Annotated in this window: 46 protein-coding genes and 1 riboswitch (2 of these 47 cut by a window edge); of the genes, 27 read left to right on the forward strand and 19 right to left on the reverse strand. The window is 71.6% G+C overall.

Annotation, left to right across the window (positions count from 1 at the left end; genetic code table 11):
• On the reverse strand, nt 1-809 hold the 5' portion of the coding sequence (locus tag ACYVIP_RS11620; protein WP_460395089.1) for a hypothetical protein. Its footprint begins 469 nt before the window's first position; 809 of the gene's 1,278 nt are visible here — the first part of the coding sequence; it begins with the start codon at nt 807-809; the stop codon falls past the left edge of the window.
• Nucleotides 810-998: 189 nt separating this feature from the next.
• On the opposite strand from ACYVIP_RS11620, the gene ACYVIP_RS11625 reads away from it, so the two are divergent.
• From ACYVIP_RS11625 to ACYVIP_RS11650, 6 genes are read left to right on the forward strand one after another with little or no spacing between them, the layout of a single operon-like run.
• Nucleotides 999-1,295: an SAV_915 family protein gene (locus ACYVIP_RS11625; protein ID WP_460395091.1), complete on the forward strand. Its 297-nt coding sequence runs from the start codon at nt 999-1,001 to the stop codon at nt 1,293-1,295.
• The gene (locus tag ACYVIP_RS11630) at nt 1,292-1,567 is read left to right on the forward strand and encodes a hypothetical protein (protein WP_460395093.1); all 276 of its coding nucleotides are present in this window, start codon (nt 1,292-1,294) and stop codon (nt 1,565-1,567) included. The genes ACYVIP_RS11625 and ACYVIP_RS11630 overlap by 4 nt, the downstream gene beginning before the upstream one ends.
• Nucleotides 1,567-2,811 carry a hypothetical protein gene (locus ACYVIP_RS11635; RefSeq protein ID WP_460395095.1) on the forward strand — a complete coding sequence of 415 codons (1,245 nt, stop codon included), beginning with the start codon at nt 1,567-1,569 and terminating at the stop codon, nt 2,809-2,811. The genes ACYVIP_RS11630 and ACYVIP_RS11635 overlap by 1 nt, the downstream gene beginning before the upstream one ends.
• A gap of 22 nt (nt 2,812-2,833) precedes the next feature.
• A complete protein-coding gene (locus ACYVIP_RS11640; RefSeq protein WP_460395097.1) occupies nt 2,834-3,349 on the forward strand; it encodes a MarR family transcriptional regulator in 516 nt (171 codons plus the stop codon).
• 4 nt (nt 3,350-3,353) lie between these two features.
• Complete coding sequence (locus ACYVIP_RS11645; RefSeq protein WP_460395099.1) at nt 3,354-4,193, forward strand: EamA family transporter; 840 nt, start codon at nt 3,354-3,356, stop codon at nt 4,191-4,193.
• A 50-nt stretch (nt 4,194-4,243) separates the two neighbouring features.
• On the forward strand, nt 4,244-5,449 hold the full coding sequence (locus tag ACYVIP_RS11650) for an MFS transporter (RefSeq protein ID WP_460395101.1): 1,206 nt from the start codon (nt 4,244-4,246) through the stop codon (nt 5,447-5,449).
• Nucleotides 5,450-5,675: 226 nt separating this feature from the next.
• Here the strand turns inward: ACYVIP_RS11650 and ACYVIP_RS11655 are convergent, their stop codons facing one another.
• From ACYVIP_RS11655 to ACYVIP_RS11680, 6 genes are read right to left on the reverse strand one after another with little or no spacing between them, the layout of a single operon-like run.
• Entirely contained in the window at nt 5,676-6,239 is a 564-nt protein-coding gene (locus ACYVIP_RS11655) for an AAA family ATPase (RefSeq protein WP_460395103.1), read from the reverse strand.
• Between the two features lie 5 nt (nt 6,240-6,244).
• A complete protein-coding gene (locus tag ACYVIP_RS11660) occupies nt 6,245-6,907 on the reverse strand; it encodes a cation transporter (protein WP_460395105.1) in 663 nt (220 codons plus the stop codon).
• Nucleotides 6,904-7,227: a Cd(II)/Pb(II)-sensing metalloregulatory transcriptional regulator CmtR gene (cmtR, locus tag ACYVIP_RS11665; protein ID WP_460395107.1), complete on the reverse strand. Its 324-nt coding sequence runs from the start codon at nt 7,225-7,227 to the stop codon at nt 6,904-6,906. Before cmtR ends, ACYVIP_RS11660 begins: the two co-directional genes overlap by 4 nt.
• A 37-nt stretch (nt 7,228-7,264) precedes the next feature.
• Entirely contained in the window at nt 7,265-7,606 is a 342-nt protein-coding gene (locus tag ACYVIP_RS11670) for a YnfA family protein (RefSeq protein ID WP_460395109.1), read from the reverse strand.
• Nucleotides 7,603-7,959: a hypothetical protein gene (locus ACYVIP_RS11675; RefSeq protein WP_460395111.1), complete on the reverse strand. Its 357-nt coding sequence runs from the start codon at nt 7,957-7,959 to the stop codon at nt 7,603-7,605. The genes ACYVIP_RS11670 and ACYVIP_RS11675 overlap by 4 nt, the downstream gene beginning before the upstream one ends.
• 16 nt (nt 7,960-7,975) lie before the next feature.
• Nucleotides 7,976-8,623: a hypothetical protein gene (locus ACYVIP_RS11680; RefSeq protein ID WP_460395113.1), complete on the reverse strand. Its 648-nt coding sequence runs from the start codon at nt 8,621-8,623 to the stop codon at nt 7,976-7,978.
• Nucleotides 8,624-8,690: 67 nt separating this feature from the next.
• Here ACYVIP_RS11680 and ACYVIP_RS11685 point away from each other — a divergent pair, with 67 nt between their 5' ends.
• The 3 genes from ACYVIP_RS11685 to ACYVIP_RS11695 all read left to right on the forward strand — a co-directional run bounded on the left by ACYVIP_RS11685 (nt 8,691) and on the right by ACYVIP_RS11695 (nt 10,904).
• Entirely contained in the window at nt 8,691-9,317 is a 627-nt protein-coding gene (locus ACYVIP_RS11685) for a TetR/AcrR family transcriptional regulator (RefSeq protein ID WP_460395115.1), read from the forward strand.
• Between the two features lie 68 nt (nt 9,318-9,385).
• Nucleotides 9,386-9,907 carry a SigE family RNA polymerase sigma factor gene (locus ACYVIP_RS11690; RefSeq protein WP_460395117.1) on the forward strand — a complete coding sequence of 174 codons (522 nt, stop codon included), beginning with the start codon at nt 9,386-9,388 and terminating at the stop codon, nt 9,905-9,907.
• A gap of 4 nt (nt 9,908-9,911) precedes the next feature.
• On the forward strand, nt 9,912-10,904 hold the full coding sequence (locus ACYVIP_RS11695; RefSeq protein ID WP_460395119.1) for a hypothetical protein: 993 nt from the start codon (nt 9,912-9,914) through the stop codon (nt 10,902-10,904).
• Between the two features lie 15 nt (nt 10,905-10,919).
• Here ACYVIP_RS11695 and ACYVIP_RS11700 read toward each other — a convergent pair whose 3' ends face one another.
• Nucleotides 10,920-11,510 (reverse strand): TetR/AcrR family transcriptional regulator, encoded by a 591-nt coding sequence (locus ACYVIP_RS11700; RefSeq protein WP_460395121.1) that lies wholly within the window; start codon nt 11,508-11,510, stop codon nt 10,920-10,922.
• Nucleotides 11,511-11,600: 90 nt separating this feature from the next.
• On the opposite strand from ACYVIP_RS11700, the gene ACYVIP_RS11705 reads away from it, so the two are divergent.
• Both ACYVIP_RS11705 and metE read left to right on the forward strand, forming a co-directional pair.
• Nucleotides 11,601-12,014, forward strand: coding sequence for a nuclear transport factor 2 family protein (locus ACYVIP_RS11705; RefSeq protein ID WP_460395123.1), 414 nt, complete (start codon nt 11,601-11,603; stop codon nt 12,012-12,014).
• 17 nt (nt 12,015-12,031) lie between these two features.
• A riboswitch (cobalamin riboswitch) is annotated at nt 12,032-12,242 on the forward strand.
• A gap of 91 nt (nt 12,243-12,333) precedes the next feature.
• A complete protein-coding gene (gene metE / locus ACYVIP_RS11710; protein WP_460395125.1) occupies nt 12,334-14,589 on the forward strand; it encodes a 5-methyltetrahydropteroyltriglutamate--homocysteine S-methyltransferase in 2,256 nt (751 codons plus the stop codon).
• 345 nt (nt 14,590-14,934) lie between these two features.
• On the opposite strand, the gene ACYVIP_RS11715 is transcribed toward metE, so the two are convergent.
• The gene (locus tag ACYVIP_RS11715) at nt 14,935-15,918 is read right to left on the reverse strand and encodes a hypothetical protein (RefSeq protein ID WP_460395127.1); all 984 of its coding nucleotides are present in this window, start codon (nt 15,916-15,918) and stop codon (nt 14,935-14,937) included.
• A gap of 67 nt (nt 15,919-15,985) precedes the next feature.
• Here ACYVIP_RS11715 and ACYVIP_RS11720 point away from each other — a divergent pair, with 67 nt between their 5' ends.
• Both ACYVIP_RS11720 and ACYVIP_RS11725 read left to right on the forward strand, forming a co-directional pair.
• Nucleotides 15,986-16,423: an Rrf2 family transcriptional regulator gene (locus tag ACYVIP_RS11720; RefSeq protein ID WP_460395129.1), complete on the forward strand. Its 438-nt coding sequence runs from the start codon at nt 15,986-15,988 to the stop codon at nt 16,421-16,423.
• Nucleotides 16,424-16,502: 79 nt separating this feature from the next.
• Nucleotides 16,503-17,897, forward strand: coding sequence for an MFS transporter (locus tag ACYVIP_RS11725; RefSeq protein WP_460395131.1), 1,395 nt, complete (start codon nt 16,503-16,505; stop codon nt 17,895-17,897).
• Here the strand turns inward: ACYVIP_RS11725 and ACYVIP_RS11730 are convergent.
• Genes ACYVIP_RS11730 through ACYVIP_RS11740 form a run of 3 tightly spaced genes read right to left on the reverse strand, consistent with a single transcriptional unit; the run spans nt 17,848 to nt 22,858 of the window.
• Nucleotides 17,848-19,617 carry an ABC transporter ATP-binding protein gene (locus tag ACYVIP_RS11730; RefSeq protein WP_460395133.1) on the reverse strand — a complete coding sequence of 590 codons (1,770 nt, stop codon included), beginning with the start codon at nt 19,615-19,617 and terminating at the stop codon, nt 17,848-17,850. The two genes, ACYVIP_RS11725 and ACYVIP_RS11730, sit on opposite strands and share 50 nt — an antisense overlap.
• Nucleotides 19,614-22,163 (reverse strand): ABC transporter ATP-binding protein/permease, encoded by a 2,550-nt coding sequence (locus tag ACYVIP_RS11735; protein ID WP_460395135.1) that lies wholly within the window; start codon nt 22,161-22,163, stop codon nt 19,614-19,616. The genes ACYVIP_RS11730 and ACYVIP_RS11735 overlap by 4 nt, the downstream gene beginning before the upstream one ends.
• Complete coding sequence (locus ACYVIP_RS11740; protein WP_460395137.1) at nt 22,163-22,858, reverse strand: TetR/AcrR family transcriptional regulator; 696 nt, start codon at nt 22,856-22,858, stop codon at nt 22,163-22,165. The genes ACYVIP_RS11735 and ACYVIP_RS11740 overlap by 1 nt, the downstream gene beginning before the upstream one ends.
• Before the next feature lie 97 nt (nt 22,859-22,955).
• Between ACYVIP_RS11740 and ACYVIP_RS11745 the strand changes: the two genes are divergently transcribed.
• Together ACYVIP_RS11745 and ACYVIP_RS11750 are read left to right on the forward strand one after the other, a co-directional pair.
• On the forward strand, nt 22,956-24,131 hold the full coding sequence (locus ACYVIP_RS11745) for an ATP-binding protein (protein WP_460395139.1): 1,176 nt from the start codon (nt 22,956-22,958) through the stop codon (nt 24,129-24,131).
• The gene (locus ACYVIP_RS11750; protein WP_460395141.1) at nt 24,128-25,195 is read left to right on the forward strand and encodes a ParA family protein; all 1,068 of its coding nucleotides are present in this window, start codon (nt 24,128-24,130) and stop codon (nt 25,193-25,195) included. Before ACYVIP_RS11745 ends, ACYVIP_RS11750 begins: the two co-directional genes overlap by 4 nt.
• A gap of 63 nt (nt 25,196-25,258) precedes the next feature.
• Here ACYVIP_RS11750 and ACYVIP_RS11755 read toward each other — a convergent pair whose 3' ends face one another.
• Genes ACYVIP_RS11755 through ACYVIP_RS11765 form a run of 3 tightly spaced genes read right to left on the reverse strand, consistent with a single transcriptional unit; the run spans nt 25,259 to nt 28,033 of the window.
• Nucleotides 25,259-25,915: a response regulator gene (locus ACYVIP_RS11755; RefSeq protein ID WP_460395143.1), complete on the reverse strand. Its 657-nt coding sequence runs from the start codon at nt 25,913-25,915 to the stop codon at nt 25,259-25,261.
• Nucleotides 25,897-26,985, reverse strand: coding sequence for a histidine kinase (locus ACYVIP_RS11760; protein ID WP_460395145.1), 1,089 nt, complete (start codon nt 26,983-26,985; stop codon nt 25,897-25,899). The genes ACYVIP_RS11755 and ACYVIP_RS11760 overlap by 19 nt, the downstream gene beginning before the upstream one ends.
• On the reverse strand, nt 26,978-28,033 hold the full coding sequence (locus tag ACYVIP_RS11765; RefSeq protein ID WP_460395147.1) for a sensor histidine kinase: 1,056 nt from the start codon (nt 28,031-28,033) through the stop codon (nt 26,978-26,980). The genes ACYVIP_RS11760 and ACYVIP_RS11765 overlap by 8 nt, the downstream gene beginning before the upstream one ends.
• Nucleotides 28,034-28,242: 209 nt before the next feature.
• Here ACYVIP_RS11765 and ACYVIP_RS11770 point away from each other — a divergent pair, with 209 nt between their 5' ends.
• On the forward strand, nt 28,243-28,638 hold the full coding sequence (locus ACYVIP_RS11770; protein WP_460395149.1) for a peptidoglycan-binding domain-containing protein: 396 nt from the start codon (nt 28,243-28,245) through the stop codon (nt 28,636-28,638).
• A 69-nt stretch (nt 28,639-28,707) separates the two neighbouring features.
• Here the strand turns inward: ACYVIP_RS11770 and ACYVIP_RS11775 are convergent, their stop codons facing one another.
• Both ACYVIP_RS11775 and ACYVIP_RS11780 read right to left on the reverse strand, forming a co-directional pair.
• Complete coding sequence (locus ACYVIP_RS11775) at nt 28,708-29,106, reverse strand: helix-turn-helix domain-containing protein (protein WP_460395151.1); 399 nt, start codon at nt 29,104-29,106, stop codon at nt 28,708-28,710.
• Between the two features lie 232 nt (nt 29,107-29,338).
• Nucleotides 29,339-29,638 carry a hypothetical protein gene (locus ACYVIP_RS11780; RefSeq protein ID WP_460395153.1) on the reverse strand — a complete coding sequence of 100 codons (300 nt, stop codon included), beginning with the start codon at nt 29,636-29,638 and terminating at the stop codon, nt 29,339-29,341.
• Between the two features lie 55 nt (nt 29,639-29,693).
• On the opposite strand from ACYVIP_RS11780, the gene ACYVIP_RS11785 reads away from it, so the two are divergent.
• From ACYVIP_RS11785 to ACYVIP_RS11795, 3 genes are read left to right on the forward strand one after another with little or no spacing between them, the layout of a single operon-like run.
• A complete protein-coding gene (locus tag ACYVIP_RS11785) occupies nt 29,694-30,623 on the forward strand; it encodes a helix-turn-helix domain-containing protein (protein ID WP_460395155.1) in 930 nt (309 codons plus the stop codon).
• Nucleotides 30,624-30,639: 16 nt separating this feature from the next.
• Complete coding sequence (locus tag ACYVIP_RS11790) at nt 30,640-30,837, forward strand: DUF397 domain-containing protein (RefSeq protein ID WP_460395225.1); 198 nt, start codon at nt 30,640-30,642, stop codon at nt 30,835-30,837.
• Between the two features lie 44 nt (nt 30,838-30,881).
• Nucleotides 30,882-31,331: a cupin domain-containing protein gene (locus tag ACYVIP_RS11795; protein WP_460395157.1), complete on the forward strand. Its 450-nt coding sequence runs from the start codon at nt 30,882-30,884 to the stop codon at nt 31,329-31,331.
• On the opposite strand, the gene ACYVIP_RS11800 is transcribed toward ACYVIP_RS11795, so the two are convergent.
• A complete protein-coding gene (locus ACYVIP_RS11800; protein ID WP_460395159.1) occupies nt 31,328-31,915 on the reverse strand; it encodes a nucleotidyltransferase domain-containing protein in 588 nt (195 codons plus the stop codon). The two genes, ACYVIP_RS11795 and ACYVIP_RS11800, sit on opposite strands and share 4 nt — an antisense overlap.
• 86 nt (nt 31,916-32,001) lie before the next feature.
• On the opposite strand from ACYVIP_RS11800, the gene ACYVIP_RS11805 reads away from it, so the two are divergent.
• A complete protein-coding gene (locus tag ACYVIP_RS11805; protein WP_460395161.1) occupies nt 32,002-33,231 on the forward strand; it encodes a serine hydrolase domain-containing protein in 1,230 nt (409 codons plus the stop codon).
• A 46-nt stretch (nt 33,232-33,277) separates the two neighbouring features.
• Here ACYVIP_RS11805 and ACYVIP_RS11810 read toward each other — a convergent pair whose 3' ends face one another.
• Nucleotides 33,278-34,144 (reverse strand): peptidoglycan-binding protein, encoded by an 867-nt coding sequence (locus ACYVIP_RS11810; protein ID WP_460395163.1) that lies wholly within the window; start codon nt 34,142-34,144, stop codon nt 33,278-33,280.
• A gap of 122 nt (nt 34,145-34,266) precedes the next feature.
• Here ACYVIP_RS11810 and ACYVIP_RS11815 point away from each other — a divergent pair, with 122 nt between their 5' ends.
• The 7 genes from ACYVIP_RS11815 to ACYVIP_RS11845 all read left to right on the forward strand — a co-directional run.
• Nucleotides 34,267-35,559 (forward strand): cation:proton antiporter, encoded by a 1,293-nt coding sequence (locus ACYVIP_RS11815; protein ID WP_460395165.1) that lies wholly within the window; start codon nt 34,267-34,269, stop codon nt 35,557-35,559.
• 44 nt (nt 35,560-35,603) lie between these two features.
• Complete coding sequence (locus ACYVIP_RS11820; RefSeq protein WP_460395167.1) at nt 35,604-36,386, forward strand: hypothetical protein; 783 nt, start codon at nt 35,604-35,606, stop codon at nt 36,384-36,386.
• Nucleotides 36,383-36,757: a GntR family transcriptional regulator gene (locus ACYVIP_RS11825; protein WP_460395169.1), complete on the forward strand. Its 375-nt coding sequence runs from the start codon at nt 36,383-36,385 to the stop codon at nt 36,755-36,757. The genes ACYVIP_RS11820 and ACYVIP_RS11825 overlap by 4 nt, the downstream gene beginning before the upstream one ends.
• A 185-nt stretch (nt 36,758-36,942) precedes the next feature.
• Nucleotides 36,943-37,371 carry an aspartate 1-decarboxylase gene (panD, locus tag ACYVIP_RS11830; RefSeq protein ID WP_460395171.1) on the forward strand — a complete coding sequence of 143 codons (429 nt, stop codon included), beginning with the start codon at nt 36,943-36,945 and terminating at the stop codon, nt 37,369-37,371.
• A 15-nt stretch (nt 37,372-37,386) separates the two neighbouring features.
• On the forward strand, nt 37,387-37,599 hold the full coding sequence (locus tag ACYVIP_RS11835) for an MbtH family protein (RefSeq protein WP_460395173.1): 213 nt from the start codon (nt 37,387-37,389) through the stop codon (nt 37,597-37,599).
• A 34-nt stretch (nt 37,600-37,633) separates the two neighbouring features.
• Nucleotides 37,634-47,737, forward strand: a complete 10,104-nt coding sequence (locus tag ACYVIP_RS11840; protein WP_460395175.1) for an amino acid adenylation domain-containing protein — start codon at nt 37,634-37,636, stop codon at nt 47,735-47,737.
• On the forward strand, nt 47,734-57,671 hold the 5' portion of the coding sequence (locus ACYVIP_RS11845; protein WP_460395177.1) for an amino acid adenylation domain-containing protein. It continues 3,475 nt past the right edge of the window; the window shows 9,938 of its 13,413 coding nt (coding positions 1-9,938); it begins with the start codon at nt 47,734-47,736; the stop codon falls past the right edge of the window. The genes ACYVIP_RS11840 and ACYVIP_RS11845 overlap by 4 nt, the downstream gene beginning before the upstream one ends.

Raw genomic sequence — 57,671 nt, forward strand, 5'->3', positions numbered from 1 at the left:
GCCTGTCCGCCGACCAGCAGCCAGGACTTGTCCTGCGGCACCCACGCCCAGACCGCGGCCCGGTCCGGCGCGAGCCGGAGCAACTGGTCCTGCCCGACCACCAGCTCCGCCGGGCGTTCACCGGTATAGGACCAGTTGCCCGGCGAGTGGTACTGCGCGATGTGCCCGACACCGGGCGAGATGGCCCACAGCCCGGCGCCGCCGCCGTGCACCGACGCGGCGTGGGCGCCGATCGTCGTCCACCGCCGCGTCGCCGGGTCCCAGGACCGCACCGCGTCACCGGTCGGCGTCAGCGCCACCAACTGGGTCGCGATGTGCGGGACGGGGGCGGGGGTCGTTGGCCGCGGACCGTTCCCCGGGGTCGCCACCAGCAATGTCGCCGCCACGGCCACCGCGGCCGCGGCCGCGTGCGACAGCCACAGCCTCGACCGGCGGGTGGGCGCCGGTTCGGCCTCCGGTGGGAGTTCGGGCACCGCGACGGGGTCGGCCGCCGGCTGCGCCGCGGCCGCCTGCTCGTGCAGCGTGCGCGCCCGCGTCAGCCGTAGCTCGCGGCCGGCCTGGTCGCGGGTGCGGTCGCGCACCACCTGCTCCAGCAGATGCAGCGGGATCAGCTGTGCGCCGGAGCGGTACATGCTCCACGCCGTGCGCCCGCCCATGTAGCGCACCGCGAGTTGGCGCACCGTGTGGTCCTTGGTGAGGTCCCGGAGGAACACCGCGAGCTCGTTGGCCTGCCTCGACGTGCCCCTGAGATCGCCCTGGGGGCGGCCAGGGCTTCTCGCCGACTGGTTCACCAGCGCTCTGTCGTTCACGGACAAACTCCTTGGCCCGGCCCTGCTTCGCGGATTCGACGCCGGCCGCCGAGGACGGGTTCCGGTTGTCCGCGGACAACTGGTTGTCCGTCCGCGCAGCCGTACTGAGCTGGGATTTCGCCTGATCTCCGTGGACCGGCGGTGTTCGCAGGACCCACCATCGGCGGCATACCAACACATGGAGGCGACATGAGGGAACTCTCCACCGGGGTGATCGACGGCCGGCTGCTCGGCTGGGACGGCGACGACTCCACGACCAGCCAGGTCTTCGTGCCGGGCACGGCCACCGACACCGAGATCGCGTTCGAGTTGCGGCGCACGGAGGACGACCGGCTCGCGCTGCCGGTCTACCGAACGATCGAGGACCTGGTGCGCTGCTGTGGCGCGGCGCAGGCCTGGATAGGCGTGTACGCCGACCGCGTCGAGGACTGCGCGGCGCTGTGTTCGGCCGACCTCGTCGTGTGGGACGCGGAGGTGACGGGATGACCGACTTCGACGTCGAGCCGTCGGTGCTGGCCACCGTGTCGACCAAGCTGTCCCTGGCGGCGTCCATAGTGGACGGTGTGCCCGCGTCCCCGCCGCCGCCACAGGCAGGCGACTGCACCGCCGTGGTCGCCATGGGCCTCGCGTCGCTGTGCAACACGACCGATTCCGTGGCCGTCGGTCTCCAGGGGGCCCGCGCCGAGGTGGACAACACGCTGCGCGAGTACCAGCAGCGAGACCAGACCGAGGCCAACGCGTACGCGGGGAGGTCCTGATGCCGCTCGACACGTGGGTGAAGGGTGACCCCGGCAGTCTGCGCGCGACGGCGGGCTGGGTGCGGGAGCTGTCCCGGGCCACCTTCGACGCGGGCAGTGCCGCCCGCGAGGCGGCGGGGATCTCGGAGTCCGGCTGGACCGGCTCGGCGGCCGATGCCTTCCAGACACGAGTGGTCAGCGCGGTCGGCGATGTCGACCGCATCGCCGCGCGGCACGTCGAGTCCGCCGCCGCGCTGGACCGGCACGCCGCCGACCTGGACACCGTGAAGAGCCGCATGGCACAGGCGCGCGAGGTGGCCGCGGCCGCCGGGCTGACCCTCACCGCGACGCACATCCTCGACCCCGGCGGCCCGCCGCCGGCGGCCGCACCGTTGCCAGGCGACCGCTGCCCGACCGCCGCCGAGCAGAGCGCGGTCACCGCCGCACAGGCCGCCGCCGCCGACTACGCCGCCAAGATCAAGGCGTACGGGGAATGCACGCGGACCGTCACCGAGGCCGGTGAGCTGGAGTTGGCGTCCCAGACCACGCTGCGCGACTTCTTCGGCGCCATCCCCGGCGAGATCTTCGGCTCGATCAGCCTGCTGGGCATCGCGGCGACCGCTGTCGGGACGGCGGTCGGCAGCCGCTTCACGTCGGTGACCGACGCCGCCGCCCAGCTCAGCACGGCCGCGTCGCATGCCGCCGCGCACGACACCGCCGTGGCGGCGGGCAGGTTCGCCGCCGGCGGCCTGCCGGCCCAACTCGCGCACGGGATGACCATCACCGTCGGCAACCCCATGGCCCCGGGCACCGGTCCGGTCGCCGCGGTGGTCAAGAGCGTGCCGAGGGTCGGTCTGGTGATCACCGCCGCCGGCCTCGGCCTCGACATCGCGAAAGACCCGTCGGTGAAGAACATCGTCGTCAGCACGGCGGCCAACGGCGCCGGACTGTTCGCCGCCACCGCGGCGACCAGCGCGGCGACCAGCGCGGCGACCAGCGCGGTGGCCGCGGCGGCGCCCGTACTGGTCGGTGCGCCGGTCGTGGTGGCCGTGGCCCCGCTCGCGGCCGGTCTGGTCGCCGGCGCGGTGACCTACGTGGTGGTGGACCAGTACGGCGGTGACGTCTACGACGCCGTCAAGGGAGCCGGTGCGACCGTGGTGGACAAGGCCCCGGGCGCCTACGAGGCGGTTACCGACAAGGCCAAGGAGGTGTTCAACTCAACCAAGGACAACTTCAAGAAGACGTTCACGTTCGGTCTGGGTTGACCCGCCGTGTTATGCATAACTCATGCATGACGAACGCCGAACCGCGAACCTCCTCGGGGCGACCGCGCTGGCCGTGACCGACCTCGCGCTCGCCGGCGCGACCCAGGCGAGCGGCACCAGTGCCAGCGGGGCAGCCGGGCTGGTCGTGCTCGTGACCACGCCGGGGTTGAGCGTGACCGAGCTGGGCAGGCGGATCGGCCTGAGCCAACCCGCCGCGGCCCGCATGGTCGACTCGTTGACCGCGAAGGGGCTGGTGCGACGGCGACCGGGGGCCGGCCGGGAAGTGCGGGTGAGTCCGACCCCGGCGGGGCGGCGGGTCGCGTCCCGGCTGCTCGCGGCCCGCGAGCAGCCGTTGCGCGACCTCGTGTCCGTGCTCGACCCGGACGAGCAGGACGTCCTGGCCGGCCTCCTCGCCAAGTTGTTGGCGCGCCTGCACACCGAGGTCGGCAGCGCGGAGCTGCTGTGCCGGTTGTGCGATCGGGCGGGTTGCACCACGAACGCGACCTGCCCGGTCGGGCAGGCCGAGCGCGACGGCTGAGCCGGTGGGTGCGCTGTTCGCGCTCGCCTCGGCGGTGAGCTACGGCCTGTCCGACTTCCTCGGTGGGGTGTTGTCCCGGCGCGGCTCGTTTGTGCGCGTCGCGCTGTTCGGGCAGCTCGGCGGCCTGGTGTCGATGGCGTGCGTGGCGCCGTTCGTGTCCGTGCGCGTGCCGGCTTTCGCGGACGTGGTGTGGGGCGGGCTGTCCGGCGTCGGGACCGGGCTCGCGATGATGTTCCTGTTCCGGGGCATGAGCCGCGGTGCGGTGAGCATCGTCGTCCCGACCAGCGCGATCGGTGGTGTCACCCTGCCCGTGCTGGTCGGCGTGGCGGTGCTCGGTGAGCGGCCGGCGCCGCTGGCCTGGGTCGGGATCGCGCTCGCGTTGCCCGCCCTGTGGTGGGTGTCGCGTGGGAGAGCGGGTGACGGGCGGGGGGTCGGGGACGGGCTGATCGCCAGCGTCGGCATCGCGGCGCAGTACCTCGCCCTCGCCCAGGCCGGACCGGAATCGGGCATCTGGCCCGTCGTCGCCGGGCGAGTCGTGTCGATCATCGCCGTCGCGGTGGCGAGCACGGCCATGCGCCGGGACACCGTGGTGCCCGATGGCGCGCATCGCGTCGGCGGTGATGTCGCCGCCGGTGTCGCCGGTGCGTTGGCCGGGTTCGCGCTCGTCTGTTACCTGTATGCCACCAGGACCGAGCTGGTCGCGATCGCCGTCGTCCTGTCGTCGCTGTACCCCGGCATTCCCGTGCTGCTCGGCATCACCGTGCTCGGCGAGCGACTCACGCGCAGCCAGGCCGCCGGCCTGATCGCCGCCGCGGCCGCCACCGTGCTGATCGCGACGGCATGATGGTTTGCCGCGTGCGGACCGGTCCCGGGTAGCCCTGTGAGAATCATGCGATGGCCGGAGGGGTGGGGGAAGCACTGCGGGTGCGGGAGTTCCGGTACCTGTGGCTCGCCGAGCTGGCGTCCATCGCGGGGGACCAGTTGGCGCGGGTCGCGCTCGCGGTGCTCGTGTACGGGCGTACCGGGTCCGCGGTCTGGGCGGCGGTGACCTACGCGCTGACGTTCCTGCCGGCGTTGCTGGGTGGGCTGGTGCTGTCGTGGCTGGCAGACCGCTTCCGGCGGCGGGAGGTCATGGTCGTCGCCGATCTTCTGCGGGCGGTGCTGGTGGCGGTCATGGCGGTGCCCGCGTTGCCCTTGTGGGTGGTGTGCGGGTTGTTGGTCGTCGTGGTGTTTCTCGGGTCGCCGTTCGCCGCGGCGCAGGGGGCGTTGTTGCCCGAGGTGTTGCCGGGGGAGCTCTACGAACGTGGCCTGGCGGTCCGCCAGATCACGAGCCAGAGCGCACAGTTGGTGGGGTTCGCCGGTGGCGGAGTGCTCGTCGCGGTGCTGAGCCCGCCGGTGGCGTTGCTGGCGAACGCGTTGACGTTCGTGCTGTCGGCCATGCTGATCCGGTTCGGGGTGGCCGATCGGCCACGGCCCGGCGCGGCGCGTACCGACAAGGGTTCTGGCACCGCCGCCGTGCTCGCCTCGATCGCCACCGACCCTCGGCGACGGGCACTGGTGCTGCTCGCCTGGCTGGTCGGCTGGTATGTCGTGCCAGAAGGGCTGGCCGCGCCGTACGCGGACCAACTCGGCCTCGGCGCGGCGGCGGTCGGGGTGCTGATGGCGGCCGATCCGCTGGGCAGCGTGCTCGGGGCCTGGCTGTTCACCCGGTTCGTGCCGAGTCGGGTCAGGAGTCGGTTGACCGGGGTGCTCGCGGTGGCCGCCGGCATCCCGTTGGTGCTGACGCTGTTCCGGCCTGGCCTGCCGGTCACGGTCGTGCTGTGGGGGCTGTCCGGCGCGTTCAGCACGGCCTACCTGCTCCAGACCCAGGCGGACTTCATCCGGGCGACGCCGGACACCGACCGGGGCAGGGCGGTCGGCGTGGCCGCGTCCGGAATCGTTGCCGGGCAAGGGGTTGCGGTGCTCGTGGGCGGCATGCTCGCCGACTTGTGGGACCCGGCGACCGCCGTCGCGATCGCCGGGTCGGTCGGTGCCGTGCTCGCCGCGGCGGTCGCCGTGGCCGGGCACCGGGCATCGGTCACCAGCTCTTGTTCCGCATAAGCGATCTCCTTTCTGTGCCAGACAGAAATCCCTTACGCTCGAGGATTACCAGTTCTTGCCCCGCATGGTTCCCTCCTTCCGGTAGACGAGCCCGTTGGGTATAAACCCGTGCTGCCGGGACCGGTCCCCGGCACGTGGATCCCGGTCAACCGCAGCGAAGGGTCCCTTCGCTGCGTCCCGTGCAGCGAAGGGACCCTTCACTGCAGTCAGAACAGCGATGAGCTGACTACCTGGCTGTGCGGGTCATCTGTGCGGTGAGTTGGGCGATGAGGTCGGTGAGGGGCAGGTTCTGGAAGTCGGTGGTGTCGACGGTCAGTACCGGGCCCGGGATGTCGAGTGGTTCGTAGCGGCCGGCGAGTAGTTCCGCGCGGAACTCGGCGATGTTGTGTTCGTCGCGGTGGCCGGGGTGGCGTTCGCTGGCGGCTCGGTCGGTGAAGCGGCGCAGGAGGGTCGGGCCGTCGGTGACGCACTGGAGTTGGACGGCGTTGGCGCCGGTGTCGGCGAGCACCCGGTGGAAGTCCTGGCTCGCCTGCCCGCGCCGGAAGGTCGACTCGGCGATGCAGGAGGCGCCCGCGCCAAGGGTGTCGGCGAGCTGGGCGTAGAGGACCGCGATGGCGGCCGCGCCGAGTTGTTGGGACCACGCGCGATCCGACCAGCCCAGCGTGTCGAACAACGTCTCCTTGACGCGGTCCTTGCCGAACACCGGAAGTCTCATGTGGACGGCGAGTTCACGGGCCAGGGTGGACTTTCCGGTCGCCGGCGGCCCGGTGACGATGATGACGGTCGCCATCCCGGTCAGCAGCAGTGCTCGCCGCGCCAGGCCCGGCGGCCCTCGCGGACCGCGACGGCGGCGATGACCAGCGCCACCAGCGGGTCGGCCCACGACCAGCCGAGTTGGCTGTTGAGCACCAGTCCGACCAACAGGACCCCGGAAAGGTAGGTGCACAACAGGGTCTGCTTCGAGTCCGCGACCGCGCTGGCCGACCCGAGCTCCCGGCCGGCGCGCCGCTGGGCGTAGGACAGGAACGGCATCACCGACAACGACACCGCCGCCAGCACGATCCCGACCGTGGAATGCTCGGCGGCGTCCGCACCGACCAGCGCGCGCACCGACTCGACCGTGACATAGCCCGCGAGCGCGAAGAACGAGACGGCGATGACCCGCAACGCCGTCCGCTCCCTGGCCGCCGGATCCTTGCCGGCGAACTGCCAGGCCACCGCCGTCGCCGACGCGACCTCGATCACCGAGTCCAACCCGAACCCGACCAACGCGGTCGACGACGCGATCGTGCCCGCCGTGATCGCGACGATCGCCTCGATCACGTTGTAGATGATCGTCGCGGCCACCAACAGCCGGACCCGTCGGGTGAGCACGGTCCGGCGGGGATCGACCGCGCCGGTGGGGGAACAGCAACTGTCCACTGGCGACAGTTCGAGTCGGCCGGCGTCCGGGTTCATCGAGCGTCCTCGACGCAGGGTTCGTCGGGGTCGACCGCGAGCACGACCTGCACCAGCTCGCGCAACGCGCGGGCCAGGTGCGCGTCGGCCAGGGCGTAGCGGACCTGGCGGCCCTCGTAGGTGGCCACCACCAGGCCACAACCGCGCAGGCAGGCCAGGTGGTTGGACACGTTGGAGCGGGTCAGCTCGAGCTGGGTGGCCAGCTGGCCGGGATAGCTCACCCCGTCGAGCAGGGCGACCAGAATCCGGCAGCGGGTCGGGTCGGCCAGCGCCCGCCCGAGCCGAGCCAGCGCCGACTCCCGCGTCTCACACATCAGCATGAGCGAAACAGTACAGCGACCACTGATATAAAAACAGTCACGACGTCCCGTGGCGCGGTGCGTACATGATCACGACGACCCCGGCGAGGCACAGTGCGGCGCCGAGGTAGTCCCATCGGTCGGGGTGGAACTTGTCGACGATGACGCCCCAGGCGAGCGAGCCGGCGACGAAGACTCCGCCGTACGCGGCGAGAATCCGGCCGAAGTTCTGGTCGGGCTGGAAGGTGGCGACGAACCCGTAGGCACCCAGCGCGAGCACACCGGCGGCGATCCACCACAGGCCGCGATACTCCCGCCAGCCCTGCCAGATCAGCCACGCCCCGCCGATCTCGGCGATCGCGGCCAGCACGAACAGCAGCACGGACCGGACGGTCGTCATGCCGGGGACGGTATCCGGGCGCTCGCGCGGGCCGCCCACGCGTCCAGCACGTCGAGCTGCCCGCCGGGCACCGACACCTCCAGGTGTAGCGCGCCCTCGGTCGCGGTCAGGGTGAAGGTGAAGAACGAACAACACCCGGTCTCGCGCACCATCAGGTCGGCCGCCATGGCCGCCGTCTCGCCGGTCGGCGGCAACGGCAACAGTGCCCGGTTCGGCGCTGGCCGCTCGACTTTCCCGGTCGCGGTGGCGAACAGTGCGTCGAACTCGGCGATCCGCGTCGGTTGCGCCACCGTGGGCAGGGTGCACGCCGACGGTGCCCATGAACTGTTCGGATCCTGTGCCGGAGTGCTCATGCCCCCACGGTAACCGTCAGCTGGTCAGCAGCAGGACGCTGTAGACGACGATCCAGGTGGCCCAGCCGAACCAGCCGATCAGGCCGGCCACCGCGACCCGGTTGGTGCGGTTGATGGTGAAGGGGGCGGACAGCGACGAGATGAACATCAGTACGGCGCTGACGTAGCCGAGCCAGGTGTGCCAGGTGGGGTTGAAGCCGACGCCGGCGCCGGCGGTGGTGAAGCCGAGCAGCGCGATGGCGAGGAAGACCTGGTTGAAGCCGAACAGGAGGTGGTGTGCCGCCGCCAGGCCGGCGATCGGGTCCCGGCGTTGCGCGGCCGCGACCATGCCGAACCGGAACGCCTCCACCACCGTGAACGTGGCGTTCTGCATGAGTACCCCGGCGAAGCCGACCAACAGCCAGCCGTCGGTCGCCAGGTCGCCGCGCCACAGTTCCGCGAGCAGTCCGGCGGCGAACACCGTGGTACACAGCCAGGTGACGGGCACGATCACCGATGGTCCGCGCAGCCGGTCGCCGATCGCGGCCAGCGAGTCGGCGACCTCCTCCACGGACTGGCCCGAGTTCGGCATCGGCAGCCCGATCCGGATATAGATGACGTTCACGAAGATCGCCACCAGGACGAACCCGATGCCGCCCATGCCCGCCAGGCTGACGATGGTCATCGCGTGACTCCGATCCATTTTACGTTGCTTATATTCAATATAACCACCAGAAGATCGAGGCGCAAACATGGAGAGAGAGCCCGAGCGGCGCACGTACAACTCGCTGCGCCGCCTGTCGCAGGCGCACCAGACCCGCGCCGAGATCGCCGACGCCGCGCGCCGGCTGTTCGTCGCCAAGGGCTGGGCGACGACCACCGTGCGCGACGTGGCGCGCGCGGCCGGGGTCTCCGTGCCGACCGTCTACGCGGCCTACCAGAACAAGACCGGGCTGGTCTGGGCGCTGGCCGAGGCCGCGGACCTGTCCGCCGACCTGCCGCGGATGGTCGACGAGCTGGAAGCCACCGCCGACCCCCGGCAGAACCTGGCCGCGATGGCCGGCTACGACCGGCGGGTCTTCGAGCGCGCGGGCGACCTGATCGCCCTGGTGCGCGACGCCGGGCGCACCGAACCCGAACTCGCGGACTTCTACCTCCAGGCCCGGCGCAAGGCCGATGACACCCGGGTGCAGGTGTTCTCCTCCTGGCCGAGCGGCACCCTCCGCGCGGACCTGGACATCCCGACGGCCGTCGACAGCTACGCGGCGCTGTGCAACATCGACGTCTACACCACACTCACCGTCGAGCGGTCCTGGTCGCCCGACCGGGTCGAGCAGTGGTGGAGCGCGGCACTTGCCCGGGAACTGCTGAGCGGGTAGTGAGTGCGGTCACACAACCTGGGGTGCGGTCGTTGGCGTCAACGGGGCGACGGCGAGGGGGTGATCGGGTGCGTGCGACCGAGGAGCAGCGGTTCACCGAGTACGTGACCGCTCGGCTGCCCGCGCTGCGGCGCACCGCCTACCTGCTCTGCGGGGACGAGCACCGGGCCGACGACATCGTCCAGGTGACGATCACCAAGCTGTACACGCACTGGAAGCGGGCCAGCGCCGCGGACAACATGGACGCCTACGTGCGGGCGATGCTGGTGCGGGTGTTCCTCAGCGAGCAGCGGCTCGGCTGGGCCCGCAGGATTCGGCTGACCGGGGCACCGCGGGACACCCCGTCGGTGGCCGCGGACACCGGGCCAGACGTGGAGACCCGGCTGGTGTTGCTGACCGCACTCGGCCGGGTCCCGCCGAAGGCAAGGGCGGTGCTGGTGTTGCGGTTCCTGCTCGACCTGTCGGTCGCCGAGGTGGCCGGTGTGCTCGGGTGCTCGGAAGGGAACGTGAAGAGCCAGACCTCGGCCGGCCTGGCCGCGTTGCGCAGGCTGCTCAACGGACAACTGTCAGCCGTCATGGGAAGGGAGTAGCGGGATGGACCAGACCGAACAGGACGGTGCCCGGCTGCTCAGCCCGTTGCGGGACACCGAACCCGGCACGCCGTCGACGGTCAGCGTGCACCGGGCGATCCACACCGGCGCCCGGCGGCAGCGGACAGGACAGGCGCTCGGCGCGCTGGCCGTCGTCGCGGTCACCGTGTTCGGGGTGCTCACCGGCTCGACCATCCTCAATGGACAACAGAGCGCGCCGCCGGCCACCCCGGTCGGCGAGTTCGAGCCGCTGCGCCAGGAGTTCGGCGTCGGCTCGGCCGGCGGCTTCACCCCGGTCAGCTACGAGACCGGGCGGTACCGGCAGCGGGTGCTGCTCGTGCCGACCGACGGCTCGGCCGGCGACGCCGAGGTGACCATGTACGCCCCCGGCCGGTTGCCCGACCCGCCGGCGGGCGATCCCGCGCCCGAGGTGAACGGGAAGCGGGCACTGTGGACCGGCACCGCGCTCGCCTGGGAGTGGACGGCGAACGCGTGGGCGTTCGCCATGGTCGACTCGCGGGACGTCGCGCACCGGGTCGCCCAGAGCGTCGAGCCGGGCGCCGGCGCGGCGGTGAGGTTGCCGTTCACCGTGCCAGCGCCCGATTCCGGCGATCCGCGCCAGCTGGTCGGCGTGATCAGTCCATTCGGGACATCGAGCGATCCGGCCGAGGGTGGGCTGTTGGTGTTCGGCACGCGTGATCCGGTGAGCGCGGACGACGACGCGGACCGGGTGCTGGTCGGTGTTCGCCGGGACCTCACCCGGGACCTGGTCACCGGTGACCCCGGTGCCGCACCGGTGGCCACCACGCAGCTCGATGGTCGTCCGGCGGCGGTGTCCGACACGGCGGTCACCATCCTGGACACCGGTGGCGGCTATGCGATCGTCGCCGAGTCCACTGTGGTCTCGACCGGGGAGCTGACCGAGCTGGCCTCCTCGGTGCGGCTGGTCGAGAACCCGGCTGACCAGCGGTCGTGGCGCGGCGTGCCGCTGCGCTGATTCCCGCGCACCGCTTCAGGTGGCGCCCAGCGCGCGCAGCACGGTGTCGGTGACCCGGTCGAGATAGTCCGGCTCGACCGGGGCCTGGCGCACCACCAGCCGCCAGTAGATGAGCCCGGCCACCATGTCCTGCGCGGTCTCCAGGTCGGCGTCGGCCGGCAGCTCACCTCGGGCCGCCGCCTGTTCCAGCCGTGTCCTGGCCAGCGCGCGCCGGGGTTCGCCGATGGCGGTCGCGATCGCCTTGGCGAGTTCCGGTGTGCGGGTGGCCTCGGCCACCAGATCGGGGACGATCCGGGAGAACGGCGGCTCGGACAGCCACGCGGCGATGGCGGCCACCGAGGCGCGGAGGTCACCGCGCAGGGTGCCGGTGCTCGCCACGTCCGCCATGGGCACGCTGATCTCGGCGAGCACCGCGAGCACCATCTCCTGTTTGGTGCGCCACCGGCGGTACAGCGCGCTCTTGCCCGCGCCCGCGCGCCTGGCGACCCCTTCCATGGACAACCGCGCGTAGCCCCGCTCGACCAACTCGGCCAGTACGGCGTCGTTGATGGCGGCGGTGATGCCCGGTTGCAGCACGGCCGCCCCGGACGGTGCGCGACGGTTCATGGTGCCGAGTCTAGCGGATGGACAGGACGGTCCCGTCCGTCGTAAAGTGGTCGGGACGATACCGTCCCGTCCATCCTGAGGGAGTCCTGAATGACACCGCGTGAGCTGCTCGACCATGCCCTGGAACTGTTGCTGGCCAAGGATATGTCCGGCTTCGCCGACCTGTGGGCCGCCGAGGGCACCATGGAGTTCCCGTTCGCCCCGCCCGGCTGGCCGACCCGGGTGGACGGTCGGGAGGCGGTCCACGCCTACCTGCGCGACTACACCGACGTCTACGACCTCCAGCGCGTCACGGAGAAGATCGTGCACGAGACCACCGATCCGGCGGTGATCATCCCCGAGATCGAGGTGGCGGGGATGCTGGTGCGCACCGGCGAGCCCTACCGCAACCGCTACATCTGTGTGCTCACCGTGCGGGACGGGCAGATCGTCGGCTACCGGGACTACTGGTCGCCGACCGGCGTGAACGCGGACACCGACTTCATCGGGACACTGTCGGGGTGATCGGGCGATCGGCCTGTAGGCTGGTGGATGCCGACGGTTCGCGCGCGTTCTCTCGAGGATGTGGGCGAGGCAAGAGGGAACCCGGTGTGAGTCCGGGACTGCCCCGCAGCGGTAAGTGGGAACGAAAGCCGTCAACGAAGCACTTGGCGAGAGCCTGGGAAGCGACGGCCGGTAGGCGCGAGACGTGCGCCCACGAGTCCGAAGACCTGCCGCCGGCCCGTGCACCGACCGGTGCGCGGGGTCCGGAGCCTCTCGGGAGGGCCACGGCCGCGACTCGTTCGCGTGCGGTCCCTTCCGAGCTGGTCTTCGTGCCATCGGCATGCTCGCGAGGAGAGAGCTTGTGACCATCGGCACCACTGTGCTCGGCTACCCCAGGATCGGCCCGCGCCGGGAGCTCAAACGCGCCGTCGAACGCTACTGGGCAGGCAGGATCGACGCACCGGAACTCCAGGCGGTGGCCAGGGAGCTGCGCGCCGCGACCTGGACGGAACTGCGCGACGCCGGACTGGACTCCGTCCCGTCCAACACGTTCTCCTGCTACGACCAGGTGCTGGACACCGTCGAGCTGTTCGGCGCGATTCCCAAGCGCTTCCACGATCTCGATCTGTCCACAGTGAACACCTACTTCGCCGCGGCGAGGGGCCGCGACGGCGCCCCCGCGCTGGAGATGACGAAGTGGTTCGACACCAACTACCACTACCTGGTCCCCGAACTCGGCCCGGACACCGCGTTTCGGCTGACCGGCGACAAACCGCTTGCCGAGTACCGCGAAGCGCGCGCGCTGGGCATCGAGACCAGGCCGGTGCTGCTCGGCCCGGTGACGTTCCTCCTGCTGTCCAAATCGGACCATGAGGGCTTCGTCCCGCTCGACCTGCTCAACGATCTCCTGATGGCCTACGGCGACCTGCTCACCCGGTTGCGGGCCGAAGGCGCCCAGTGGGTGCAGCTGGACGAGCCGGCGTTCGCCGCCGACCGGACCCCGGCCGACCTCGCGGCCCTGCGGCGCGCCTACGACCTGCTCGGCGCGCTGCCCGACCGCCCGCGACTGTTGGTCACCGGCTACTACGGCGATCTGGGCCCAGCACTGGAGGTCCTCGCGAACACACCGGTCGAGGCGATCGCCGTCGACCTGGTCGCCGCGCCGGACACCAGTCACGCCACCGTGCCCGCGTTGCGGGACAAGACCCTCGTCGCCGGGGTCGTGGACGGCCGCAACGTGTGGCGCACCGATCCGGCGGCGGCACTGGCCAAGGCCGAGGCCCTGCGCGGCTCGGCCCGCGAGGTCGCGGTCTCGACGTCCTCGACGTTGCTGCACGTCCCCTACGACCTCGACGCCGAGACCGAGCTCGACCCCGATGTACGCGCCCGGCTCGCCTTCGCCCGGCAGAAGGTCTGCGAGGTCGTCGCCATCGGCACCGCGCTCGCCAAGGGCGCCGGCCCGGCGACCGACCACACGCGACAGTCGCCGCCGCGGGACGAGGACGTGCTGGCCAGGGTCGCCGCGCTCACCGACGCGGACCGGACCCGTCCGGCCTATGTGGAGCGTGCGGCCGCGCAGCAGCGCAGGCTGAACCTCCCGCCGTTGGCGACCACCACGATCGGGTCGTTCCCGCAGACCGCGGAGATCCGCCTGGCCAGGGCCGGGTTGCGCACCGATACCCTGGACGAACGTGGCTACCTGCGACAGATGCGCGACGAGATCGCCAAGGTGATCGCGCTGCAGGAGGACATCGGCCTGGACGTGCTGGTGCACGGTGAGCCCGAGCGCAACGACATGGTGCAGTACTTCGCCGAACACCTGGCCGGGGTCGCCTCGACGGAGTCGGGCTGGGTGCAGTCCTACGGCTCCCGGTGCGTGCGCCCGCCGATCATCCACGGTGACGTGTCCCGGCCGAAGCCGATGACCGTGGACTGGATCTCCTACGCGCAAAGCCTTTCGGTGAAACCGGTCAAGGGCATGCTGACCGGCCCGGTGACGATCCTCGCGTGGTCGTTCGTGCGCGACGACCAACCACTGGCCGACACCGCGGTCCAGGTCGCACTGGCGCTGCGCGACGAGGTCGCCGACCTCGAGGCGGCCGGCATCGGCATCATCCAGGTCGACGAGCCGGCGCTGCGGGAACTGTTGCCACTGCGGGCGGTCGACCAACCCGCCTACCTCGACTGGTCGGTCGGCGCGTTCCGGCTGGCCACCGCGGGCGCCGTGCCGTCGACCCAGATCCACACCCACCTGTGCTACTCGGAGTTCGGCGAGGTCATCGAGGCGATCGACGACCTGGACGCGGACGTCACCACCATCGAGGCGGCTCGCTCCAAGATGGAGATCCTCGGCGACCTCGGCACGTCCGGGTTCGGCCGCGGTGTCGGGCCCGGGGTGTACGACATCCACTCCCCACGCGTGCCCGACGAGGACGAGATCACCGACCTGTTGACCAGGGCGGCCGAGGTCGTACCGGGCGAGCGGCTGTGGGCAAACCCCGACTGCGGCCTGAAAACCCGCGGCTACGCCGAAGTGGAACCGGCGCTGCGCAACCTGGTCGCGGCCGCCCGCCGCGTCCGGGACACCCTGCGGTGATCGGTTCTCGAATCCTCGCGGCGGTCCTCGCCGGTGTCACGGTCGTCGGCCTGGTCGCGCCGGGAGGCGCGGCGGCCGCGCCGGGCGTGGCCAGAAGGCGGACGCCGCCGCGGGTTGGCTGGCCAGACAACTGGTCGACGGCGACCACTTCGAGGTCGACTTCGGCGGTGAGTTCTTCGCCGACGCCGGCCTGAAGTCCTACGCCGGCGCCACCGCGAAGGCGTCGCCCCAGGTCCGCGGCCTGGACCCGGCGAGCCTGGGCGGCCCAGCCTGGTCCAGCTGTCCGCAACGGGATCGGCCCCAGGCCCCAGTTCTGGTCTGCCCGTAACGCGACGAAGGCGTCCTTCATCGCACTGGACGGAGGTCGTCGAGGCTGAGACGTAGCCAGGTGTCGTGGGCGAGGAGGTGGAAGTCGGGGCCTCGTCCGATGACCTCGAGTTCGCGGGGGAGGGGCTCGCCGTCGGGGAGGACGAGGCGGTACTCGCCGGTCACGTGCAGCCGGTCCTCGTCGAGGACGCCGGTGGCGAGCCGGTGGGGATCGTCGTAGCCGCCGAACAGCGCGACGTGGTCGCCGTCCACGGCGATGGCGCTGGCGCCATGGACGTCGTTGTGCCAGCCGGACAGCGTGTCCTCCCGCACCCGCACGACGGGGAAGTCGGTGTAGCAGGACGTCCACGCCGTGTCGCCGTCGACGTTGAGGGCGTAGCAGTCGGCGATCGTGTCCCAGGGGTTGTCGCGGTCCATCGGGTAGCGCCAGTCCGGGGCCAACTCGGGGGAGAACCGGATCAGGCCACACTCGCCGATCGGGGTGTCGCCGTCGTCGAAGCCCCAGCCGTAGTTGCCGAGGATCCCCTCGTCGTAGTACCCCACCCAGACCTCGCCCCGGCCCGTGGCCAGCACGTGCGCGATGCCGTCGCCGAGGGTGTGTTCGGCCAGTACCGCGCCGGTGTCGTCGTAGACGATCGCGTTGCGGTCCGGGCCATCCGGGCGCCATCGGCATCGGGCGCCCACCACGAGCAGCCGGCCGTCGGGCAGCGGCTGGACGAACGGGTGGGCGACCGGCAGCCGGATTGGCGCGGCCTCGACCGGCGTCGGCGCGTGCGCGCTCACCCGGACACCGACCGGCTGTGCCGCCCGCGCGTCCGGGAACCGGGCGCCGTCCTCGCTGATGGTCGCCGACGTCAGCGTCGCCAGGTCCACGGCGGTCGCCCACAACGCGACGACCTCGCCCGCCGGGCCGACCGACGCGCTCACCCGCACCTCGCCCTGCCGGGGCGCGACGAGGTGGGCGTGGTGGCGGGCCCGGACCACGGGCGGCTCATCGTTCATCGGCACATTATTGACGACCGGTCAAACTGCAACTAGGTTAGTTCCAGTTCAAGCGGAAGGGACAGTGGTGGGTCTCAGCAGCAGAAGCGCCGTCGCGATGCACGCGCTCACCATGTTGGCGCGCTGGGACCATTCGCTGACCTCGGCGGAGATCGCGGAGAGCCTGGCGAGCAACCCGGTGCTGGTGCGGCGCATCCTGGGCAGTCTGCGCGACGCCGACCTGGTGTGGTCCACCGAGGGCCGAGGCGGCGGCTGGACGCTCGCCCGTTCCCCCCGGGAGATCACCCTCTACGACGCCTACCTCGCCGTCGAGGACGGACCGGTACTGGCCAGGCACGCCCATCCACCGAGCGAGGCGTGCGAGGTCGGGCGGCACATGCAGCACGTGCTCGAGATGGAGTTCCTCGCCGCCGAACACGCCATGGAGGAACGGCTCAGCGCGACAACCATTGCCGACCTGGTCGGGCAGGTGCTGGTCGCCGAGCGCAGGCGGGTCACGCACTGACCTCGTGGCGAACGGGACGCCCTTCCGCATGCCCTAACTGTAACTATAACAGTGGCAGTAAAGCCGAGGAGACCATCGCATGACATCCACGACCGAACGCACCGGCTCCGGGCTGACGCTGTTGGCGGTGCTGCTGCCGGCGGTGCTGGTCACGGTCATCGCCAGCGACATGGTCAACCTCATGCTGCCCTCGATCGGCGCGGAGTTCGGCGCGTCGGAGGCGGAGCTGGCGTGGGTGGTCACCGGCTTCCTGCTGGTGTTCGCCATCGGGATCCCCCTGTACGGCCGCATTTCCGACCGGGTGAGCCTGCGTCGGCTGTTCGGGTTCGCCCTGGTGACCTATGCCGCCGGGAGCCTGGTCTGCGCGCTCGCTCCGGACCTGCTCGTGCTGGTCCTCGGCCGCATCGTGATGGGCACGGGCGCGGCCGCGCTGCCGGTGCTCTCGATCATCGCGGTCACCCGGTTGCTGCCGGAGGACAAGCGCGGGATGGGCATCGGCGTCGTCTCCTCGGCCACCGGGGTCGGCACCGCCGCCGGGCCGGCCATCGGCGGCGGGCTCGGTCAGGCGTTCGGCTGGCCGGCGCTGTTCTGGCTCATGTTCGTGGTCGCACTGGTCCTGCTGCCCGCCGCACTGCGCGTGCTGCCGGGCCGGCCGCCGGCGGGGACCGCGCGGTTCGACCTTCCCGGCGGCATCCTGCTCGGCCTGGCCGCCGGCCTGGTGCTGTTCGGCATCACCCAGGCGCAGGCCGGCGGCGTCGGCGCGCTGTCGTCCTGGGGCAGCCTGGTGGTGGCGGTCGTGGCGTTCACGCTGTTCTGGTGGCGCACCGTGCGGGTCGCGCATCCGTTCGTGCCGCCGGCGTTGTTCACCAACCGGGTCTACCGGGCGGCGGTCATCGTCCTGGCCCTGGCCATGATCGTCAACCTCGGCGCGTTGGTGAACGTGGCGCTGCAGGTGGTGGACGTCAACGGGCTCACCCCGGGTGCGGGCGCGCTGGTGATGATCCCGGCCGGGGTCGCCGTGGCCGTGCTCTCGCCGGTGATCGGGCGGCTCGCCGACCGGGTCGGCACCCGGGCGCTGGTGATCACCGGTCTCACGCTCATGGGGCTGTTCGCGCTGTTCCTGTCGAGCTTCACCGCCGGCACCTCGGCGATCCCCGCCGGGATCGGCATGCTCGGGCTCAGCGTCGGGTTCATCGTGGTGATCACCCCGATCATCAGCGCGGCGGCCGGCGCGTTGCCCGGTGATCAGGTCGGCGTCGGTCTCGGCATCCTGCAGGGGACCCAGTTCCTCGGCGCGGGCGCCGGTCCGGCGTTGTTCGGGGTACTGGTGACCGCGCGGCAGCACAGCGGCGCCGGCGCGGTCAACCCGCTCTACGCCGGGCCAGGAGGCGCCTTCTCCGACGCCTTCCTGGTCATGGCGGTGGTCATCGTTCCCGCGTTGCTGGTCGCGTTCCGGATGCGCCCGACGCGGTGACGTGCCAGTCGGCGGCTTCCTGTTGCTGGCGCCAGAATTCGGCGAACCGGCCGCCGGCGGCGCGTAGCGCGTCGACCGTGCCGTCCTCGACGACGCGGCCCTCGTCGAGGAACAGCACGCGGTCGGCGTGGCTGATGCTGGTGAGCCGGTGCGCCACGATCACCCGGGTGCGGGTCCGGGCGTCCTCGGCGATGGCCCGCACCACCGCGGTCTCGTTCTCCGTGTCCAGCGCGCTGGTCGCCTCGTCGATGAGCAGTACCGGCGCGGGTTTGAGCAGTGCGCGGGCGATGCTGACCCGTTGCCGTTCGCCGCCGGACAGCGCGGCCCCGGCCTCGCCGGTGACCGTGTGCTCGCCGTCGGGCAGCCGCTCGGTGATCTCGTCGACCCTGGCCAGGCGCGACGCGGTGGCGTAGTCGTCCGCGTCGGCGTCCTGGTGGCCGGCGAGCACGTTGTCCCGCACCGTGCCGTCGAACAGGTACGGGTGCTGGAACACGACGCTGGTGAGCGCCCGGCGGGTGTCGGCGTCGAGGGTCGCGGCGTCCACCCCGTCGACCAGCACCCGCCCGCTCGCCGGCCGGTGCAGCCCGGCGATGAGCGCCAGCACGGTGCTCTTGCCGGCGCCGGACGGGCCGACGATGGCCGTGGTGGTGCCGGGCTCGATGGCGAGGCTGAGCCGGTCGAACACCGGCCGGTCCGTGCCGTGGGCGAAGGTGACCGCGTCGAACTCGATCCGCGGCGCGGTGTCGGCCGGCACGGTCGCGGTGCCCGTGTCGGCGACCGGCGCGTCGAGCACGGCGCGGATGCGCTCGATCGTCGTGCGGATGGTGCCGAGCGCGGGGGCCAGTTCGCCGAGCGTGCTGACCGGCTCCAGATACCGGGCGATCACCACGATGAGCGCGACGGCCTCCGGCGCGGTCAGCGCCCCGTCGACCGCCAGCAGGGCGGTGGTGCCCGCCAGGCCGATCAGGGCGACCTGGCTGACGACGCTGAACAGCAGCTGTCCCGGGATCTGCATGAGCACCAGCCGCAGCGTGGCGCTGTGCTGTGCGGCCAGCGCCGCGCCCGCGCCGCTGCGGGTGGCGGCCACCCGGCGGGCGGCGCGCAGTGCCTGCTGGGTGCGGGCGAACTCGACGATCCGTTCGGTCAGCGTGCTGTTGGCCTCGGCGGCGACCCCGTCGGCGGCGCGTGTCGCGCGCCCGGCCGCCGCCAGCGCGCCGAACAGCAGCGGCACCCCGGCCAGCGCGGCCAGCCCGAGCGGCAACGAGACCGGCAGCAGCGCGAATGCGATCGCCGCCGGCAACAGCACCGCGCCCAGCAGCGGGGTGAGCAGGTTGACCACGAGCCCGACCAGGTCCGGCCCGGTCGCCGCGACGGCCTGGCGGGCGGTCGCCGTGGTGGTCGCGGTGAACCAGGCCAGCCGGATGCGGGTGAGCCGGTCGGCGAGGTCGTGCTGCACGGTGTCCAGCACGGCGAACCCGAGGTCGAAGCCGAGCCTGGCGGTGCGCGCGTCGACGGCCCAGCCGGCCACGGTGACGGCGGTGAGCGCGCCCAGCCAGGGCAGGGCGTCGTCGGGCGTGCGGCCGAACAGTGCGCCGACCAGCGGCACGAGCAGCACAGCGCCGATCGCGCGCAGTACCACCGAGACGATCGCGAGCGCGGTGTACACGCGGACCGTGCCCCGGCGGTGCGGCGGGATCAACCGCAGGTAGGTGCGGATCATCGGAGTGCCCCTTCGACCGTGGTGGCGGCGCGGGACTCCCAGAGCCGGTGGTAGCGGCCGCGTGCGGTGAGCAGTGCGTCGTGGGTGCCGGTCTCGGCGACGCGGCCGTGGTCGAGCACGACGATCCGGTCGGCGTCGGTGATCGTGTGCAGCCGGTGGGCGACGACCAGCACGGTGCGGTTGCCGGCCAGGCGGCTGAGGGCCTGCTGTACCTGGTACTCGGATTCCGGGTCGGCGAACGCGGTGGCCTCGTCGAGGATCAGCACCGGCGCGTCGGCGAGGATCGCGCGGGCGATCGTGAGCCGTTGTCGTTCGCCGCCGGAGAGCCCGCCGCCGCCGTCGAGCACGGTGTCGTATCCGGCCGGTAGCGCCAGGATCCGGTCGTGCAGGTGGGCGGCGGTGGCGGCGGCCACCACGTCGGCGGTGCCGGCGTCGGGCACGGCGAGCGCGATGTTGTCGTGGACGGTGCCGTGCACGAGTTGGGCGTCCTGGAACACGAACCCGACCCGCGCGTACAGCTCGTCGGCGGTGAGCGAGCGGATGTCCTGGCCGCCGACGCGGATCGCGCCGCCGTCGACGTCGTGGAACCGCGCGAGCAACCCGGCCAGCGTCGACTTGCCCGAACCGGACGGGCCGACCAACGCGGTCACCGTGCCGGGTTCGAGTGTCAGGCTGATGCCCGTGATCACCGGCACGTCCGGCCGGTAGCCGAAGGTCACGTCGTCGAACTCGACCAGTCCTTGCGCGGCACCGGTCCCCGGGTGCTCCTGGGTCGCCAACTCCCGCTCGTCGAGCACGACGCTGAGCCGCCGGGCGGCCAGGAGTCCGTCGCGGATTCCGCCGAGCCCGTAACCGATGCCGAGCAGGCGTGCGCCGAACGTGGTGCCCAGCAACAGGAACGGCAACAGGTCCAGCGGTGCCATGCTGCCCGAGGTGACCAGCGGCGTGCCGGTGGCGGCGATGAGCCACAGGAAGGTCATCGGCCGGGTGGCGAGGTCCATCACGGTTTTCTTGCCGGTGAACGGCCGCTGCCACTCGCCGAGGAAGGTGACGTACTCGTCGAGCCTGCGGCGGAAGGTGGCGGCGGTCGCGCCGCCGAACACCCGGATCACCGGCTGGCCCTCCAGGTAGGCGGCGGCCTCGCCGGACATCCGGTCCGCGAACCGGTTGGCCTGACCGATCTTCTGGCCGGACTGCATGATCATGACGGTCATGCTGACCAGGTAGACGAGCACCGGGAGGAACAGAACCAGCGCGAGCCGCCAGTCCACCGCGAACAGGTACCCGAGCACCGCGACCGGCGCGACGACCGCCGCGACCGCGTCCGGCACCGCGTGGGTGACCAGGTAGTGCAGCGACAGGGTGTCGTCCTGGACGAGCTTCTTGACCGACCCGGAGCCGCGTTCGGTGAACCAGCCGAGGGGGAGCCGGGCGAGCTTGTCCAGCAGCCGGACGCGAAGGTCGCGTTCGAACCGGGCGTCGACCAGGTGTAGCCAGAGCAGCAACGCCGAGCCGAGCACCGCGCCCGCGCCGAGCAGGCCCAGCGCCCATGCACCGACAGTCCACAGTTGACTTGTTGCCGCGCCCACGACCAGCAGCCGCGCCAGGTCCACCAGGAGCACGAACGGGGCGAGCTGGAGGAGCGTCACCAGTGCCTGGCAGATCCCGGCGAGCAGCAGCGTGCGCTTCAGCGGCGCGAGCAGCCGGCCGGCGGCCTGCGCGCGCCACGAGCCGGCGGCGGCGCGGGCCGACGGCGCTGGTTGTGGTGCGGGGGCTGGCTTTTCGCGCTTCTCGGTCCTGTCGTCGCGCAGCTTTCCCATGGCGCGGCCGTGGATCCAGTACGCGCGGGCGTGCACTTCGGACTTCGGGAAGCCGAACTCGTCCTTGAGCCGGGCGCGCACGTGTTTGAGGGTGGTGGATTCGGGGGCGGCCCAGGCCTGCCAGTCCGACCAGTCGCGGGCCTCGATGGCGGCGGCGAGTGCCCGCCCGTCACCGCGCGGCACCCAGTGGGTGCGCAGCCTGGGGTGCGCGGTGATCGGCAGTTCCCGGTCGGCGTCGTCGTGCAGCTCCAGATACAACTCGACTGGCATGTCCTTCGGTACGACCGCGAGAATCCCGTTGATCGCCGGCGTCGACGCGGCATCGCCGACCAGCAGGTACCCGAGGGGAAGTTCGTCCGGCACCGCGAACCGGTCCGATCCCAGCGAGGTGACACTGATCGTCGCGCCCGGCCGCACGTCCACCGCCCACTGGGAAGCGGGCCCGGCGGGCTCGTGCAGCACGACGTCGATCGCGAAGTGTCCGGTGGCCTCGTCGGCGTCGCTGATCGTGTAGGCGCGCTGGAACTCGGTGTCGGACCCGGCGGGGTCGGGGAACCAGAACCGCAGCCACCCGGTCGGCTCCACCACCACCTCGTCGAACAATGTCGCCGAGTGCAGCCGCACCCGAACCAGCTGCGGTGCGCGCCGGGTCGTCGCGACCACGGTCGCCTCGTGGTCCCGCGCGCCGAAGCCGCGCAGGACCGCACCCTGAAAACCGCGAGCCATTACCAGTTTCCTTCCAGTCCACCGAGTTCGGCGAGGAACTCGGCCACCGGCCGTCCCGGCGGGGCGACCGCGAGCAGGCCCCGGATCGCGGCGGTGAGGATCAGCCGAGCGAAGTCGTCCGGGGTCACCGGGGGCAGTGTCGTGTGCGCGCCCCCGAAACGGGCGGCGAGGTGGGTGACCACGGCGGTGCGTTCGTCGGCGTAGCCGGTGCTCGACGCCGCGTCGGCCTCCCGTTCCTCGGCGACCGCGGTCCCGATCGCGAGCGAGGCGACGGCGCCACTGAGGACGATCGCCGCGTCGGTGGCGTAGCCGCGGCGTTCGAGCATGGTGATCTCGTCGGCGAGCAGGCGGGTGCCGGCGTCGCCGCGGGGGAACAGTACCTGGAGGTAGGAGGCCAGACCGGGGTGGGCGAGCACGAAGGCCCGCAGCTGACCGGCGAAGGAGAGCAGGTGGTGGGGGAGGTCGTGGGTGGGGTCGTCGTGAAGGGTCAGCTCGGCGAGGAAGCTCTCGCCGACGAGGCGCTCCAGCGCCCAGCGGCCCTGGATGTGGCGGTAGAGCGCGGTCGCGGACACCCCCAGCTCAACGGCGACTGCGTTGACGGACAGGCGCGCCATGCCCAGCCGCCTGCCGGCGGCCAGGATGTCGTCGACCTGGATGAGCGGCCGTCTGCCGCCTGTCCGCGCCGAGGAACCCACGATCCACTCCGTTCACCTAAGTTGCACCCCATAACTTAGGCTAGCCTTGCCTGGTGGGCAAGCGGCAAGCTTGATCGCGGTCTGTCAGTATGTGCATATGGGTGACGACCTTGCTGTAACGCTCGGTGCTGAGGAGACTCCATGCCTTGAGTTCAAGCGGACCGCGGATGCGAAAACAGTGCGCCAGGCTATTTGTGCTTTTGCGAATGATCTGCCCAATCTGGGTGGTGGCGATCTCCTGATTGGGGTCACTGACCGGGGTGTCGCGCTGGATGATGTCGACACGTCGGACGGGACGCTGCTCGCGCTCACCGACAATCGCGATAACGGCAAGATTATTGACAGGCCTTCTCTTGTGGTGTGCAAGGCGACGTTCAAGGGAAAGTCCATTGTGCATATCCGGGTGGAGGCGTCGAGTTCTCCACCGGTCAGGCTCGATGGCACTGTATGGGTTCGGCCGGGGCCGACCACGCGTCGCGCTACTCGAGACGATGAGCGTGTGCTCTCCGAGCGACGTAGGTTTCGCGATGGTCCGTTCGACACCCGTCCGTACGTGGGCGCCACCGTCGATGACATAGATATTCGACGTTTTCGGAACGATGTGCTCCCTGCGTTTGTGTCTCCTGAAGTTCTGGAAGAGAACGAACGGCCGGTTGAGCTACAGTTGGCGTCGATCAAGGTGGCCAGTCCGGAGCGGGTGCCGACAAATATGGGTCTACTCCTGATCGGCCTCAATCCAACGGGGTTCATCCCGGGTGCATATATCCAATTGGTCCGCTATACCGGAACCGGGGTCGATAGTGCGGTAATTGATGCCCAGGAGTTGCGTGGCAATGTGCTTGACTCGGTTGACCGGTTGCAGTCGATGTTGCTGGGGCATCTGCATACCACAATTGAGGCAACCGGCGCATTTACCGAGCGCAATCGGCCGGACTATCCGATAGAGGCGCTTCGTGAGGCGTGCATGAACGCAATTATTCACCGCAATTATGAGAGTTCTCATGCGCCGGTGCGCATCGCCTGGTTCGAGGATCGTATAGAAATAACCAATCCCGGTGGCCCGTACGGCGCGGTACGTTCCGACAATTTTGAAAGCAGAAACGACTATCGCAATCCATCGTTGGCTGGCGCAATGAAAGAACTGGGTTTTGTGAACCGGTTCGGCCGGGGCATTGGTAGGATGCAAGGGGTGTTGAGCGCCAACGGAAATCCGCCAGCGGAGTTTGACGTGGACGATTCCTCCTGGCTGGTACTGATGCGGAGGGCTCAGTGATCGCACTTGCGCTGTTCAACAACAAGGGGGGCGTGGGTAAGACCACGCTGACATACCATCTGGCCCACATGTACCAGCGCCTGGGTGTTCGAGTTCTTGCCGTTGACCTGGATCCGCAGTCGAATCTCACCGCGGCGTTCCTTCCCGAGGACGACCTGGCCACCTTGTGGAGTGAGCCGGAGTCTCCTGCCTGGCGAGAGAGTCGGCGGCAGTTGGATATCTTCCCTTCGGCGGTTTCCACCGAAACCGGTACGATAGCGCAGTCTGTCCAGCCAATTATGGATGGTCTCGGCGACATAAAACACTTCTCGCCGGTGCGAATCGCCGATGGGCTGGCGCTGGTTGCTGGCGACTTGGGACTGAGCGCCTTTGAGGAGAAATTGTCGGACGCCTGGCCGCGAAGTTTCCTTGGCAAGGATCAAGCGGCTATACGCACCACCACGGCATTTTACCGGATTATCGATGAGGCGGCTCGTGCGGCCGACGCGGAACTGATCCTTATTGATGTCGGCCCGAATCTTGGTGCTATAAATCGAGCCGCGCTGCTGGCGGCGGACGCTGTCCTGATGCCGCTGGCCGCTGATCTGTTTTCGTTGCGTGGGCTGCGAAATCTGGGGCCGACGCTGAGGGAGTGGCGAGCGATCTGGCAGGACACGGTCCTGCCGACGGTTCCCTCGAGGATCCCTGCGCCTCGGGGGACGATGTCTCCGTTGGGATATGTCATTATGCAGCCGACTATGCGACTCGACCGTCCGGTCAAAGCTTACCGACGATGGCTGACCAGGATACCAAGCGTTTTTGAGACGGCGGTCCTGGGGCAAGCAGATGGCGTGTCTTCTGGGGACGAATACGAGATTGCCACGCTGAAGAACTATCAGAGTCTGATGCCGCTCGCACACGATGCGCGTAAGCCAATGTTTGACCTTCGCTCCGCTGATGGGGCGATCGGTAGCACGCAGTCCTATGTCCAACGTTGTTACGCGGACTTCAAGAATCTTGCCGAGAAGGTCGCTGTTCGACTCAACCGACTTGACGGCCAAGACGTATTGCGGTTGTCGAGTTAGCTGGAGTGTCGACGGTGCTGGAGGGCGCCGCCCAAGTGCGGCTGCCGTACTCGCCCTGTAGTACTAGAGCTCGTCGAGATGCACCAAGCCGTCCTGGATGGCCCTGGCGACCAGGGCCGCCTTGGTCGGGGCCTCCCGGCCGGCGTTGGCGTACTTGATCCGGACCCGGTTGATGTAGGTGTTCACCGAGCTCACCGAGAGGTTGAGCTTGCGGGCCACCATCTCCTTGGACTCCGAGGCGAACCAGTTCACCAGCACGTCGACCTCCCGCGGTGTGAGGCGCGGCCGGTCGTGCCGGGCGTCGTCTCCGATGGCTCTCGCCAGGGACGGTGGCGTGTACGGCAGGTTCGCGGCGGCGGCGCGGATCGCCGCGATCAGGTGTACCGGGCCCTCCGCCTTCGTCAGGTACACGAACGCGCCGATGTCGATACAGGTCAGCGCGGTGTCCCGGTCCTCACGCATCGTGTACACGACCACCTGCCGGCCCACGTCGACGAGTCGGCGCAGGTCGCCGTAGACCGGGACCGCGCCCGTGAGCTGGAGGTCGAGCACCACCACATCGGCCGAGCCACCCGGCGCGGTCCACGCGACCCCGACACTCGCGCCGGAGTCGACGATCCGGATGGACTGCTCCGCGGCGGCGCACCACGCCTCGATGCCGGCGATGGTCGCCGGGTGGTCGTCGATGACCACCACCGTGATCAGGCCCCCGTCTGCCACATCGCCTCCACCCAGTGTCGGCCGTCCTGTGCGAGCCGGGTGACCGTCACCTCGCCGGCGGCCGGCAGGTCGGGCGGCGGGTCGCCGTCGGTCATCACGCTCACCGTCACCGCCGCCGGTGCGCCGATCACCGTGACCCTGGCCTGGGACTCGGCGGCCACCAACGCGCCCAGCACGGGTTCGGTCAGGGCACGACGCACCGGCAGGGGCGGTTCCGGGCGGGACCCGCACGTTCCCAGGTAGACGGTCACGCCCCGGCGCTCCGCGGTGTCGACACACGCCCGGAGCTCATGCATGAGCTGATCCGGCGCGTCGTCCCCTTCGGCGAACAGGCGGCGCAGCTGTCCCGCCGCCACCGCGCAGCGGATGCGCACCCGATCGTCCGCGGGGTCGAGCACGCCGGCCGCCAACCCGGTGAGCAGCGGCACGGTGTCCAGTCCGGCGTAGCGCTCCTGCCGGTCGCGATGCAGCCGCCCCGCCACCGCCTCGGCCGTACGCAGCCGTTCCTCGTCCCGCATGGCCTTCGCCACGGCACCCGCCATCCGGCGCAGCAGCGTGGCGGCGAACGCGATGGCGACCTGGTAGGCGAGGAACCCGGCGGTGAGGAGCAACGCGGCGACGACCGACGCGCGGCTGGACTCACCGACCACCGCCAGCAGGCCGAGGCGGGCGAGGAGATGACCGGCGAGGAAGCACACGACCGCGACGAACCCGTAGTCCAGCAACAGCAGCATCCCGGCCCAGCACACCACGCCGAACGACCACTCCGGCGCCTCGGTCAGGTACCTGGGTGGGATGCCGACCAGGGCCAGCACCGCCGCGATGAACACCACCCCGAGCAGGATCCACCGCCACCGGCCGAATGACCGTTCCCGCCAGACCACGAGCCCGATGCCGGTGAGGAGGGCGGCGAGCAGCACGAAGGCCACGAGCTCCGTCGCCGGAGAGCGGTACACCGAGACGTGCGCCAGCAGCGAGGGCAGGCTCAGGACGAACAGGTGGGCCAGGGCGATCGCCACGATGGCCAGGCGGAGCCCGCGCTGAAGCTTCGCCTCCGGCTGGTCATCCATCCGGCCACGCCAACCGGACCAGGGTGCCGACACCCGAGCGCGACGTCACCTCGGCGCGGCCACCGGCCGCCGCCATCCGTTCCATAATGGACAGTGAGATGCCCCGGTGGTGCGGCGACACCAGTTCCGGGTCGAATCCCGTGCCGTTGTCCGCGACCTCGACCACCACCCGGCCCGACCGGTGCTCTACCAGCACGGACGCGGTGTCCACCCCGGCGTGCCTGGCGACGTTGCTCAGGGCCTCGCGCACCGAGCGACAGATGGCCACGGCAGCCGTCGCCGGGATCGGCAGGGCGCCGGGAGCCGACAGGTCGGCCGCCACCGCGCCACGGTCGAGCACGTCGCCGATCAGTGGCACGAGGTCGGTTCGGCCGCTCGTTGTCGGGGTGGTCCTGGTGGCCTCGTCGAGAGCGTCCGCGAGCTGCGTGGCCAGCCACGGTTCCCGGCCGTCCACCACCCCCGTGCCGATCGCCAGCATGGTGGCCGCCGCGGTGTCGTGCATGGCGGCCAGGTGCTCACGCTCGTCGGCCCGGCGCGCGGCGGCGACCGCGGCGGCGCGCCGGGCTTCCTCGGCGTCGGCCATGATCCGGTCCCCCTCCCGAGCACCCTTGCGCACCAGTTGGTACAGGCCACGTGCCAGGACGGCCTCGCCAACCAGCCACAACACCACGAACACGGACGTCGGTGCCGTGGCCGCGCCGGCCAGGTAGCCGAGGGCGACCGCCGCCGCCGCGACGCCGCCGGCCCGGATGCCGCTGTGCAACTGCCAGGTGGCGACGGCGACCGACACCACCGCGACGACCCAGCTCGTGCTGCCGTGCAGGGCCTCGGGCGGCACGGTCCACCGCTGGGTCAGGCAGAGAGCGCCGACTACGACGGCGTCCGCGGCGAGTAGCCGGTTGCCGGCGTCGCGGGACATCAGCACGAGATAGCCGACACTCCACGCGTTCAGCGCGACGGCGGCGCCCAGGGTGGGCAGGAAGAGGTCCGCCGGCGCGATGGCGAGCGCGAGAACGCCGGCGCAGGCAGCGATTGAGATTCGCAGCACGGCGGCGCACCGACGGCCCAGCCGCCGCAGTTCCCGCTCGGCAGGCCCCACCCCCCGATGATCCCACCCACGTCCCGGGACGGCGAAGCCCACGCAGGTCGCGGCGACGGGATATCCCACCCGTCCCACCTTATTGCCGCGAGCGCCGACGGACGGAAAAAGTCGTTCAATGTCACCGACGAAATGATGCGGAAGAAAGGGGTACCAAGATGAAACGAAGGTTGGGCCTTCGGAGCACAGGCGGCTGGCTGCTTGCCGGGTTGCTCGCGATCGGTGCGGTGCTGGTCGGTCCCGGTTCGGCCACCGCCGCGAGCCCGCCGGCGGCACAGAGCGCCGCGACCGCGGCAGCGGATCCCGTTGTGCAGAGCCATTGCCGTGAGCTCAACAACCATCCGCTCACCGTGCGCGGCCAGACGAACCTCTACGTCTCCCACGCCCAGTGCCTGCTGAAGTATCACTACGGCCAGGACATCGCCGTGGACTGGATCTTCGGCCCCGCCACCGAACAAGCCGTGCGGAATGTTCAGACGGTCTGCAGGCTGCAGGTGGACGGGCAGATCGGGGACGAGACCTGGCCGGTGCTCCACAGACACGGCACGTGCTGAGTCCGAGCCGGACATGAAGGAACCGGGGGTGTCGCCGATGGCCGGCGGCACCCCCGTCCAGCTGTTCGCTCAGCGCGACAGGTGACCTGCGACGGCGGTGCGTGACCGCCCGTGGCGCCACAGGGCGCCGCCCGCCACACCGGCGAGCACGGCAACGGGAATGAGCCACCGACGCCGGACGTCGGCTTCATCCGGCTGCGGGGTGGGCGGCGGCTGGTCGTTCCCGTTGACCGCGAGCGCCCAGTACGCCAACAGCTCCTCGGCTTCCTCCCGGGTCGCGCCACACACCTTGCAGAACCGCACGAGCACCGCGCAGTTGGGCGGCACCACCTCACCACTGCAGTAGCGATGCAGCGTGGAACTGCTGACCCCGACCCGCCTGGCGAGCACCTCGTAACTCCGGTTGGTACGAACCTTCAATGCCCGCAGTCGCTCCGCGAGCTGCCCTGCCTGCTCGGACTGAAACACGTCGCCCCCTCCGGCTCAGCAACCGGTCGTCCCTCCGGCCAAACCTACGACGAGCCCGCCGGCGACGCGGTCGTCCGTTCGACCGACGACGGACTGAGAACCCGCACGTAGAATCCGCACGTAAGCACTCGGCAAGGCCCGACGAATTGTGCGACATAGGCGCGCTCTTGTGTCACACCAAGTGTCTGGCCGCTTGGTGAAGCCATGCTTTGCGGCAGCCGTGGGGCGTTTGTCAGTGAAGCGACTTGTCTCGATCGTCGGGTCGGGCGAGCTGGCTGTCGGGATTCGCTCGCAACTCCGTGATGTCCTGTCGATGTGATCGCGCCATGAGCTTCGCGCCGTCCATGACTACCCGATGTTGGGCCGCGATCTGGTCCCAGTACGTCGCGTGTCGTTCGTGCCATGCGATCCAGGTCGCCGCGGGAGCTGACGATCTCGGCGCTACCTGGTGCAGAAGCTGGATCTCGTCCAGCAGATCCCACTCGTGGTCCGGGAACTGGTGCTCTGCCGGCAATCCGTTCGACTCGGTCATGGCGGTACAGTATTGTACTGCAATACGGATTGCGATACTTCGATCGGGTGGCAGTGTGCGGTTGCTTTCTGTGACCGTCGATACTGTTTGCGTCAGTATGGCCGACTCGCTTGGCCGGGGTGAACGTGGAGGTTGGTTCGTGGCGGCAGATCGCAACCCGTCGGCGTTGCGTTGGCTCATCGGCGTTGAACTGGGGAACTACCGCAAGCGAGTCGGCCTCAAACAGGCCGATGCCGCCAGGCGGGCCGGGATCAGCGTGGGGAAGCTCTCTCACCTCGAGACGGGCGAACGGCAGCAGCGTCCGGCCGACATCGCGAAGGTGCTGCTGGCCTACGACGTTCCACGGCACGACGTCAACCGGCTGACCTCGTTGGCCGAGGTGCCCGACGAGTCGAACTGGTGGGGTGCGTGGCGCGATGTCGTGCCGGACTGGATGACCACGATCGTCGGGCTGGAGCGGCTGGCGTCCGCCGAGTTCGTGTTCGAGCCAATCCTGATCCCCGGTCTCCTGCAGACCGAGGCCTACGCACGAGAACTCAGCCAGGCCGGCAGCCGAGTGCGACCGGATCACGCCGAGCGTGTCGTCGAGGTGCGGATGGGGCGTGCGCGACGGTTGACTTCAGAGAACCCGTTGCGACTGCATGCGGCGGTCAACGAGCAGGCGCTCCGGCTCCGCGTCGGCACGCCCGAGATCAGGCTTGCCCAGTACCAACATCTACAGACGCTCGCCGAGCAGCCGAACGTCACGTTCCAGGTCGTGGTGCCAGATCGTGGTCCGCACGAGGCCGTGACTGGGCAGTTCGTCGTTCTTGACTTCGAGCAGGCGCGGCCCATCGCCTACGCGGAGGTTCAGGACGGCGCGATGTACGTCCAGCACCCCGGCGAGGTGGATACTTATCGTGAGTCCGCGCGGAGTTTGGCGGAGGTCGCTCTGTCACCGGATGACTCCATCGGCTTCATCGCTGACCTGATCGAGACACTCTGAGGAGCGCATCGTGAACATGTTGAACGTCGATGACGCCTTGTGGCGCAAGAGCAGCTACAGCGGGCAGAACGGAACGTGCGTCGAGGTCGCGGCCATTGGCTCGGTGGTCGGGATTCGTGATTCCAAGAGCGTGGTGACCGGGCAACTCGCGCTTGCCGCGAGCGGGTGGCACACGTTCGTCGATGCGGCCAAGTGCGACCGGTTCATGCCGTGAGCGGCAGGCGGCCAACCGCTGACGAGTTGCGGCGGTACTGGCAGATGACGAAGCTGCCGACGGAGGACGTGCTGTTCACCCAGACCTACGTGTCCTCGGGTAGTGGCCAGGACGGCAAACCGATCGGTACGGCGATGATCGCCATGCTCACCGATGATCCGAGTTCGTTCTCGGACATGCATCGGCTGCCGACCGACGAGATCTGGCACTTCTACCTCGGCGATCCGATCGAACTGCTGCTGCTCCACCCGGACGGCCGCGACGAGCTGATCATCCTCGGTCCGGACATCCTCGGTGGGCAGCGGGTGCAGACCACTGTCGCCAGCGGGCTCTGGATGGGTGCGCGCCTGCGGCCGGGCGGCGAGTACGGCGTCTACGGCAACACCATGGCACCCGGGTTCGTGCCGAGTGACTTCGAGGCGGGCGATCTGGCCGAGCTCACCCGGCGCTGGCCGCATCGGGCCGAGCTGATCGCCGCGATGATCCGGAACTAGCGAAGTGCCGGGAGCCAGGGGTGTTGGCCGTAGGTGTCCGTGATCGCCCGGTGTAGCCACGCGCGTTGGGTGACGGTCAGATGTGGGAGCGCGGTGGTGAAGTCCATCTCGTCCTTCGGGCGGGGTTCTTTGGCCTTGTAGAACAGTTGGATCTCCGGCGTGAGGTAGGGCGTGCCGTCCGCGCTGGTTCGGCCGAGCGCCGTGATGGGGCGGCGGACCCGGGCGTCTCGGTGGGAAACCCAGTCCGTGCCGTGTGACTCGTCGAGCATGAGCTGGATTCGCCATGGCTGGCGGCTGTTGGGCCGGCACCACACGTCGTGTACTTGTGGGGTCAGGGTTTCCTCCGGTCGCCATGGGCGCAGCACGCCGGGCGGGTCGGCCGCCCACCATTCCCAGCCGGCCAGCGCCTGCTGTGCGGCGAGTTGGTCGCGGCGTAACAGCAGGACGTCGATGTCGCCGTGTTCGCGGATCGGGTGGCCGACGGCGAGTTCGATGGCGTGCCCACCGGCGACCCACCATGGCACGGACAGGCCGGAGAACAGGGCGACGACCTCGCCAAGGGATGCTGGTTCCCAGCTGGTCATGGTGTCTCCGGTGATGGAAATCGTGTCAGGGGCGGTGTCAGCGCGGTGGCTGGCCGGCGTCAGCGGGGCGGGTGATCGTGATCGCCATGATCTCGAAGACGAACAATGACGATGTCGCGCCCGGCTGGGGAAGGGTCGCCGACGTGTTCCGCGCGAACTTCCAGGACCCCGGCGAGGTGGGCGCCGCGTGCAGTGTCTATGTGGACGGCCGGCCCGTGGTCAACCTGTGGGCCGGCCTCGCCGACCGCGCGGCGAACCGGCCATGGCGCGAGGACACCATCGCCCTGGTCGCGTCCACCACGAAGGGCGCCACCGCGATCTGCGCGCACCTGCTGGCGCAGCGCGGCGAACTGGACCTGGACGCCCCGGTGGCCGACTACTGGCCGGAGTTCGCCGCCAACGGCAAGGACCGGATCCTGGTGCGCTGGCTGCTCTCCCACCAGGCCGGGCTGCCGATCGTCGACGGTCCGTTGACCTTCGAACAGGCCTGCGCCTGGGACCCGGTCATCCGGGCACTCGAGGCGCAGCCGCCGCTGTGGCAGCCGGGCACCGAGCACGTCTATCACGGCGTCACCTTCGGCTTCCTGGTCGGGGAGCTGGTACGGCGGGTCTCCGGCAGGACCCTCGGCACGTTCTTCGCCGACGAGGTGGCCGCCCCGCTCGGGCTGAACGCCTGGATCGGACTGCCTGAGCGACACGAGGACCGGGTCGCCACCACCGAGTACGCCGCGCCGTTCAGCCTGGAGGAACTGCTCGCCGGGATGATCAGGCTGACCGGGCTCGACGCGGACACGGTCACCGCCTGGATCAACGCCGTGTGGGGCGAGGACTCGGTTCAGGCCCGCGCCGGTGAGCTCGGCGGCGCCTTCGACAACACCTCCGGCTACGAGAAGACCCGTGCCTACCGTGCGGCCGAGTTCCCGTTCGGCAACATGCTCGCCGACGCCCACTCGCTGGCCAGGATGTATGCCGCCACGGTGAGCCATGTCGACGGCCTGCGCCTGCTCGAGCCGGCGACCGTCGAGCGAATGACCGTGCTCCAGACCGACCGGACGCCGATGCACGGGCTGCCGCCGGGGCTGAACATCCCGGCCGAGCGCTCCTTCCCCATGTCGCTCGGGTTCCACCGCGCCTGCCCGCCGATGCCGATGGCCGGGCCGGGCTCGTTCGGCCACCCCGGCTCCGGCGGGTCGATCAGCTTCGCCGACCCGGACGCCGGGGTCGGCTTCGGCTACGTCACGAACCTCTGGAACTTCCGGCCGGACGACTCCCGGGCGGCCGACCTGGCCGGCGCGGTCCGGTCCTGCCTCGGCTGACGCGCGGTGCCACCCCGCCGGAATGCGGGGTGGCACCGGGGTCCGGTCAGCCGCGTTGGTACTTCTCCCACCAGGTAAGGGATACGCGGTAGGCCTCTGGCGTGTTGTCCGCGGCGTTGTTCGCCAGGCCGTTGCGGCCGTAGTAGTAGTCGTTGACCTGATCGCGGGCGGTCCGGGACATGTCCGGATCGGAGATTCCGTTGGCGTGGATGTGATACGCGAACCCGTCCGACGGCGTGCGCAGCCACGCCGCGAAACCGACGGTGCGCAACGCCCGCACGGTCTGCCACCGCTGGGTCGTGCTCATGCTGTTGACCCCGATGTCGACCACCCCGCCGCCGTCGTGGGTGCCGGCCGAGTCCGGGTTGCTCGACGTGTACGAACCCTGGGTCAGCGTCAGGTTCCAGGACAGCGTCGCGTCCGCGGCCCGCAACATGTCCGCGGTGCGGGTGTTGACCCGCCGGCCGCCGTAGGAGTCGGTGCGGGAACCGGCGGACACCGGGCGGGACACGTCGAACCTGCCGGAGCCGAGCTGGGTCAGCGACGTCCGGCCGGGGACTCCGTTGGCGTCCAGGCCGCTGTAGCCAAGACTGCGCTGCCAGGCGGCGTACGCGGTCAACGTCGAGGTGCCGAAGTGCCCGTCGGTCTGCGCGGCGGCCAGCAAACCCTTGGCGCGCAACGCCTCCTCGACCAGGAGGACGTGCGACTCGGCCCCGGGCGTGGTTCCGGTGCCGGACTTGGGCGGGTCGACCTGGCAAGCGAGCAGGACCTGTTCCATGTCGACGGTGACCAACGCGGACGCGGTCGCGTTGCCGACCACCGCCGGTACCGCGAGCGCCGCGCCGACCGCGACTCCCCGAGCGAGTAACCGGCGCCTCGAGTAGGCCGCCGGCATGTCCGGTGACTGAACCATCCGCAGACTCTCCGTTCATCCGACTCCCGCTAGATGAACCATTAACGCATAGTCACAGATGTTTGTCAGTAACAAACAGAAGTCCGGGTTTTCCCATGTAGGACCGGGGGTAGTTCACCGGGATGCCGGACGGGACCGCCCTTGTGTACCTGGCCGCCGGTGTGGCGACGCTGGCCGCTGCGGTGCTGCCCAGGGTGCTCGGCCGGGTGCCGGTGTCCCTGCCGATGGTGTTCCTCGCCGTCGGCGCGTTGGCGTTCGGCCTGATCGGACCGCTTCCGTCGGCGGACCCGCTGGGGCACAACGACTTCGTGATCCATCTGACCGAGCTGTGCGTCGTCGTGTCGCTGATGGGCGCGGGGCTCGCGTTGGACCGGCGGGTGAGCCTGCGGGGCTGGGCCTCCACCTGGCGGCTGCTCGGCATCAGCATGCCGGCGGCGATCCTCGCGGTCGCGTTGCTCGGCTGGGGGTTGCTCGGGTTCGGCGTGGCGGGCGCGTTGCTGCTGGGAGCCGTGCTCGCGCCGACCGACCCGGTGCTGGCCGCGGAGGTGCGCGCAGCGGAGCCGGCCGAGGACGAACGGGCCGACGAGGACGAGGTGCGGTTCACCCTCACCTCGGAGGCCGGGCTCAACGACGGCCTCGCCTTCCCGTTCGTCATGGCCGCGGTCGCGATCACCACGGCCGGGGTGGCGCCGGGCGGCTGGCTGGCCGAGTGGCTGCTCGTCGACGTGGTGTGGGGACTTGGCGCCGGGTGCGCGGCCGGGCTGGCGATCGGCTGGGTACTGCGCAGGCTGTTCTTCTCCGCGCGCTCGGACGCGCTGCGGCTGGCCCGGCACGCGGAGGGGTTCGTCGCGCTGGCCGCGACCCTGGTCACCTACGGCGGCACGGAGCTGATCGGCGGCTACGGCTTCGTCGCGGTGTTCGTGTGCGCGTGCACGATCCGGGCGGCGGAGCGCTCCCACGGCTACCACCGGGTCCTGCACAGCTACATCGAACAGCTGGAACGCCTGCTGACCGTGCTGGTGGTCTTCCTGCTCGGCGGGGCCGCGGTGACCGGGCTGTTCACCGGGGTCACCTGGCGGGAGGTCGCGCTGGCGCTCGCGGTGCTGTTCGTGGTCCGGCCGCTGACCGCGCTGCTCGGGCTGGTCGGCGGGCACTCCGGGCCGTGGGACCGGATCGCGATCGCGGTGTTCGGGGTGCGGGGCGTCGGTTCGCTGTTCTACGTCGCCTACGCGTTCGCGCACGGCGCGCTCGCCCCGCCGGAGACCCTGTGGCGGGTGGTGGGTCTGGTCATCGTCGGCTCGATCGTGCTGCACGGGGTGTCGGCCAGCATGGTCATGGGCTGGCTGGACCGCAGGCGCGCCGCCGCCGCGGTGCACCGCCACGGCGACCCGGAGCGGACCGACACCGCTATCTGACGCGCCAGTGTTGCTGATACTTTGTATCAAAGGGGTGATACAAAATGGCGCACTGGCTCGAGACCTCCGTTCTGCCCGCCGCGATCGCGGCCGGCCTGCTGCTCCTGGTCCTCTGGCCGACCAAGCAGGGCGGCACACGGCTGCTCCGGCGGTGGGGCGTCGCGCGACCGGAACCGGCGCAGGTCACCGCGGCGGTCCGCTACCTGCGGCAGCGGCGCGTCCTGTACGTGGTCCTGTTCCTCCTCTTCCCCTCGGCGGCCGGCGCGGTCGTCGACACGGACACGCCCTCGTACCTGGTGATCCTCGTCCCGCTGCTCATCGCCATGCTCGTCGCCGAGGCGATCGCCACCCTGCGGCCGGTGTCCGGTGTGCGCACCGCCTCGCTGGACCGGCGCACCTGGCGGGACCTGGTTCCCCGCTGGGCCGTACGCACCCTCGGGGCCGGCGCGGTCCTCGCCGTCGTGCTCGCCGTGGCCGGCGGCGCCTGGCTGGTGCTCGGCTATGTCGTCGGCTGCCTGCTGCTGGTCGGCGGGCTGGTCGCGCTCGCGGTGCGGCGGCCCGCGGTGGACGACGAGATCGTGGACGCCGCGCTGCGCACCAGGACCGCGCGGGTCGCGGTCGGGATCGGGTTCGGCTGGCTCGCGACCGCGCTGCCCCTGGCCTCCCGGCGGTTCCAGGACCGCTGGTTCGCCGACCAGGACCAGTTCTGGTTCGAGCCAGGCGACGAGGTGCGCACCATCGTGCATGTCGCGGTCATCGTCGCCGGGTTCGTGTGTTGGCGCTGGGTGGCGGTGCCGAGCAAGCAGTGGCCGGCCATCAGCCGGTGAGTGGCGCGCCCCGGATCACGGTCGACCCGGAGAGTGGGGTCGCGCCCTGGCGGCAGGTGCGCGACCAGGTGCTGCGCCTCGTGCTGACCGGCGCGTTGCCGGTCGGCACGCGGTTGCCCACGATCCGGCAGCTGGCGGGCGATCTCGGGCTCGCGGCGGGCACGGTCGCGCGGGTCTACCGGGAGCTGGAGGCCGACGGCGTGCTGGCGACCGCGCGCCGGCAGGGCACGGTGGTCGCCGGTGTCCCGGCCACTGCAAGCGACGGGCTGGCCATGGCCGCCGCCGAGTATGTCCGGCTGGCCGTGGAACTGGGCGCGGATCCCGACGCGGCCGTCGCGGCCGTGGTCGCGGCGTGGCCGTCGGATCAGTAGTTGGCATGCCGGAATCGGCCCCGAGGCTCAGTTGAGCGCCTTCGGGGTCGCTTTCCGGCGGGTTCCGTGAGCTCCTTGCCACGGCGTGCGCTCTATGGTTAGCCTACCCTAAGAACCTGAGTCGCGGGTAGTTCGGCGCGGAGCGCGCCGGGTTTTCTTTGGTCCCAATAAATCGGGGAGAGTTCGTGCTGCGCACAGTCCTCAATGGAAAGATCCATCGCGCCACCGTCACCCAGGCCGATCTGCACTACGTCGGCTCGCTGACCATCGATGCCGACCTCATGGCCGCGGCGGACATCCACGAGGGCGAACGCGTCCAGGTCGTGGACATCACCAACGGCAGCCGCCTGGAGACCTACGCCATCACCGGCACGGCCGGCAGCGGGGTCATCGGGGTCAACGGCGCCGCGGCGCATCTCGTACACCCCGGCGACCTCGTGATCATCCTGACCTACGTCGGCGTGCCGGACGAGGCGCTCGGCGAGCACCTGGCGCGCGTGGTGCACGTCGACGCCGGTAACCGGGTGATCGAGCTGGGTCAGGACCCGGCCGCGCCGGTGCCCGGCGCGCACGACCAGCGGTCCGGGCGCGACGTCGCCGCGGTGCGCGGCTGAGAAGGGGAGATTGCCATGACCAACCCGTTCGACGACGAGGACGGCGTGTTCCTGGTGCTCGTCAACGACGAGAACCAGCACTCGCTGTGGCCGAGTTTCGTCGAGGTGCCCGCCGGCTGGCGCCGCGTGCACGGCCCGGCGAGCAGGCAGGACTGTCTGTCCTATGTAGAGGAACACTGGACGGATCTGCGGCCGGCGAGCCTCATCCGGGCCATGACCGACAGTTGAGAGGGCGGCAGTGAACGCTGGTGAGATCCTTCCGTTGACCACGGCACAGCACGGCATCTGGCTCGGCCAGCGACTCGATCCCGACAGCCCCGCCTACAACGTCGGCGGTTACGTCGACCTGCGCGGCCCACTCGACTCGGCACTGCTGGCGCGGGCCTGCGCGGTGGTGTGTGGGGAAGCCGACACGCTGCGGGTGCGGATCGATCCGGACGGGGAACGGCAGCTCGTCGGCGCGCGGTGGGCCGGCGCGTTGACCGTGGTCGACCTCGGTGGCGAGGTGGATCCGGGCGCGGCGGCATCGCGGCAGATGGTGGCCGACCTCGCGCGGCCGGCCGATCCGGTGCGCGAGCCGGTGTTCCACACGGTGCTGTACCGGCTCGCCGACGATCATCATCACTGGTACCTGCGCTGTCACCACATCGCCATCGACGGGTACAGCTTTCCGTTGGTGTGCCGGCGGATCGCGGAGGTATATACCGCGCTCGCGCACGACCGGTCGCCGAGCGCGTCGCCGTTCGCGCCGTTGCGGCTGCTGGTGTCCCGCGAGCTGGAGTACCGCGGTTCGGCGCACCAGGAACGGGACGCGGAGTTCTGGCGGTCGGCGTTGGCCGGCGCCTCGCCGGCGGGCACGATGAGCGGCCGCCGGGCCGGGCGGTCGCGGGCCTTCGTGCGGCGCTCGGCCAGGGTGGCTGAGGACGCGGCGACCGCGCTCACCGCGGCCGCTCGTGCGCGGCGCACGACCTGGGCGGAGATCGCGATCGCGGCGTTCGCCGCCTACCAGTGCCGGATGACGGGCGACGCGGTCGCCAGGATCGGCATCCCCACCACCGATCGGGTGGGATCGGTGCTGTTGCGGGTCCCCGGGATGGCGGCGAACGTGCTGCCGCTGATCGTCGCCGCCGCGCCCGACCGGGCGGGTGCCGAGATCGTGTCCTCGGTCGCGGCCGATCTCGGTGCGTTACGGGCGCATCAGCGGTATCGCATCGAGGATCTGTTGCGTGTGGACGGCCGGGAGGTGCATGACCTCTACGGGCCGAGCGTGAACATCAAGTTCTTCGACTACGGCCTGGACTTCGCCGGCGTGGCGGGGGTGTTCCACAACCTGGCCGCCGGGCCGGTGGACGACGTGACCGTGTCGGTGTATCACGGTGCCGGGCGGTTCGCGGTCGACTTCGACGCCAACACCGAGACCTACAGCCCAGCACGCGCGGCCGGGCACGGCGACCGGTTCGCCGAGTTCCTCACCGAGTTCGTGCGCGGGCTGGACCGGCCGGTCGGTGACCTGACGCTGGCCGACCAGCGCCGGTCCGGAGTGGACGGTGGACAGCTGGTCGGTCGGGCCGGGACCGAGGAGCCGTTGCTGGCGGAGATCTTCCTGCGGACCGTGGCGTCCACGCCCGGCCTGGTCGCGCTGCGGGCCGGGGACCGGGAGTGGACGTTCGCCGGCCTCGCGGCCGAGACCGCGCGGTTGGCCGCGATCCTGCGGGGAGCGGGCGTCGGGCCGGAGGACGTGGTCGGGATCGCGTTGCCGCGCTCGGCCGAGACGGTGATCACCATGCTCGCGGTCGCGCGGGCGGGGGCGGCCTGGGTGCCGCTGGACCACGAGCAGCCGACGGAACGGTTGCGGCACATCGTCACCGAGGTCCGACCGCGGCTGATCGTGACCTGTTGTGGCGGGGCCACGATCGCGCTGGCCGACATCGCGCCGGACACGCCGGTGGTCGACCTGGACGAGCTCGACCACCTGGAACCCACCGCGGACCCGGACCGCGCGCCGCACCCGGACGCGCTGGCCTATGTCATCCACACCTCCGGCTCCACCGGGCGCCCCAAGGGGGTGGACGTGAGCCAGGGCGCGGTCGCGGCGCTGCTGGCCGCGCACCGCGACGGGGTGCGGGCACGGTTCCCGCAGCGGTTACGGGTCGCGCACACGGCGGCGTTCGCGTTCGATGCGGCGCTGGACCCGGTGTTGTGGCTGGTCGCCGGGCACGAACTGGTCGTGGTCGAGGACACCGTCTACCGCGACGTGGACGCGCTGCTCGACCTGGTGCGCCGGGAGCGGATCGACTACCTGGACCTCACGCCGGTGCACCTCGCGGAACTGGTCGACGCCGGCCTGCTGACCGGGTCGTGGCGGCCACGGCTGGTGGTGTTCGGCGGTGAGGCCGTGCCGGCGCCGCTGTGGCTTGCGCTGGCCGAGGAACCAGAACTGTTGGCGGTCAACAGCTACGGCCCGACGGAGTTCACTGTGGACGCCACCCAGGCGGTGGTCGCGGGGGCCGAACCGGTGATCGGGGCGCCGGTCGGCGCGACCAGGGTGGTGGTGCTCGACCGGCGGCTGCGGCCGGTGCCGACCGGTGCTGTCGGCGAGCTGTATCTTGGCGGGCCGCAGTTGGCCAGGGGATACGCGGAGGCGGCGGCCACCTCGGTGCGGTTCGTCGCCGATCCGCTTGGCCCGCCCGGTTCCCGGGTCTACCGCACGGGGGACCTGGTGCGGGTGCGGGAGGACGGCCTGCTCGACTATCTCGGCCGGGTGGACGACCAGGTGAAGCTGCGCGGGTACCGGATCGAGCCGGCCGAGGTCGAGCTGGCGTTGACCACCCATCCCGGGGTCGCCCGGTGCGCGGTCGTGGTGCTGGACGGGATCCTGGTCGCGTACGTGGTGTCCACTGTGGATCCAGGGGAGTTGTTGGCGCACCTGCGGGTGCGGCTCCCGCACTACCTGGTGCCCGCCGCGGTCGTGCCGGTGGCCGCGCTGCCGTTGACCGGCAACGGGAAACTGGACGTGGCCGCGCTGCCGGCGCCCACCTCATCCACAGTGGACCGGGAGCCGGGGACCGAGACCGAGGCGTTGTTGTGTGCCCTGTTCGCCGAGGTACTCGGTCGTGAGCGGGTCGGGGTGCACGACGATTTCCTCGCGCTCGGCGGGCATTCGCTCAGCGCCGGGCGGCTGCTCAGCGCGCTGCGTGCCCGCGCGGAGGTGGTGTTGGAGCTGCGGTCGGTACTGGTGCACCGCACGCCGGCCGCGCTGGCCGAGCTGGTGGACAGTGCGGCCAGGGATCTCGACCGCGTGCCGCTGGTCCTGGGTACCGACGACGGGCCCGTGCCATGGTCGCCAGCACAGGCGCGGTTCTTCTTCGCCGAGCAACTCGCCGGGCCGAGCCCGGTGTACCACGTGCCGCTGGTCATCCGGTTCCCCGGCGCGATCGACGAGACGGTTCTGGCGAGCGCGATCCGCGACGTCGTCGGTCGGCACGAGACGGTGCGCACGGTACTGGCCGACGGTCAGCAGCACGTGCTCGCCGACGCGGACGCGTTCACCGTCGTGCGCCCCGACGACCAGGAGGCCGAGATCCGCACGCTCATCCGGGCGCCGTTCGACCTCGCCACCGAGCCGCCGCTGCGGAGCACGCTGCTGCGCGGAACCACCGGCGACGTGCTCGTGCTGGTACTGCACCATGTCGCCGCCGACCACGCGGCCACCGGCCCGCTGCTCACCGACCTCGCCACCGCCTACGCCGCCCGCGCCGCCGGCCGGGCACCTGGCTGGGCGCCGCTGCCGGTGCGCTACCGGGACCACACCCGTTGGCACGCCGCCGTTCTCGACCGCACCGCCGCCGGGCACGCGGAGTTCTGGCGGCACCGCCTTGCCGGGGCGCCGGCGGAGATCACACTGCCGGTCGACCGGCCACGCCAGGACACGCCGCTGACCGACGGCGCGGTCGCCGGCCGGGTGTTGCCGGCGGCGACCCACCGCGCGGTCGCCGACTGCGCGCGCGCCGCCGGGGTCACCACGTTCACCGTGCTGCGCACCGCGGTGGCGGTGTTGCTGAACCGGCACGGCGCCGGCACGGACATCCCGCTCGGCACCGCGGTCGACGGCCGCGCCGACACCGCGCTGCGGGACCTGGTCGGATGCTTCGTCAACACGGTCGTACTGCGCACCGACCTGTCCGGCACGCCAACGGTTCGGGAGCTGCTGTCCCGCGTGCTTGCCGAGGACACCGAGGCGCTCGCGCACGCCGACCTGCCGTTCGACCGGGTCACCGAGGCGGTCAACCCGCCGCGTGTGCCCGGCCGGCACCCGCTGTTCCAGGTACTGGTGGTGCACGAACACGCCACTGTGGACCACCTGCGGCTCGGTGCGCACACCGGCCGGGTCGAGCTGGTCAACACGGGCACCGCGAAGGTCGACCTGACCGTCAAGTTCACCGAACGCCAGGACACCGGCGGGATCGCGGTGTTCGTGGAGTACGCCACCGCCCTGTTCGACGACAGCACGGCACACGCCCTGCTGGCCAGGCTCACCACCGTGCTCGACGAGCTGGTCACCGGCCTCGACCGGCCAGCGCACACGCTCGGCGCGCTGCCGGCCGCGGAGGCGGCGCGGGTCCGCCGCCAGAGCACGGGGCCGCGCGTCGCGGTACCGGCCGGCACGCTCGGCACGTTGCTGGACCGGGCGGTGGCCGAGCACGCGGCGCTGCCCGCGGTGCGGTTCGGCGCCCACCGGCTCACCTACGCCGAGTTCGACGACCGGGTCACCCGGGTCGCGGCCGGACTGCGCGACCGGGGCGCCGGCGCGGGAACCGTGGTGGCCGTGGACATTCCACGGTCGGTCGAGCTGGTCGTCGCGCTGCACGCGGTGGTGCGGGCCGGGGCCGCGTACCTGCCGCTGGACCCGGAGCACCCGGCCGAGCGGCGCGAGCTGATGGTGGCCGACGCGAACCCGGTCGTGACGCTCGTCGCCGAGGACGTCGCGGCGTTGGCGGCGACGCCGGCGCGGCGGGACTGGCGGGCGGCCACGCCGGCCGAACCGGCCTACGTGATCTACACCTCCGGCTCGACCGGCCGGCCGAAGGGCGTGATCGTCAGTCACGGCGCGGTGGTGAACCGGTTGGCGTGGATGGCCGACGCGCATCCGCTCGGGCCGGGCGACGCGGTGCTGCAGAAGACCCCCGCCGGGTTCGACGTGTCGGTGTGGGAGTTCTTCCTGCCACTGGCGCACGGCGCCGAGCTGGTGGTCGCGCGGCCGGACGGGCATCGCGATCCCACCTACCTCGCCGAGGAGATCACCGCCACCGGCGTGACCACCGTCCACTTCGTACCGTCGATGCTCGGTGCGTTCCTCACCGACCCGGCGGCGGCCACCTGTACCGGGCTGCGGCGGGTGTTCTGCAGCGGGGAGGCGTTGCCGGCCGAGACCGTGGCCAGGTTCCGCGCCGCGCTGCCGGCGGTGGAGCTGCACAACCTGTACGGGCCGACGGAGGCGGCGATCGACGTGACCGCGTGGCGCACCACGCCCGCCGACGCGACCGCCCCGGTCCCGATCGGCACCCCGGTGTGGAACACCGACACCCGGGTGCTCGACGTCGCGCTGCGGCCGGTGCCGCCCGGGGTGGTGGGGGAGCTGTACCTCGCCGGCCGTCAGCTGGCGCTGGGGTACCTCCACCGGCGGGCGTTGACCGCGCAGCGGTTCGTCGCCGACCCGTACGGGCCGCCGGGCACCCGGCTGTACCGCACCGGGGACCTGGTGCGGTGGCGGGCCGACGGCGCGCTGGACTACCTGGGGCGCACCGATTTCCAGGTGAAGGTGCGCGGGGTGCGGATCGAGCTCGGCGAGGTGGAGGACTCGCTGGCCAGGCATCCGGAGGTGCTGGCGGCCGCCGCGGCCGTGCACCGCGACGCCGGGGGAAACCCGCGGCTGATCGGGTATGTGGTGCCGGCGACCGTCGATCCCGCTGGGGTGCGGGAGTTCGTGGCGTCGGTGGTGCCGGCGTCGTCGGTGCCGGCTGTCGTGGTGGCGCTCGCCGCGTTGCCGCTCACGTCGAGTGGGAAGCTGGACCGCGCGGCGCTGCCCGCGCCGAATGCCGTGCCGAGGGTCGCCGCGCCGACGGGGCCGGTCGGCGCGGTGCGGGCGGCGTTCGCGGAGACGCTCGGGGTCGAGGATGTCGGCGCGGACGACGGGTTCTTCGCGCTGGGCGGGGACAGCATCCTCGCGATCGAGCTGGTGAACCGGTTGCGCGCCCGTGGTCTCACGGTCGGCGTGCGGGACGTGTTCGCGCACCAGACCCCGGCCGCGCTCGGTGGGCACACGGCCATCGAGCAGCCGCCGGTGGCGCCGGTGGTCGCGACCGGGCCGGTGCCGTTGACGCCGATGCTGCACTGGGCACACGACCGGGGCGACCTGACGGCGACCCAGCGCGCCGAGCTGCCGCTGCCGGCCGGGGTCACCGAGGACGCCGTGCGCGCGGCTGTTCGCGCGCTGATGGCGCGGCACGAACTGCTGCGCGCCGTCCTGGCCGTGAGCCGGGACGGGCTGTGGTCATTGACCGTGCCCGAGACCGGGGAGCCGGTGTTCGATAAGTCCACTGTGGATATATCGGTGGATCCAACGGTGGGCAGGACCGTGGTGTGGCGGCTGCTTCCCGGCAGGCTGTCGGTGACCGCACACCACCTGGCGGTCGACGCCGTGTCCTGGGGTGTGCTGCGGGCCGATCTGGACGCGCTGCTCGCCGGCCGCGCGCTGCCACCGGTGCGGCCGTTCCGGGACTGGGCGCTGCGGCAGGTGACGTCGGCCGGCACGGCGGCGGTGCTCGACCGGCTCGGCCACTGGCGTGACGTGCTGGCTGATCGGGAGCCGTTGCTGCCCGCCGCCGACACCCCGCCGGGGACTCTCGAGTGGACGGTGTCGACCGGGGACGACCTGTGGCGGCACGCCGAGCAGCGGTTCCGGATGCACGGCGGTGAACTGCTGACCGCGGCGGTCGTCCTGGCCATGCGCGACCGCGGCCGGGTGACGATCGCCGTCGAGGGCCACGGCCGGGACGACGAGAACGCGGGCCAGGTCGGCTGGTTCACCACGCTGTACCCGGTGTGCTTCGACCTGTCCGATGTGGATGGACCAGTTGCGGTGCTCAAGCACGTCAAGGAAAACCTGCGTGCCGTGCCGGACGGTGGCGTGAGCTACGGGCAACTGCGCTACCTCAACCCGAGGACCGCGCCCGTACTGGCCGCGCTCGGGGAGCCGGAGCTGGTGGTGAACTTCCTCGGCCACCGCGACGAGGTGGCGCTCACCGGCGACGCGCGACCGGCCGCCGCGCTCGAGCTCACCGCCTACACCACCGGTGCCGACCTGCACCTGCGGCTGGACCACACCGGCGACCACGCGACCACCGTGTTCCAGGAGGCGCTGGACCAGGCGTTGGCCGACCTCGCGACCGCGCTCGCCGACGAGAAGGTCGACGGGCGCACCCCGTCCGACCTGTCCCGGCCGGGACTCACCCAGTCCGATGTGGATGGTCTGGGCGAGGACTGCCCGGGGTGGCTCGACGTGCTGCCGGTGACCCCGCTGCAGGAAGGCCTGCTGGCGCTCGCGCACACCCACCCCGACGCGGTCGACGTGTACACCGTGCGGGTCGTGCTGCGGTTCGCCGAACCGCTCGACCTCGACCGGCTCACCGCCGCGGGGACCCGGCTCGTTGCCCGGCATACCGCGCTGCGCACCGGTTTCCGCTACCTCGCGACCGGTGAGGCGGTCGGCGTGCTGCACCCGGCCGTGCCGGTCACCGTGCAGCGGACGGTCGGCGACCGGCGCACCCCGTTCGACCTCGCCGCCCCGCCGCTGTTCCGGTTCGCGCTCACCGACGGCGGCACGGTGCTCACCATCACCGGCCACCACCTCGCCTGGGACGGCTGGTCCGCGCCGCTGCTGGTCCGCGAACTGCTCATGCTGTACGCCGGCGGCGCGGTCACCGACACCGGCCTTGGTGCCCACCTGGCCTACCTGCGCGGCCTGCGGGCACCGGATCTCACGGTGTGGCGGGAAGTCCTCGCCGGGCTCCCGGCCCCGAGCATGCTCGTGCCGGCCCAACCGGGCCCGGCCACCGAACTGCCCGCCGAGGTACTGGCCGAAGTGGACGAACAGCGGACGGCGGCGGTCCGCGCGCTCGCCATGGCGCACGGGTTCACCGTCAACACCGTCCTGCAGGGCGCCTGGGGGATGACCGTCGCCGACACCACCGGCACCGGCGACGTCGTGTTCGGCGTGACGGTGTCCGGCCGACCGCCGGAGATCGCCGGCATCGACACCGCCATCGGGATGTTCGTGAACACCGTGCCCGCCCGCGCCCGGTTCGCCGGCGGGGACACCGTGCTGACCGCGCTGCGCCGCCTGCAGGACACCCAGGCAGCGACGCTCGACCACCAGCACACCGGGCTGGCCGCGATCCAGCGCGCCATCGGGCTCGGCCCACTGTTCGACACGCTCGTGGTGTTCGAGAACTACCCGCTCGACGAGGAGGAACTGCTCGGCGGCTTCGGCGACGTGCGCCCGATCGCGATCGAGGCCGACGACGCCACCCACTACCCGGTGACGCTGACCCTGTTCCCCGGCCCGAAGTTGGGGGTGTCGCTGAAGTTCCGCCGTGATGCGCTGTCCGAACAGGACGCTCGCCGGCTGCTGGCGGCGTTCCTCGACCGGCTGGACCGCTGCGTGACCGATCCCGGCGCGGCTGTTGGGGAGTACCGCGGCCACTCCGCCGAACTGGAACGTCCGGTGGCGACACCGGTGGCCACCGAGCCGACCGGGGCACTGCTCGCCACCCTGTTCGCCGACATCCTGGACGTGCCGGCGGTCGGTGCGGGCGACAGTTTCTTCCAGCTCGGCGGGGACAGCATCCTCGCCATCCAACTCGTCGCCAAGGCCCGCGCGGCCGGGCTGCGGTTCACCGCCGCCGACGTGTTCACCCACCGCACGCCAACGGCCCTGGCCCAGATCGCCGTGCGGCACACCGGCTCCGACGCCACCGCGCCGGACGCCGACGGCCTGCTCCCGGTCATGCACAGCCTGCGCGACCTCGGCGGTCCGATCGAGGGCTACGCCCAGCAGATGCTGCTGCGCCTGCCGGCCGACGCCGACGAGACCCGGCTGCGCACCACGATCGCGACCGTCCTCACGCGACACCCGATGCTGCGCGCCCGACTGGTCGTCGACCGGGACTCGTGGCGGTTCGCCCCAGGTGAACCGCGCGAGGTCACACTGTTCGACTTCGACGGCGACCATCGGGTCGCGGCCGGCCGGCTCGCCCCCGAACAGGGTGTGCTGACCGACTGGGCCTGGCGGGCAGGGGAGTTGCTCGTCACGATCCACCACCTCGCGGTCGACGGTGTGTCCTGGCGCATCCTGCTCGGCGACCTGGCTACCGCGTGGACGGGCGGCGAGCCGTTCCCCGTCGGCACGACCTTCGGCCAGTGGGCGGGACTGCTCGCCACCGAGGCCAACACCCCCCGTCGGACCGCCGAACTCGACCACTGGCGCACCGCCCTGGCCGCGCCACCCGCGCTGCCCGGCGTCGTGCTCGACCCGGTGTGGGACGTCGCGTTCACCCAACGCGCGGTCACCGGTCAACTGTCCATTCCGGACACCGCGGCGCTGCTGGGGGACACGGTGGAGGTGTTCCACGCCGGACCCGAGGAACTGCTGCTCGCCGCGCTCGTACTGGCCGTGGGCAACGACGACCTCGCGGTGCTCATGGAGGGCCACGGCCGCGCGGACGAGCTGTTCCCGGACGCGGACACCAGTCGCACCGTCGGCTGGTTCACCACGATGTACCCGGTCCGGATGTCCGGAGTGGACGGTGAACTGCCGGCCGTGGTCCGGCGGGTCAAGGAGGCTTTGCGGGCCGTGCCCGACCGCGGCATCGGGTTCGGGCTGCTGCGTCACCTCAACGACACCACCGCCGCCGAGCTGGCCACCCTGCCCGCACCGCAGCTGCGGTTCAACTACCTCGGCCGGCTGGCCGCCGGCACCCCTCGGGCGTTCGAACCGGTGGACACCGGCGAACCACTCGGCGGGCACGTGCCACCCGGCCTGCCCATCCCGCACGCGCTGGACGTGACGGTCGTCGCGGTCGACGGCCCCGGCGGTCCGGAACTGCGGTGGCGGATCGCGTGGCCGGGCGAACGCGTGGCCGAGGACGAGGTCCTGGCGGTCGCCGCCCGGTTCCAGGAGGCGCTGGCCGAGCTGCCCCGGCTGGCCGCCGACGGCGCGGCCGGCGGGCACACCCCGGCCGACTTCACCTTGGTGCACCTGGCACAGGACGAGATCGACGAGTTCGAAGAACTGTGGAGGACCTCGTGACCGGCCTGGCCGACGTACTACCCCTCACCCCACTCCAGCAGGGGCTCATGCTGTGGGCGGGCTACGGCGGCGCCGCCGCGGGTGTCTACACCGTACAGACCACGATCGACCTGGACGGGGTCGTGGAGGCCAAGGCGATGCGTGCCGCGGCCGAGGCCCTGCTGCGCCGCCACCCCAACCTGCGCGCCGGGTTCCGGTTCCGGCGCAGCGGCGAGCCCGTCGCGCTCGTGCCGGCCGCGGTGACGCTCGACTGGCAGGAGATCGACACCCCGGAGCCGGCCGAGGTCCTGCGCGCCGAGCGGGACCGGCCGTTCGACCTGGGACAGCCGCCGCTGCTGCGGTTCCTGCTCGTCCGGCTCGCCGACGACCGGCACACCCTGGTGCTCACCCACCAGCACATCCTGCTCGACGGCTGGTCGATGCCGCTGCTGGTGCGGGAGCTGTTCGCGCTGTACGCGCAGGCGGGTTCCGAGGCTGGCCTGCCGACGCCCGCCCGGTTCCGCGACCACCTCACCTGGCTGTCCACACGGGACATCGATGCCTCCCGCGCGGTGTGGCGCCGCCACCTCGACGGGGTCGAGCCGACCCTGGTGGCCGCGGGACACGACCTGCGCGGCCCGGCCACCGCCGCCGAGCACACCGTGTGGCTCGACGAGACCACGACCGCCGCGATGCTGGCCGCCGCGCGGCGGCTGGAGGTCACCGCCAACACCGTGGTGCAGTGCGTGTGGGCGCTCGTCCTTGGTGAGCTGACCGGCCGCACCGACGTGACGTTCGGGCTCACCGGGTCCGGGCGGGGAACCGACGTGCCGGGCGCGACCGAGATCCTCGGCCTGCTGATCAACACCAGCCCGGTCCGGGTCACGCTGCGCCCGGACGAGTCGTTGGCCGGACTGCTGACCAGGGTGCAGCGTGACCAGACCGCGTTGCTGGCACACCAACATCTCGGCCTCACCGACATCCAGGACGGCCGGGGCGAGCTGTTCGACACGTTCACCGTGTTCGAGAACTACCCCGCCGGCACCGAGGAACTGGACCAGCTCGGGCGCGCGGCCGGACTGCGGGTACTGGCCGTCGACGGCACCGACGCCAGCCACTACCCGCTCGGCGTGGTCGTGACCCCGGGGGAGCGGCTGCGCCTGGACCTGCGCCACCGCACGGAGATCGTGCCGGACGTCACCGGCATCGCCGCCCGGCTGGTCGCGTTGTGCACCGCGGTCGCCACCGACCCGGACCGTCCGATCGCGACACTGCCGAGGCTGACCCCGGCCGAGCACGACCGCTGGGTGACCACCCCGAACCGGACCGAGGCCGACGCCGGCGAGGCGACGTTCGCCGAACTCGTCGAGCGGGCCGCCGCCGCGCACCCCGACACCGACGCCGTGCTCGGCGACGGCGAGCCGATCACCTACCGGGAGCTGAACACCCGCGCCAACCGCCTCGCCCGCTACCTCACCGACCGCGGAGTCGGGCCGGAACAGCGGGTCGCGGTCGCGCTGCCCCGCGGCGGCGACCAGCTCGTGGCCATGCTCGCCGTGCTCAAGGCGGGCGCGGTGTACGTGCCGGTGGACACCGACTACCCGCCGGAGCGGATCGCGCTGCTGGTCGCGGATTCCTGGCCGGCGCTCGTGCTGACCGAACCCGAGCACCTGCCGGTGCTGCCGGCCACCGCCCCGACCGACCTGCTCACCACCGCGGAGCGCACCGCCGCCGCACTGTCCGAACAGGACCCGGCGCCCTCGGCGCAGCCCGCGAACGCGGCGTACGTGATCTACACCTCCGGCTCGACCGGCAGGCCCAAGGGCGTGGTCGTCACCCACCTCGGCCTGCCGAGCCTCGCGCACACCGTGGCCGAGCACTTCCGGCCGGGCCCCGGCGACCGGGTGCTGCAGTTCGCCTCGCAGAGCTTCGACACCTCGGTGTGGGAGCAGGTCATGGCGCTCACCACCGGCGCCACCCTGGTGGTCGTGCCCCCCGAGCACCGGCTCGGCGACGTGCTGGCCGCGCTGCTGGCCGAACACCGCGTCACCCACCTGACCCTGCCGCCCTCGGCGCTGGCCGAACTGCCCACCACCGCCGTGCCCAGTGGCGCGGTGGTGATCGTCGCGGGTGAGGCCTGCCCGCCGGAGCTGGCCAGGCGGTGGGTCGAGGCCGGGCACACGCTGTTCAACTCCTACGGCCCGACCGAGACCACAGTGGACGTCACCCTGTGGCGCGCGAGTCCGGCCGGGCTCGCCGGGACGGCGCTCCCGATCGGCATCCCGGTGCACAACACCACCGTGCACGTGCTCGACCAGTGGCTGCGGCCGGTGCCGCCCGGCACGGTCGGCGAGCTGTACGTGGGCGGCCTCGGGCTCGCCCGCGGCTATGCCGGCGCACCCGGCCTGACCGCCACCCGGTTCGTCGCCACGGCGGCCGGGAAACGGCTCTACCGCACCGGAGACCTGGTCCGGTGGCGCGCGGAGGGCACCCTGGAGTTCGCCGGCCGCGCCGACCACCAGGTCAAGATCCGTGGGTTCCGGGTGGAGCCGGGCGAGGTCGAGTCCGCGCTGCTCGCCCAGCCCGGCGTGACCGGTGCGCTGGTGGTCGCCGACGAGGACCAGGCGACCGGCACCCGGCTGGTCGCGCACGTCATGTCCACCAGGCATGACGGCGACCTGCGGACCGCGCTCGCCGAGACACTGCCCGCCCATCTGGTGCCCGCCGCGATCGTGGTGCTGGACGCGTTCCCGTTGACCCCCAACGGAAAGATCGACCGGGCAGCCCTGCCCGCACCGACCACCCGCACCACGGTGCACGCCGACCGGGGAGACCCGCGCCTCGAGCTGATGTGTGGCCTGTTCGCCGCCGTGCTCGGCCTCCCGGCGGTCGCTCAGGAGGACGGTTTCTTCGCCATGGGCGGCCATTCGCTGCTCGTCGCCCGGCTGCTCGCGCGGGTCCGGAGCGCGTTCGGGGACACTGCGACCATCCGCGACGTGTTCGACCACCCCACCCCGCGCGGCCTGCTCGCTCGCCTCGGCACCACCGCCGCCCGCCCGCCACTGACCGCCCGCCACCCAGGCGACCGGATCCCGATGTCCCCCGCGCAGCGGCGGTTGTGGTTCCTGCACAAGCTCGACGGCCCGAGCCCGGCCTACAACATCCCGTCGGTGCTGCGCCTGACCGGGGACCTGGACGTGCCGGCACTGACGGCCGCGGTCGGCGACGTGCTCGCCCGCCACGACAGCCTGCGCACCGTCTTCGCCGACGACCTACAGCTCATCCGCACCGACGTGGCCGTCCCGATCACCGTCATCCCGACCGGTGAGTCCACCCTGGACGAGCGGCTCGCGGCCGCGGCGGCGTACCGGTTCGACCTCGCCACCGAGATCCCGCTGCGGGTCACGGTGTTCCGGCTCGCCGAGGACGAGCACGTGCTGCTCGTGCTGCTGCACCACATCGCGGGTGACGAGTGGTCGGTCGGCCCGCTGTTCGCCGACCTGCGCACCGCCTACCTCGCCCGCCGCGCCGGCCGTGCTCCACAATGGACACCGTTGCCGGTGCAGTACGCGGACTACACGCTGTGGCAACGGGAACTCGACGTCGACAGCCAGCTCGACTACTGGCGGGCCGCGCTCGACGGCGCACCGGACGAACTCGCGCTGCCGGTCGACCACCGAGGCGCGGAGATCACCGGCCGGGGCGGCTACCAGCCCTTCGACCTCCCGGCCGACGTGCACGCGCGGCTGATCGCGCTGGCCCGCGCCGCCGACGTCACCGAGTTCATGGTCGTGCAGGCCGTGGTCGCCGTGCTGCTCACCAGGATGGGCGCTGGCGAGGACGTCCCGCTCGGCGCGCCGGTGGCCGGCCGCTCGGACGCCGCGCTGGACAACCTCGTCGGGTTCTTCGTGAACACGGTGGTGCTGCGGGTGTCCACGGCCGGCGACCCGACCTTCACCGAGCTGCTCGGCCGGGTCCGGGAGACCGACCTGGCCGCGTTCGAGCACGCGGACGTGCCGTTCGAGCGGCTCGTCGAGGTGCTCGCGCCGGCGCGGGCCGCCGGCCGCAACCCGCTGTTCCAGGTGATGGTCACCCACCAGCACCAGCTGGACATGGACCTCGGGGTCGCCGGTCTGGTCAGCTCCGCGGTGCCGTTCGGCCTGGACACCGCGAAGTTCGCGCTGTCGTTCAGCTTCTTCCGCGAGGAGGACGGCCCGCTCGGCGGCGGCATCGAGTACTCGGCCGACCTGTTCGAGCCGGCCACCGTCGCCACGCTCGCCGACCGGCTGTGCGCGCTGCTCACCGCCCTGGTGTCCGTACCGGACAGTCCGATCTGGACACCCGACATCCTCGTGGCCGCCGAACGGGAGGTGACGAGGCCCGCGCCGGTGTCCGGACCATTGACCGCCGACCTCGTGCGGCAGGCGGCGATGCGCAACGCCGGCCGGATCGCGCTCGTCGACCCGGCGGGCGGCGAGGTGTCCTACGCGCGGCTCACCAAGCAGGTCAACCATCTCGCCCGGCTGCTCGTGGCCCGCGGCATCGGTCCGGAGTCGGTGGTGGCACTGGCCTGCGCGCCCTCGACCCGGTTCGTGGTCGGCCTGCTCGCGGTGCTGGAGGCCGGGGCCGCGTACCTGCCGCTTGATCTGGACTATCCTGAGTCGCGGCTGCGGCTGATGCTCACCGACGCCGCACCGGACCTGGTGCTCGCCACCCGGGACGCGGTTGCGTGGTGGGCAGGTCCTCGGGTGGTGCTCGACGACGTGGACACCACGGCCTACTCCGGCGCGCGACTGTCCGATGAGGAACGCACCGCGCCGCTGCGCCCTGAACACCCCGCGTATGTGCTGTTCACCTCCGGCTCCTCGGGGCGCCCCAAGGCGGTCGTCGGCACCCACGCCGGGCTCGCCGCCCGCCTCGCCTGGGGCCAACGCGCGCTGCCGCTCGGCGCGCACGACGTCGTGCTGGCCAAGAGTTCTCCCGCGTTCGTCGACGCCAGCACCGAACTGCTCGGCGGCCTGGTCGGCGGCGCCACCGTGGTGCTGGCCGCCCAGCGCCGCGATCCGCACGCGCTCGCCGCGCTCGCCAGGCGACACCAGGTCACCCGGATCACCGGCGTGCCAAGCCTGTTGACCGCGTTGCGGCAGGAGACCGCCGCCGACCTGTCGTCGGTGCGCACCTGGATCTCCAGCGGCGAACCGCTGCCGCCGGCGTTCACCACCGCGGTGAACCTGTACGGCTGCTCCGAGGCGAGCGGCGACAGCCTGATCGCACACGGCACCGGCCCGTTCACTGGCCAGGTGGACGGTACGGCCGCCTACGTCCTGGACGCCCGGCTCGGGCTCGCGCCGACCGGGGTCGTCGGTGAGCTGTACCTCGCGGGCACGGGGATCGCCCGCGGCTACCTCGCCGCGCCCGCGCGCACCGCGCTGCGGTTCGTGGCCAACCCGTTCGGCCCCGGCCGCCTCTACCGCACCGGCGACCTCGCCCGCCGCACGCCCGGCGGGATCGAGCTGTTCGGCCGCGCCGACGACCAGCTCACGGTCCGCGGCTCGCGGATCGAGCCGGGCGAGGTGGTGGCCGTGCTCACCGGGGTGGCCGGCGTGTCGGCCGCCGCGGTGGTCGCCAGAGACCGTGCGGGGGAACGGGAACTGGCCGCGTTCGTGATGCCGGCGACCGTGGATGTGGCGGCGGTCCGCGCCGCCGTGCGGGCCGCGCTGCCCGCCCACCTCGTGCCGACCTCGTTCGCCGCGTTGCCCAAACTGCCCCGGCTGCCCGGCGGCAAGGTCGACCGGCGGGCGCTGGCGGACCTGCCGGTGTCCACACCGGACACCGAGGACGGTGTCGCGCCGGCGAACGACCGCGAGGCCGCGCTCGCACGGATCTTCGCCAGGGTGCTCGACCAACCGGTGACCGACGTGACCGCGAGCTTCTTCGACCTCGGCGGGCACTCGCTGCTCGCCACCCGGCTCGTCGCCCGGATCCGCGCGACCCTTGGCCGGGCGGTGTCCCTGCGGACCGTGTTCGAGGACCCCTCGGTGCGGGCCATGGCGAGCCGGCTCGACGAGCACACCACCCGGCCACCGTTGCGCCCGGTCCCACGACCGGAGCGGATATCGCTGTCCTACGCGCAGCGGCGGCTGTGGTTCCTCGAACAGCTGGCGGACACCGGTTCGGCCTACACCGTGCCGTTCGTGTCCCGGCTCACCGGGCACGTCGACACCGCCGCGCTGGCCGCCGCGGTCGGCGACCTGGTGGCCCGGCACGAGTCGCTGCGCACCGTGCTGGTGACCGTTGACGGCGAGCCCTACCAACACGTGCTCGCCGACCCGCCGGTCCCGTTCGCCACCGGCGGCGTCGCCGACCTGCCCTCGGTGCTCGCGCACCGGTTCGACCTCGCGCACGAGCCGCCGCTGCGGGTCACCCTGCTCAGCGAGCCGGCCACCGACCATGTCCTGGTCGTCCTCGCCCACCACACCGCCGCCGACGCGCTCTCGGCAGGCCCGCTGTTCACCGACCTCGCCGCCGCGTACGCCGCCCGCCGGGCCGACAGGGCACCACAGTGGACACCGCTGCCGGTGCAGTACGCGGACTACACGCTGTGGCAACAGGAACTCGACGTCGACAGCCAGCTCGACTACTGGCGCACCGCGCTCGACGGCCTGCCGGCGGAGCTGGCCCTGCCGGCCGACCGGCCGCGGCCCGACGTCGCGAGCCACCGGGGCGGCGTGGTCGAGGCCGCCGTCGACCCGGAGGTCCACAGTGGTCTCCAAGCGATCGCTCGACGCACCGGGGCGACCCCGTTCATGGTGCTGCACGCGGCCGTGGCCACCCTGCTGTCCGCGCTCGGCGCGGGGGTGGACATCCCGATCGGCACCCCGGTCGGCGGCCGGGTCGACCCGGCGCTGGACGACCTCGTCGGGTTCTTCGTCAACACCGTCGTGCTGCGCACGGACCTGACCGGCGACCCGGCGTTCACCGAGCTGGTGGCGCGGGTCGCGGACACCGATCTCGGCGCGCTGGCCAACGCGGAGGTGCCGTTCGAGCGGCTGGTCGACGAGCTGGCGCCGCGTCGCTCCCGGGCCAGGCATCCGCTGTTCCAGGTGCTGGTGAACCACAACTACCGCCAGCTCGCCGCGCCCGCGCTGGCCGGGACCATCGGTGAGGCGCTGCCGGCGGAGCTGGACGCGGCCAAGGTCGACCTGGCCTTCGCGTTCGACGAACTTCCTGGTGTGCCGGGGCTGACGGTGTCGGTCAACTACGCCGCCGACCTGTTCGACCGGGACACCGTCGAGGCGCTCGTCGACCGGCTGGTGCGGCTGCTCGCCACGGTCGCGGCGAACCCGGACCTGCCGTTGTCCCGTGTGGACGTTCGACTGCCGGCCGAACGCGCCGTCACCGGGGAACGCAACGACACCGCCGTCGACGTGCCACCCGGCACCGCCGTGGACCGCCTGCTGCGCACGGCCGCGCGAACGCCGCACGCGCCCGCGGTCGTGCACGGTGACCAGACGATGACCTACGACGAACTCGTCCGGCGCAGTGGCGCGGTCGCCGCCCAGCTGCGCTCGCGCGGGACAGGTCGGGAATGCGTGGTGGCCGTGGCCATCCCGCGCTCGATCGACCTGATCGTCGCCCTGTGGGGCGTGTTACGAGCAGGCGCCGCGTACGTGCCGCTCGACCCCGACGATCCGGCCGACCGCGTCGACCTCATCGTCGGCGACGCCGGCGCCGCCGTCACCTTGTCCGATGTGGACGTGCCGGACACGGACTTCGTGGACACACCACTCGACCCGGCCACCGCCGCCTACCTGATCTACACCTCCGGCTCCACCGGGCGGCCGAAGGGCGTGGTGGTCACCCACGGCGCGCTGGTGAACCGGCTCGAATGGATGCGGGCCAGCTATGACGTCGGCCAGGCGGACCGGATCGTGCAGAAGACCCCGACCGGGTTCGACGTGTCGGTGTGGGAACTGTTCCTGCCCGCGTTCGCCGGCGCCACCCTCGTGCTCGCCGACCCCGGCGGCCACCGCGATCCCGCCCATCTGGCCGAGGTGATCGCCCGGCACGGGGTGACGATCGCGCACTTCGTCCCGTCGATGCTGCGTGCCTACCTCGACTCCGGCCACCGACTCACCGGTCTCCGGCTGCTGGTCACCAGCGGTGAGGCGCTGCCCGAGGAGCTGGCCGCCCGCTGTGACCCGCCCCCGCACAACCTGTACGGGCCGACCGAGGCGACCGTGGACGTCACCCACCACCCGGTGCGCGACGGCGAGGTCCACATCGGACGTCCGGTGTGGAACACCACGGTGCACGTGCTGGACCGCGCGCTGCGGCCGGTGCCCGACGGGGTTCCCGGCGAGCTGTACCTCGGCGGCGTGCAGGTGGCTCGCGGCTACCATGCCCAGCCGGGGCTCACCGCGAGCCGGTTCGTCGCCGCGCCCGGCGGTCGACGGTGGTACCGCACCGGCGACCTCGTCCGCATCCGCCCCGACGGCGCGCTCGACTACCTCGGTCGCACCGACGACCAGGTCAAGGTCCGCGGCGTGCGCGTGGAACCCGGCGAGGTCGAGGCCGCGATCACCGCCCACCACGGGATTCGCGCGGCAGCCGTGCTCGCGGTCGACGACGGCCACGGCGACACCCGGCTGCTCGCCTACGTCGTCGGCGACACCACCGGCCTGCGCACCGCGCTCGCCGAGCGGCTACCGGCCCACCTCGTGCCCGAGATCATCGTCCCGCTGGCCGAACTCCCGCTCACCGCCAGCGGCAAACTCGACCGCAGGGCCCTGCCCGATCCCACCCCCAGGACCCGCACCACCGACGACCCGCGCGACCCCGTCGAGGAACTGCTCCAGCGCATCGGTGAGGACCTGCTCCGCACGCCGATCGGGGTCACCGACGACTTCTTCGCCATGGGCGGCCACTCCCTGCTCGCCGTCCGGCTCGTCGCCAGAGCGGGCACCGAACTCGGAGTGCCGCTCTCGGTCGCCGACGTGTTCGACGCCCCCACCGTGCGCGGGTTGGCGCGGCGGATCGCCGGCCGCGCACCGGATCGGGCGCCAGCGCTGGTGCCGGCGGCGCGACCGGCGGTGCTGCCGCTGTCCCCGGCACAGCGCCGGCTCTGGTTCATCCACCGCATGGACGGCCCCAACGCCGCCTACAACATTCCGTTCGCCGCCCGGCTGTCCGGCGATCTCGACCTCGACGCGCTGCGCCACGCGGTCGCCGACGTGGTGGCCCGCCACGAGATCCTGCGCACCCGCTACCCGGACGGCCCGGACCCGGTACAGGAGGTGCTGACCGACCCGCGGATCCCGTTCGCCGTCATCCAGTCCACTGAGGACGAACTGGGCGACCGGCTCGCCTCGGCCGCGGCGTACCCGTTCCGGCTCGCGGACGAACCGCCGATCCGGGTCACCGTGTTCGCGGTTGGCGCCGACCACGTGGTGCTCGTGCTCGTCCACCACATCGCCGCCGACGAATGGTCCACCCGCCCGCTGTTCGGCGACCTGGCCACCGCCTACACCGCCCGCCGCGCCGCGAAGGCTCCACAGTGGACACCACTGCCGGTGCAGTACGCCGACTACGCGCTCGCCGGCCACGAACCGGCTGGCCAGCTCGCGTACTGGACCGACCGCCTCGCCGGCCTGCCCGACGAGCTGAACCTGCCCACCGACCGCCAACGCCCACCGGTCGCCAGTTACCGCGGCGGCGAGGTCGTCCGGGCACTGCCCGCCGACCTCGCGGCCGCGGTGCGCCAGGTCGCCGCCACGCACGGTGCCACCGTGTTCATGGTCGTGCAGACCGCCGTGGCCGTGCTGCTGAGCAAACTCGGCGCCGGCACGGACATCCCGCTCGGCGCACCGGTGGCCGGGCGCACCGATCCCGCGCTCGACGACCTCGTCGGCTTCTTCGTCAACAATCTGGTGCTGCGCAACGACCTCACCGGCGA

This window comes from Actinophytocola sediminis (assembly GCF_054779715.1).

Excerpts from the sequence above, each read along its gene's own strand:
- ACYVIP_RS11625 (WP_460395091.1), top strand. The coding sequence starts at position 999 with ATGAGGGAACTCTCCACCGGGGTGATCGACGGCCGGCTGCTCGGCTGG.
- ACYVIP_RS11630 (WP_460395093.1), top strand. The coding sequence starts at position 1,292 with ATGACCGACTTCGACGTCGAGCCGTCGGTGCTGGCCACCGTGTCGACC.
- ACYVIP_RS11635 (WP_460395095.1), top strand. The coding sequence starts at position 1,567 with ATGCCGCTCGACACGTGGGTGAAGGGTGACCCCGGCAGTCTGCGCGCG.
- ACYVIP_RS11640 (WP_460395097.1), top strand. The coding sequence starts at position 2,834 with ATGCATGACGAACGCCGAACCGCGAACCTCCTCGGGGCGACCGCGCTG.
- ACYVIP_RS11650 (WP_460395101.1), top strand. The coding sequence starts at position 4,244 with ATGGCCGGAGGGGTGGGGGAAGCACTGCGGGTGCGGGAGTTCCGGTAC.
- ACYVIP_RS11655 (WP_460395103.1), bottom strand. The coding sequence starts at position 6,239 with ATGGCGACCGTCATCATCGTCACCGGGCCGCCGGCGACCGGAAAGTCC.
- ACYVIP_RS11660 (WP_460395105.1), bottom strand. The coding sequence starts at position 6,907 with ATGAACCCGGACGCCGGCCGACTCGAACTGTCGCCAGTGGACAGTTGC.
- cmtR (WP_460395107.1), bottom strand. The coding sequence starts at position 7,227 with ATGCTGATGTGTGAGACGCGGGAGTCGGCGCTGGCTCGGCTCGGGCGG.
- ACYVIP_RS11670 (WP_460395109.1), bottom strand. The coding sequence starts at position 7,606 with ATGACGACCGTCCGGTCCGTGCTGCTGTTCGTGCTGGCCGCGATCGCC.
- ACYVIP_RS11675 (WP_460395111.1), bottom strand. The coding sequence starts at position 7,959 with ATGAGCACTCCGGCACAGGATCCGAACAGTTCATGGGCACCGTCGGCG.
- ACYVIP_RS11680 (WP_460395113.1), bottom strand. The coding sequence starts at position 8,623 with ATGACCATCGTCAGCCTGGCGGGCATGGGCGGCATCGGGTTCGTCCTG.
- ACYVIP_RS11685 (WP_460395115.1), top strand. The coding sequence starts at position 8,691 with ATGGAGAGAGAGCCCGAGCGGCGCACGTACAACTCGCTGCGCCGCCTG.
- ACYVIP_RS11695 (WP_460395119.1), top strand. The coding sequence starts at position 9,912 with ATGGACCAGACCGAACAGGACGGTGCCCGGCTGCTCAGCCCGTTGCGG.
- ACYVIP_RS11700 (WP_460395121.1), bottom strand. The coding sequence starts at position 11,510 with ATGAACCGTCGCGCACCGTCCGGGGCGGCCGTGCTGCAACCGGGCATC.
- ACYVIP_RS11705 (WP_460395123.1), top strand. The coding sequence starts at position 11,601 with ATGACACCGCGTGAGCTGCTCGACCATGCCCTGGAACTGTTGCTGGCC.
- metE (WP_460395125.1), top strand. The coding sequence starts at position 12,334 with ATGCTCGCGAGGAGAGAGCTTGTGACCATCGGCACCACTGTGCTCGGC.
- ACYVIP_RS11715 (WP_460395127.1), bottom strand. The coding sequence starts at position 15,918 with ATGAACGATGAGCCGCCCGTGGTCCGGGCCCGCCACCACGCCCACCTC.
- ACYVIP_RS11725 (WP_460395131.1), top strand. The coding sequence starts at position 16,503 with ATGACATCCACGACCGAACGCACCGGCTCCGGGCTGACGCTGTTGGCG.
- ACYVIP_RS11730 (WP_460395133.1), bottom strand. The coding sequence starts at position 19,617 with ATGATCCGCACCTACCTGCGGTTGATCCCGCCGCACCGCCGGGGCACG.
- ACYVIP_RS11735 (WP_460395135.1), bottom strand. The coding sequence starts at position 22,163 with ATGGCTCGCGGTTTTCAGGGTGCGGTCCTGCGCGGCTTCGGCGCGCGG.
- ACYVIP_RS11745 (WP_460395139.1), top strand. The coding sequence starts at position 22,956 with ATGGGTGACGACCTTGCTGTAACGCTCGGTGCTGAGGAGACTCCATGC.
- ACYVIP_RS11760 (WP_460395145.1), bottom strand. The coding sequence starts at position 26,985 with ATGGATGACCAGCCGGAGGCGAAGCTTCAGCGCGGGCTCCGCCTGGCC.
- ACYVIP_RS11770 (WP_460395149.1), top strand. The coding sequence starts at position 28,243 with ATGAAACGAAGGTTGGGCCTTCGGAGCACAGGCGGCTGGCTGCTTGCC.
- ACYVIP_RS11780 (WP_460395153.1), bottom strand. The coding sequence starts at position 29,638 with ATGACCGAGTCGAACGGATTGCCGGCAGAGCACCAGTTCCCGGACCAC.
- ACYVIP_RS11790 (WP_460395225.1), top strand. The coding sequence starts at position 30,640 with ATGTTGAACGTCGATGACGCCTTGTGGCGCAAGAGCAGCTACAGCGGG.
- ACYVIP_RS11795 (WP_460395157.1), top strand. The coding sequence starts at position 30,882 with ATGACGAAGCTGCCGACGGAGGACGTGCTGTTCACCCAGACCTACGTG.
- ACYVIP_RS11800 (WP_460395159.1), bottom strand. The coding sequence starts at position 31,915 with ATGACCAGCTGGGAACCAGCATCCCTTGGCGAGGTCGTCGCCCTGTTC.
- ACYVIP_RS11805 (WP_460395161.1), top strand. The coding sequence starts at position 32,002 with ATGATCTCGAAGACGAACAATGACGATGTCGCGCCCGGCTGGGGAAGG.
- ACYVIP_RS11810 (WP_460395163.1), bottom strand. The coding sequence starts at position 34,144 with ATGGTTCAGTCACCGGACATGCCGGCGGCCTACTCGAGGCGCCGGTTA.
- ACYVIP_RS11815 (WP_460395165.1), top strand. The coding sequence starts at position 34,267 with ATGCCGGACGGGACCGCCCTTGTGTACCTGGCCGCCGGTGTGGCGACG.
- ACYVIP_RS11820 (WP_460395167.1), top strand. The coding sequence starts at position 35,604 with ATGGCGCACTGGCTCGAGACCTCCGTTCTGCCCGCCGCGATCGCGGCC.
- ACYVIP_RS11835 (WP_460395173.1), top strand. The coding sequence starts at position 37,387 with ATGACCAACCCGTTCGACGACGAGGACGGCGTGTTCCTGGTGCTCGTC.